Source organism: Marinococcus sp. LNHM5E3-2.1 (assembly GCF_056034365.1).
In genome coordinates this window covers 114,200-171,870 of the sequence record NZ_JBQLIB010000005.1, presented here as the reverse complement: position 1 = coordinate 171,870, position 57,671 = coordinate 114,200, and the positions used below count along the sequence as shown (strand labels likewise).

49 protein-coding genes and 1 other annotated feature (2 of these 50 running past the window's edge) are annotated in these 57,671 nt (G+C 47.5%); of the genes, 3 read left to right on the top strand and 46 right to left on the bottom strand.

What is annotated here, in order from left to right; translation table 11 throughout:
- The 4 genes from pheT to ACTRXH_RS08480 all read right to left on the bottom strand — a co-directional run.
- Positions 1-1,306, bottom strand: partial view of a phenylalanine--tRNA ligase subunit beta gene (pheT, locus tag ACTRXH_RS08495; RefSeq protein WP_474281657.1) — the 5' portion only. Its footprint begins 1,118 nt before the window's first position; only the first 1,306 of its 2,424 coding nucleotides appear in the window; the start codon lies at positions 1,304-1,306; its stop codon lies beyond the left edge, outside the window.
- A gap of 15 nt (positions 1,307-1,321) precedes the next feature.
- Entirely contained in the window at positions 1,322-2,356 is a 1,035-nt protein-coding gene (gene pheS, locus ACTRXH_RS08490) for a phenylalanine--tRNA ligase subunit alpha (protein ID WP_474261919.1), read from the bottom strand.
- A gap of 48 nt (positions 2,357-2,404) precedes the next feature.
- Positions 2,405-2,623: a binding site (T-box leader), on the bottom strand.
- Positions 2,624-2,678: 55 nt separating this feature from the next.
- Positions 2,679-3,446, bottom strand: coding sequence for a TrmH family RNA methyltransferase (locus tag ACTRXH_RS08485; protein WP_474261918.1), 768 nt, complete (start codon positions 3,444-3,446; stop codon positions 2,679-2,681).
- A 105-nt stretch (positions 3,447-3,551) separates the two neighbouring features.
- The gene (locus ACTRXH_RS08480; RefSeq protein ID WP_474281655.1) at positions 3,552-4,640 is read right to left on the bottom strand and encodes a M42 family metallopeptidase; all 1,089 of its coding nucleotides are present in this window, start codon (positions 4,638-4,640) and stop codon (positions 3,552-3,554) included.
- Between the two features lie 266 nt (positions 4,641-4,906).
- Here ACTRXH_RS08480 and ACTRXH_RS08475 point away from each other — a divergent pair, with 266 nt between their 5' ends.
- Positions 4,907-5,314, top strand: coding sequence for a sigma-w pathway protein ysdB (locus tag ACTRXH_RS08475; protein WP_474281653.1), 408 nt, complete (start codon positions 4,907-4,909; stop codon positions 5,312-5,314).
- Positions 5,315-5,359: 45 nt separating this feature from the next.
- Here ACTRXH_RS08475 and rplT read toward each other — a convergent pair whose 3' ends face one another.
- The 30 genes from rplT to ACTRXH_RS08325 form a co-directional block, all read right to left on the bottom strand.
- Positions 5,360-5,713 (bottom strand): 50S ribosomal protein L20, encoded by a 354-nt coding sequence (gene rplT / locus ACTRXH_RS08470; protein ID WP_298783507.1) that lies wholly within the window; start codon positions 5,711-5,713, stop codon positions 5,360-5,362.
- 41 nt (positions 5,714-5,754) lie between these two features.
- Positions 5,755-5,958 (bottom strand): 50S ribosomal protein L35, encoded by a 204-nt coding sequence (gene rpmI / locus ACTRXH_RS08465; protein WP_022793119.1) that lies wholly within the window; start codon positions 5,956-5,958, stop codon positions 5,755-5,757.
- Between the two features lie 42 nt (positions 5,959-6,000).
- Positions 6,001-6,612, bottom strand: a complete 612-nt coding sequence (infC, locus tag ACTRXH_RS08460) for a translation initiation factor IF-3 (RefSeq protein WP_322526529.1) — start codon at positions 6,610-6,612, stop codon at positions 6,001-6,003.
- A 196-nt stretch (positions 6,613-6,808) separates the two neighbouring features.
- Complete coding sequence (gene thrS / locus ACTRXH_RS08455) at positions 6,809-8,749, bottom strand: threonine--tRNA ligase (protein ID WP_474261915.1); 1,941 nt, start codon at positions 8,747-8,749, stop codon at positions 6,809-6,811.
- A gap of 330 nt (positions 8,750-9,079) precedes the next feature.
- On the bottom strand, positions 9,080-10,189 hold the full coding sequence (gene mqnC, locus ACTRXH_RS08450; protein WP_322526531.1) for a cyclic dehypoxanthinyl futalosine synthase: 1,110 nt from the start codon (positions 10,187-10,189) through the stop codon (positions 9,080-9,082).
- 141 nt (positions 10,190-10,330) lie between these two features.
- On the bottom strand, positions 10,331-11,257 hold the full coding sequence (gene dnaI, locus ACTRXH_RS08445) for a primosomal protein DnaI (RefSeq protein WP_474281651.1): 927 nt from the start codon (positions 11,255-11,257) through the stop codon (positions 10,331-10,333).
- Positions 11,258-11,275: 18 nt separating this feature from the next.
- Positions 11,276-12,679 carry a replication initiation and membrane attachment family protein gene (locus ACTRXH_RS08440; RefSeq protein WP_474261913.1) on the bottom strand — a complete coding sequence of 468 codons (1,404 nt, stop codon included), beginning with the start codon at positions 12,677-12,679 and terminating at the stop codon, positions 11,276-11,278.
- 16 nt (positions 12,680-12,695) lie between these two features.
- Positions 12,696-13,175, bottom strand: a complete 480-nt coding sequence (gene nrdR / locus ACTRXH_RS08435) for a transcriptional regulator NrdR (RefSeq protein ID WP_022793114.1) — start codon at positions 13,173-13,175, stop codon at positions 12,696-12,698.
- Positions 13,176-13,346: 171 nt separating this feature from the next.
- Complete coding sequence (speD, locus tag ACTRXH_RS08430; protein WP_022793113.1) at positions 13,347-13,730, bottom strand: adenosylmethionine decarboxylase; 384 nt, start codon at positions 13,728-13,730, stop codon at positions 13,347-13,349.
- 374 nt (positions 13,731-14,104) lie between these two features.
- Positions 14,105-15,136 (bottom strand): glyceraldehyde-3-phosphate dehydrogenase, encoded by a 1,032-nt coding sequence (locus tag ACTRXH_RS08425; RefSeq protein ID WP_474261912.1) that lies wholly within the window; start codon positions 15,134-15,136, stop codon positions 14,105-14,107.
- Positions 15,137-15,275: 139 nt separating this feature from the next.
- Entirely contained in the window at positions 15,276-15,869 is a 594-nt protein-coding gene (gene coaE, locus ACTRXH_RS08420; RefSeq protein ID WP_474261911.1) for a dephospho-CoA kinase, read from the bottom strand.
- Positions 15,842-16,705 (bottom strand): DNA-formamidopyrimidine glycosylase, encoded by an 864-nt coding sequence (mutM, locus tag ACTRXH_RS08415; RefSeq protein ID WP_474261910.1) that lies wholly within the window; start codon positions 16,703-16,705, stop codon positions 15,842-15,844. Before mutM ends, coaE begins: the two co-directional genes overlap by 28 nt.
- Before the next feature lie 12 nt (positions 16,706-16,717).
- Positions 16,718-19,342: a DNA polymerase I gene (gene polA, locus ACTRXH_RS08410; RefSeq protein WP_474281649.1), complete on the bottom strand. Its 2,625-nt coding sequence runs from the start codon at positions 19,340-19,342 to the stop codon at positions 16,718-16,720.
- A 262-nt stretch (positions 19,343-19,604) separates the two neighbouring features.
- Positions 19,605-21,386 (bottom strand): two-component system histidine kinase PnpS, encoded by a 1,782-nt coding sequence (pnpS, locus tag ACTRXH_RS08405; RefSeq protein ID WP_474261908.1) that lies wholly within the window; start codon positions 21,384-21,386, stop codon positions 19,605-19,607.
- Positions 21,383-22,087, bottom strand: coding sequence for a response regulator transcription factor (locus ACTRXH_RS08400; RefSeq protein WP_474281647.1), 705 nt, complete (start codon positions 22,085-22,087; stop codon positions 21,383-21,385). Before ACTRXH_RS08400 ends, pnpS begins: the two co-directional genes overlap by 4 nt.
- A gap of 171 nt (positions 22,088-22,258) precedes the next feature.
- Entirely contained in the window at positions 22,259-23,203 is a 945-nt protein-coding gene (gene mdh / locus ACTRXH_RS08395) for a malate dehydrogenase (protein WP_474281645.1), read from the bottom strand.
- A gap of 29 nt (positions 23,204-23,232) precedes the next feature.
- On the bottom strand, positions 23,233-24,501 hold the full coding sequence (gene icd / locus ACTRXH_RS08390) for an NADP-dependent isocitrate dehydrogenase (RefSeq protein WP_474281643.1): 1,269 nt from the start codon (positions 24,499-24,501) through the stop codon (positions 23,233-23,235).
- 124 nt (positions 24,502-24,625) lie between these two features.
- Positions 24,626-25,741: a citrate synthase gene (citZ, locus tag ACTRXH_RS08385; protein WP_474281641.1), complete on the bottom strand. Its 1,116-nt coding sequence runs from the start codon at positions 25,739-25,741 to the stop codon at positions 24,626-24,628.
- 234 nt (positions 25,742-25,975) lie between these two features.
- Entirely contained in the window at positions 25,976-26,449 is a 474-nt protein-coding gene (locus ACTRXH_RS08380; protein WP_474281639.1) for a DUF441 domain-containing protein, read from the bottom strand.
- Between the two features lie 108 nt (positions 26,450-26,557).
- Positions 26,558-26,956: an FxsA family protein gene (locus tag ACTRXH_RS08375; protein WP_474261904.1), complete on the bottom strand. Its 399-nt coding sequence runs from the start codon at positions 26,954-26,956 to the stop codon at positions 26,558-26,560.
- An 85-nt stretch (positions 26,957-27,041) separates the two neighbouring features.
- Entirely contained in the window at positions 27,042-28,796 is a 1,755-nt protein-coding gene (pyk, locus tag ACTRXH_RS08370; RefSeq protein ID WP_474261903.1) for a pyruvate kinase, read from the bottom strand.
- A gap of 84 nt (positions 28,797-28,880) precedes the next feature.
- A complete protein-coding gene (gene pfkA / locus ACTRXH_RS08365) occupies positions 28,881-29,840 on the bottom strand; it encodes a 6-phosphofructokinase (protein ID WP_474261902.1) in 960 nt (319 codons plus the stop codon).
- A gap of 211 nt (positions 29,841-30,051) precedes the next feature.
- Positions 30,052-31,014 (bottom strand): acetyl-CoA carboxylase carboxyltransferase subunit alpha, encoded by a 963-nt coding sequence (locus ACTRXH_RS08360; protein ID WP_474281637.1) that lies wholly within the window; start codon positions 31,012-31,014, stop codon positions 30,052-30,054.
- Positions 31,015-31,029: 15 nt separating this feature from the next.
- Positions 31,030-31,875, bottom strand: coding sequence for an acetyl-CoA carboxylase, carboxyltransferase subunit beta (accD, locus tag ACTRXH_RS08355; protein WP_462865667.1), 846 nt, complete (start codon positions 31,873-31,875; stop codon positions 31,030-31,032).
- A gap of 265 nt (positions 31,876-32,140) precedes the next feature.
- Positions 32,141-33,376, bottom strand: coding sequence for an NADP-dependent malic enzyme (ystJ, locus tag ACTRXH_RS08350; RefSeq protein WP_022793097.1), 1,236 nt, complete (start codon positions 33,374-33,376; stop codon positions 32,141-32,143).
- A 114-nt stretch (positions 33,377-33,490) separates the two neighbouring features.
- Positions 33,491-36,787 carry a DNA polymerase III subunit alpha gene (gene dnaE, locus ACTRXH_RS08345; RefSeq protein ID WP_474281635.1) on the bottom strand — a complete coding sequence of 1,099 codons (3,297 nt, stop codon included), beginning with the start codon at positions 36,785-36,787 and terminating at the stop codon, positions 33,491-33,493.
- A 41-nt stretch (positions 36,788-36,828) separates the two neighbouring features.
- On the bottom strand, positions 36,829-37,788 hold the full coding sequence (locus ACTRXH_RS08340) for a DHH family phosphoesterase (RefSeq protein ID WP_474261900.1): 960 nt from the start codon (positions 37,786-37,788) through the stop codon (positions 36,829-36,831).
- A 17-nt stretch (positions 37,789-37,805) separates the two neighbouring features.
- Positions 37,806-39,116, bottom strand: a complete 1,311-nt coding sequence (locus tag ACTRXH_RS08335; protein ID WP_474261899.1) for a DRTGG domain-containing protein — start codon at positions 39,114-39,116, stop codon at positions 37,806-37,808.
- A 199-nt stretch (positions 39,117-39,315) separates the two neighbouring features.
- The gene (locus ACTRXH_RS08330) at positions 39,316-39,999 is read right to left on the bottom strand and encodes a metal-dependent hydrolase (protein WP_474261898.1); all 684 of its coding nucleotides are present in this window, start codon (positions 39,997-39,999) and stop codon (positions 39,316-39,318) included.
- Between the two features lie 77 nt (positions 40,000-40,076).
- A complete protein-coding gene (locus tag ACTRXH_RS08325) occupies positions 40,077-40,835 on the bottom strand; it encodes an SDR family oxidoreductase (RefSeq protein ID WP_474261897.1) in 759 nt (252 codons plus the stop codon).
- A gap of 171 nt (positions 40,836-41,006) precedes the next feature.
- On the opposite strand from ACTRXH_RS08325, the gene ACTRXH_RS08320 reads away from it, so the two are divergent.
- Positions 41,007-41,447 (top strand): universal stress protein, encoded by a 441-nt coding sequence (locus tag ACTRXH_RS08320; protein ID WP_091614868.1) that lies wholly within the window; start codon positions 41,007-41,009, stop codon positions 41,445-41,447.
- 129 nt (positions 41,448-41,576) lie between these two features.
- Here the strand turns inward: ACTRXH_RS08320 and argH are convergent, their stop codons facing one another.
- From argH to ACTRXH_RS08260, 12 genes are all read right to left on the bottom strand, one after another.
- Positions 41,577-42,956 carry an argininosuccinate lyase gene (gene argH, locus ACTRXH_RS08315; protein WP_474281633.1) on the bottom strand — a complete coding sequence of 460 codons (1,380 nt, stop codon included), beginning with the start codon at positions 42,954-42,956 and terminating at the stop codon, positions 41,577-41,579.
- Positions 42,953-44,158, bottom strand: coding sequence for an argininosuccinate synthase (locus tag ACTRXH_RS08310; protein ID WP_322526553.1), 1,206 nt, complete (start codon positions 44,156-44,158; stop codon positions 42,953-42,955). The genes argH and ACTRXH_RS08310 overlap by 4 nt, the downstream gene beginning before the upstream one ends.
- A gap of 343 nt (positions 44,159-44,501) precedes the next feature.
- Positions 44,502-46,874, bottom strand: coding sequence for a Lon protease family protein (locus ACTRXH_RS08305; RefSeq protein WP_474281631.1), 2,373 nt, complete (start codon positions 46,872-46,874; stop codon positions 44,502-44,504).
- A 121-nt stretch (positions 46,875-46,995) separates the two neighbouring features.
- Positions 46,996-48,189 carry an acetate/propionate family kinase gene (locus ACTRXH_RS08300; RefSeq protein WP_474261894.1) on the bottom strand — a complete coding sequence of 398 codons (1,194 nt, stop codon included), beginning with the start codon at positions 48,187-48,189 and terminating at the stop codon, positions 46,996-46,998.
- A gap of 29 nt (positions 48,190-48,218) precedes the next feature.
- On the bottom strand, positions 48,219-49,217 hold the full coding sequence (locus ACTRXH_RS08295; protein WP_474281629.1) for a class I SAM-dependent methyltransferase: 999 nt from the start codon (positions 49,215-49,217) through the stop codon (positions 48,219-48,221).
- 166 nt (positions 49,218-49,383) lie between these two features.
- Positions 49,384-49,884 carry a thiol peroxidase gene (gene tpx, locus ACTRXH_RS08290; RefSeq protein WP_474281627.1) on the bottom strand — a complete coding sequence of 167 codons (501 nt, stop codon included), beginning with the start codon at positions 49,882-49,884 and terminating at the stop codon, positions 49,384-49,386.
- 31 nt (positions 49,885-49,915) lie between these two features.
- Positions 49,916-50,473 carry an RDD family protein gene (locus ACTRXH_RS08285; RefSeq protein ID WP_474281625.1) on the bottom strand — a complete coding sequence of 186 codons (558 nt, stop codon included), beginning with the start codon at positions 50,471-50,473 and terminating at the stop codon, positions 49,916-49,918.
- 8 nt (positions 50,474-50,481) lie between these two features.
- Complete coding sequence (gene sppA / locus ACTRXH_RS08280; protein WP_474281623.1) at positions 50,482-51,477, bottom strand: signal peptide peptidase SppA; 996 nt, start codon at positions 51,475-51,477, stop codon at positions 50,482-50,484.
- Positions 51,478-51,479: 2 nt separating this feature from the next.
- A complete protein-coding gene (locus ACTRXH_RS08275) occupies positions 51,480-53,105 on the bottom strand; it encodes an amidohydrolase (RefSeq protein WP_474281621.1) in 1,626 nt (541 codons plus the stop codon).
- A 98-nt stretch (positions 53,106-53,203) separates the two neighbouring features.
- Positions 53,204-54,409, bottom strand: a complete 1,206-nt coding sequence (thiI, locus tag ACTRXH_RS08270; RefSeq protein WP_474281619.1) for a tRNA uracil 4-sulfurtransferase ThiI — start codon at positions 54,407-54,409, stop codon at positions 53,204-53,206.
- On the bottom strand, positions 54,406-55,551 hold the full coding sequence (locus tag ACTRXH_RS08265) for a cysteine desulfurase family protein (protein ID WP_474281617.1): 1,146 nt from the start codon (positions 55,549-55,551) through the stop codon (positions 54,406-54,408). Before ACTRXH_RS08265 ends, thiI begins: the two co-directional genes overlap by 4 nt.
- 78 nt (positions 55,552-55,629) lie before the next feature.
- A complete protein-coding gene (locus ACTRXH_RS08260) occupies positions 55,630-57,339 on the bottom strand; it encodes a septation ring formation regulator EzrA (protein ID WP_474281615.1) in 1,710 nt (569 codons plus the stop codon).
- Between the two features lie 267 nt (positions 57,340-57,606).
- Here ACTRXH_RS08260 and hisJ point away from each other — a divergent pair, with 267 nt between their 5' ends.
- Positions 57,607-57,671: the start of a histidinol-phosphatase HisJ gene (gene hisJ, locus ACTRXH_RS08255; RefSeq protein ID WP_474261885.1), read on the top strand. 754 nt of this gene lie beyond the right edge of the window; 65 of the gene's 819 nt are visible here — the first part of the coding sequence; its start codon is at positions 57,607-57,609; its stop codon lies beyond the right edge, outside the window.

The window sequence follows — 57,671 nt, the reverse complement described above, 5'->3', positions numbered from 1 at the left end:
TACGGACCATTTCTGAACCGCTGAGCTCCATTCCAAGCAGCTGATTGATACGGCGATCACTCACCCGTACCCAGCGGCCGCCCGGCTCCCGGTGGTCCTCCTGCTCGATGCCCTGAAGCACAGTGGCGCCCGCATATTCAGCGAATAAATGCGCCGCCCGGTCTGCTGCCTGCTCCACTCTCTCCGTGTCGAGCCCCCGCTCATAACGGACACTTGCATCGCTTCGTATCCGCGTATCTTTAGACGCCTGGCGGATCAGGGACGGATGAAACAGGGCCGCTTCAAGCAGAATATTTGTTGTCTGGTCGCTGACCTCAGAGTGCTCTCCACCCATCACTCCTGCGAGAGCTGTCGGCTTTGTACCATTGGTTACGACCAGATGCTCCGTCGAAAGATGATGCTTATTACCGTCGAGCGTCTGTATTTCTTCGTCTTCGAATGCTCTTCGCACGAGCACTTCGTCGGAGCCGAAGGCGTCAAAATCAAACGCGTGCAGCGGCTGCCCGTATTCAAGCAGCACATAGTTGGTAATGTCCACGATGTTGCTGATCGGCCGGATGCCGGCAGCCATCAAGCGGTTCTGCATCCAATACGGAGAAGGATTCACCTGAATATTTTCCGCGACTCTCGCTCCGTAATAAGGAGTGTCTTCGCCGTTTTCGATTTTCACATTAACTGCTGCTGATGCAGGCTTTTCGCTTTCTTTTACCGAAGTCACAGGGAGCCGGACGGTCCGGTCCAGCTGAGCTGCTACTTCGTAGGCGACCCCGAGGATATTCAGGCAGTCGGCACGGTTTGGCGTAATATCCAGATCCATCACTGTATCGTCCCAGCCAAGAGCTTTTACCGCATCCGATCCCGTCTCCGGATCCTCGTCAAAAACGAAAATGCCTTCAGCCACATGCTTAGGCACCAGCTTGGCTTCCACGCCGAGCTCCTGGAGAGAACAAATCATGCCATTGGACTGCTGGCCGCGGATTTCCGCTGCTTTAATTTCCATCCCCCCAGGCAGAACGGTGCCCGGCTTTGCCACTACGACCTTCTGTCCGGCTGCCACGTTGTCAGCACCGCAGATGATCTGTACTGTCTCTGCTCCCTGATGCACCTGGCAAATGTTTAAGTTATCCGCATCCGGATGCTTTTCGGCTTCGGTAACATACCCGACCACGCATCCCTCAATCGGTTCGGCACGCCGGTACAGAGCGTCCACCTCTACACCTCCTGTAGTCAGGCGATCGGCAATTTCTTCGGGGGTAATATCTTCAATATCCACATAATCTTTCAGCCATTTATATGAGATCAACATATCTGCATTCTCCTTCTATACTCGAGTGAATTGTTTTAAAAAGCGCATATCGTTCGTGTAAAAATGCCGGATATCATCAATGCCGTATTTCAGTAGGGAGAAGCGCTCTACTCCCATGCCAAAGGCAAAGCCGCTGTATACGTCCGGGTCAAAACCGCTCATTTCCAGCACGCGCGGATGCACCATCCCGCACCCGAGAACTTCAATCCACCCAGTATGCTTGCAGATGCGGCAGCCTTCCCCGGCGCAGATACCGCATGAAACATCGAGTTCTGCAGACGGCTCGGTAAAAGGGAAGTAGCTCGGGCGGAGACGAATTTCTCTTTCCTCTCCGAAATATTTTTTCACAAATGTTTCGAGCACCCCTTTTAAATCACTCATACGGATATTTTCGTCAACCATCAGCCCTTCGATCTGCATGAACTGGTGGGAGTGGGTAGCATCGTCATCGTCCCGGCGGTAGACCTTGCCCGGGCAGATGATTTTCACCGGCCCTTCGCCGTGGTGGCGTTCCATCGAGCGGGCCTGTACCGGCGACGTCTGTGTACGCAGCAGCAGATCACTGCTGACATAAAAAGAGTCCTGCATGTCACGGGCCGGATGATCTTTTGGCAGATTCATCGCTTCAAAGTTATAATAATCGGTTTCGACTTCCGGTCCTTCAGTCACTTCAAACCCCATACCGATAAAGATATCTTCAATTTCTTCCACAACGCTTGTCAGCGGGTGCTTCGCCCCTCGCTGGACCTTACGTCCCGGCAGTGTTACATCGAGCGTTTCTTTTTCAAGCTTTTCCTTTAATGCTTCGTCGGCAAGCGTTTTTGTTTTTTTCTCCAGACGCTCCTGAATAGCTTCCCGTACTTCGTTTCCTTTCTGGCCGACCACAGGACGCTCTTCCTTGGACAGCTGCCCCATCCCCCGGAGCACTTCCGTAATCGGACCCTTCTTCCCTAAGTATTTTACTCTCACCTGCTCTAATTCCTTTGTATCGCCAGCTTCTTCAATCTGCTGCAGCGCTTCCTGCTGCAGCTCCTCCAAGCGTTCTATCATATCCTGGTTCCCTCCATTTTTATGCCAAATAAAAAGAGCCCTCTCCCTGAAAGGGACGAAGGCTCGCGGTACCACCCTTGTTAGCTGCAGTGCACAGCTCACTCTCCTGTAACGACAGGTTCCGGCACGCTTTTCTTCCACAGGGAATACTCCAGCGGCTGCTCCGAAGCGAATTCACAAATCCTTACTGCAAGGTATTTTCAGTCAGCGATACCTTTTCCCTGTTCAGCAGGAAGCAATGCTACTACTCTTCATCTGCGCATTTGTGTTTATATGTTTCAATATGAATTATTATAGAAAAAGCCTGGCCCGATTGCAACCATCACCAATCTGTCTGCTTCAAGTGATACAGCAGAATGCCGGCAGAAACTGCCGCATTTAACGATTCTGCCTGGCCCGGAATCGGAATGTACAGGTTCTGGTCGGTCCGCTCGAGCCATTTCTTTTGTACGCCGGCTCCTTCGTTGCCAATGATTAACGCAAAGTAAGGCTGCGGCTCAAGTGCCGAATACGACGTACCTTCATCAAGCGAAGTGCCAAAGCACGGAATGTCCGTTTCCTGCAGCCATTCCAGCCATTCCCCCAGGTCCTCCTGCAGTACCGGAACATGAAACAGTGAGCCCTGGGTCGCCCGGACCACCTTTTCGTTGTACGCATCCACCGTACCTGTGCCGAGAACGACTACCCCTTTTCCAAGCGCGTCAACCGTCCGGATAATTGTTCCCAGGTTACCTGGGTCCTGAATGCTGTCCACCAGCACGAAAAATGAATATCCACCGCTTCTTACATTAGAAAATTCAGGAATTCTGCATACAGCTACAATATTTTTCGGGGTTTCCGTCAAGCTTATTTCTTTCATTACGCTTTCTGTTACCTCTGTGGCCGGTGTTGGAATTTCATTAAAAACCTGCGGCCACTCTTTATGCTCTTCAATGAAAATTTCTTCAATCCAGGCCTCCGACCGGACGGCTTCTGTCAGCGCGTGGTCTCCCTCAATTAAAAAAAGCCCTGACCTTTCACGTTCCTTACGCTTATGAAGTTTTTTTATCTCTTTTACTTTCGGGTTTTTTGCCGATTCTATCCGCTTCACTTCGCTGTCTCCCCCAGTATTTTCTCTCATCGTAGCACACTTTGCCCCGCCGCAGAAAGAAAATAAACAGCCCTCCCGTCCCTCATGGACAGAAAGGCTGGTATTTTATGCTTCGTACGTTAACGAATCTACTGTGTCGCGGTCCAGACGCTTAGCAATTTCTACGATTAACTGCACGGCATGCTCAAAGTCATCCCGGTGCAGAATAGCCGCATGCGTATGGATATAGCGGGTCGGAATCGTAATGGCCATCGCCGGTACTCCTTCGCCGGACAGATGAATAGACCCTGCATCTGTGCCGCCGTTTGCCATCATGTCGAACTGAAAAGGAATTTCTTTCTCTTCAGCCACACCGACAACGAAATCACGCAACCCTTTGTGTGCGATGACGGAGGCGTCCATCATAAGAAGCTGCGGGCCTTTGCCGATTTTCGCTCTGGCATCGTTACTTGTGACACCCGGCGTATCCCCGGCAATCCCTACATCGACAGCAAAGCCGATATCCGGCTGAATAAGGTTGGTTGCTGTTTTCGCTCCGCGCAGGCCGACTTCCTCCTGTACAGCACCGACGCCGTAAATTTCATTCGGATGGGATTCATTTTCGAGACGCTTCAGCACCTCAATCGCGATAGCACAGCCAATACGGTTGTCCCAGGCTTTTGCCATCAGCAGTTTTTCATTATTCATCACTTCAAAATCACATACCGGCACGACCGAATCTCCCGGACGCACGCCGAATGATTCTGCTTCTTCCTTGCTTGAAGCACCGATATCGATGAACATATCTTTAATTTCCATTGCTTTCTTGCGCTGCTCCGCCGGAAGAATATGCGGCGGCTTTGAGCCGATCACCCCGGTAATATTTCCTTTTCTCGTCATTACCTTCACCCGCTGGGCGAGCATCACCTGGCTCCACCATCCCCCGAGGGTCTGGAATTTCAAAAAGCCATTCTCATCGATTCCCGATATCATAAAACCAATTTCGTCCAGATGTCCGGTAATCATTAATTTCGGACCGCCGGCCTGTCCGGTTTTTTTAGCAATCAGGCTTCCCAGCCGATCGGTGCTCATTTCATCGGCGTAAGGAGAAATATACTGGGTCATTACTTTTCTCGGTTCCTGTTCATTCCCCGGAACGCCGTTTGCGTCCGTGAGGTCCTTTAGCATCTGCAATGTCGGGTCTAATTCTGCCATTTCGTGCTGCCTCCTTTATGTACGGTTGTTTTACACACACATGCAAAGGGAAAATATTATTAATGCTGCGGGCTAATATTCTCATCCATACAAGCGGTGTGGTGCGGGTTCTTCCATATTCAGTATAAAGAACTTTGCCGCAGGGCTCAAACATAATCTATCATAGCCTGGTGCCTGTGAAACTTTTTAGCAGACTGTGCGTATATATTAGAAATGAGAAGGCTTATGTACGCTTAATCCGATAGATGCAGAGGAGGGTGTAAAGATTGGGTATTCTTTTACGAGTGCTGCTGTTGATCGCTCTTATTATTATCATATACTCGTTTTGGAGATACTGGAATAATTCTAGGAGAAAGCTGGAAGCAGCTCACCATAAAAAACAATTCTATCTGCTTGATGACCAGCAAAACGTGCGGAAAAATTTACTGGCGACCCATAAAGGCGTCATGTTTGAAGGCGAAAAATACGTAGGTACAACCGAAAAATCGTTTGAAGTCGTTACGATTTCGCTGTGGGTGATTGAAAGTGAGCATTTGCGCGGCTTCCAGCGCGAGGATTTCACCTTTCTCGAGCGGGAAATTTTATCCCTCTATCCGGAAGCTGCTATCGAGTGGAACAGCCCGGTAAAGGAGTTCATGCAGCAGCTTGAAGCAAAACATCCCGAGAAACAATAAAAAGCGGAACGCCTGATTTACCGGGCGCTCCGCTTTTTTGTTTGATTATAAGTTTGATTTCGCTTTTTCAGCAAGCTCTGCAAATGCTTTTTCGTCATTTACCGCAAGGTCTGCGAGCATTTTACGGTTCATTTGGATACCGCCCTGCTTCAGGCCATGCATCATGCGGCTGTAGGACAAGCCGTTTAAACGGGCTGCTGCGTTAATACGTGCAATCCACAGCTTACGGAATTCGCGTTTGCGCTGGCGACGGTCCCGGTAAGCATACTGCAGGGACTTCATTACCTGTTCCTGTGCTGTTTTAAACAGTCTATGCTTAGAACCTCTATAACCTTTCGCGAGTTTTAATACTCGTTTACGTCTGCGACGTGCCACATATCCGCCTTTTACTCTTGGCATCGTCAACCCCTCCTTAGCTTATCTTAATTATTTGGTCGTGCTTATTTTTTCGTTTTCGGCAGCAGTGTCTTGATACGCTTGTAGTCGGACTTGGAAACAAGCTCCGGCTTACGCAGGTTACGCTTTTGCTTTTGGGATTTATGCGAAAACATATGGCTCGTGAATGCGCGTGCGCGTTTTACACGGCCGCTTCCTGTTTTGCGAAAACGTTTTGCTGCTCCGCGGTGAGATTTCATTTTTGGCATAAGTGACATCCTCCTTTTTTAATATAACGGGCTGACCGCTGTCTACTCTTTACTGGATTCTTCTTTTTGCTCCCGTTCCTGCTCTGCTTTTGGAGCGAGCATGAGGAACATGCTGCGGCCATCCATTTTCGGCTTCGTTTCAATCGTACTCACGTCTTCACACTCTTTTGCAAACCGGTCAAGCACCTCTTTACCGATATCAGAGTGTGTGATCATACGACCGCGGAAGCGGATAGCTGCTTTTACTTTATCGCCTTTAGACAAAAACTTTCTTGCGTTACGCAGTTTTGTATTAAAGTCGTGTTCTTCAATGCTCGGGCTCAAACGAACTTCTTTCACGTTGATCGTTTTTTGCTTTTTCCGGGCTTCTTTATCTTTTTTCTGCTGTTCAAAACGATATTTACCGTAATCCATAATACGGCAGACAGGCGGTTTTGCGTTTGGAGCGACAAGAACAAGGTCAAGGTTTTCTTTCCCGGCCAGCTCTAAAGCTTCGTTTCTTGATTTTACTCCAAGCTGCTCTCCGTTAGAGTCGATGAGTCGAACTTCACGGGCACGGATGCCCTCGTTTACCTTTTGGTCCTTACGAATAATAAGCCACCTCCAGAAATTTAGTGCGCGGGGCTTCCACGCAAATACATACCATTGGCACAACGAAAAAACGTGCAGACACCCTCTAAAACAGAGAAGCGCCCACACGTATACAGAATATATGCTCTACACATTCAATATATTAGTAATAACCAGCCAACGTTTGTCGGTCAGGTGAGAAGCGGGCGCTTCTTCTTCAGGGATTAATTATTTTCACACTAGGACATCTTAGCACGGCCTCATTAGGACGTCAACCTTTTTATCGATATTCGTTGATAGCCGCTGTTACATTTTCCACGAAATCATTCAGCGGCTGTGAGTCCGAATCCTGCTGACCGTATCTGCGTACATTTACGGCGTTCGCTTCCTGCTCTTTGTCACCAAGCACAAGCATGTAAGGAATTTTCTGCGTCTGGGCTTCGCGGATTTTATAGCCGAGCTTCTCATCCCTTGTATCCACTTCCACCCGGACATCCGAGGCCTGCAGTGCCATTTCCACTTCTTTCGCGTAGTCAAGATGAACGTCAGGCGAGACCGGTATGATTTTCACCTGTACAGGGGAAAGCCACGTCGGCAGGGCGCCTTTGTACTCTTCAAGCAGAAAAGCGATAAAGCGTTCCATCGTAGACACAATGCCACGGTGGACGACTACCGGACGGTGCTCGCCGCCGTCGCTTCCCACATACGTGAGATCAAATCGTTCAGGCAGGTGAGTGTCGATCTGGACAGTGGAAAGTGTCTCTTCTTTGCCCATTGCTGTCTTTACCTGGACATCGAGTTTCGGACCGTAAAATGCTGCTTCGCCTTCTGCTTCCACGTATTCAGCGTCAATCGCATCCATCGCTTCTTTCAGAATGCGCTCGGAATTTTCCCACATCTGGTCATCGTCCACGTATTTTTCTTTATCCTCCGGATCCCGGTAGGAAAGCCGGAAGGTATAATCCTTGATACCGAAATCATGATAGACTTCACGAACCAGGCGTACAGCACGAATAAACTCGTCCTTCAGCTGATCCGGACGGGCAAAAATGTGACCGTCGTTTAGCGTCATCGCCCGCACCCGCTGAAGACCGGCAAGCGCTCCGGATTTTTCATAACGGTGCATCGTTCCGAGCTCTGCAATGCGTACCGGAAGATCGCGGTAGCTGTGCTTTTTATTTTTGTAAACCATCATGTGGTGCGGACAGTTCATCGGCCGAAGCACAAGTGTTTCATTATCCATTTCAATCGGCGGGAACATGTCGTCCTGATAGTGGTCCCAGTGGCCCGATGTTTTATAGAGCTCGGAGGAACCAAGTACCGGCGTATACACGTGGTCATAGCCGAGACGTACTTCTTTATCCACAATATAGCGCTCGATAATCCGACGGATCGTGGCACCGTTTGGAAGCCAGAGAGGAAGGCCCTGTCCGACTGTCTGACTTGTCGTAAATATGTCGAGCTCTCTGCCAATTTTACGGTGGTCGCGCTCCTTCGCTTCTTCGAGCATCTTCAAATGATCGTCAAGCTGGGACTGTTTTTCAAAGGCGGTTCCGTAAATACGCTGCAGCATTTTGTTGCTGCTGTCCCCGCGCCAGTATGCCCCGGAAATATTCATCAGCTTAAACTTTTTTAATTTGGATGTCTGCGGCACATGAACGCCGCGGCATAAATCGACAAATTCTCCCTGCCGGTAAAGCGCGATCTGTTCTCCTTCCGGGATATCCTCAATTAATTCCAGCTTCAGCTCGTCGCCAAGCTCTTTAAAAAAGCGGACTGCTTCTTCCCGGGACACTTCCTCGCGAATAATTTCAAGATTTTCATCGATGATTTTATTCATCTCTTTTTCGATTTTAGGAAGGTCTTCCGGCGTCAGCTGGTGCGACGTATCAATGTCGTAATAAAATCCGTTTTCAATCACCGGGCCGACACCAAGCTGCACATCATCAAACAAGCGCTTCACCGCCTGGGCCATCGCGTGCGCGGTGCTGTGCCGGAGCACTTCAAGGCCTTCCGGGGACTGATACGTGATGATTTCAATCTGACCGTCCTCCCGGAGCGGAGTGCGTAGATCCACCATTTTCCCATTAATTTTTCCTGCCAGCGCACTCTTTTTCAGTCCCGAGCTGATCCCGCCGGCTACTTCTTCTGTCGTCGTGCCAATATCATATGATTTTTCATTCCCATCTGGAAATATGAGCGTAATTGCCTGTTCTGCCACTGTGATTTATCCTCCTTTTATTACTGTAATATACAGAAAAACGCATAAAAAAACCGCCCCCTCGAAAGGGGCGGGCTCAGCCGCGGTTCCACCCTAGTTTCCATCCCCTGTAAAGGGACGACTCTATCCGGGTAACGGCCGGGGATCCGCCGGCAGATACTGCTGTTCCCTGCCGAAGCTCCGAGGGGGTAAAAATAAAACGGTTCGTAGAGAACTTCCAGCCATGGTTCTCTTCTCTGGGACGCCTGTTTTATTTTCATGGCCTCATCCTTGCATTTTCCTTTTCGCTATTTCAGCATAGCGAAAAGCTTCTTTTCATGCAACCTGTATTTAGTTTTGCATTACAAAGTCTTTTTCGCTGTTCTCTTCTCCCTCAAACACCCGGAGTGTATGATACTTCGTATTACGTTGAGCCGGCGTATAGCCTGCTTCCCGTATTAAACGAAGAATACGGTTGATGTTCACTTTGTGTGTGGTACCGGCTGAAGAAACAACGTTCTCTTCCATCATAGTACTGCCAAAGTCGTTACAGCCGTAGGAAAGGGAGCGTTTCCCCGTTTCTGGTCCTGCTGTTACCCAGGAGGACTGGAAGTTCGGGATATTGTCCAGGAACAAGCGTGAAATGGCAACGTTACGGAGATAGCCTTCCGGTGTAATACGCTCGCCTTTCATGCTTGTGTAATCCTGCTGGAAGGTCCAGGATATGAAAGCCAAAAAGCAGTTGGATTCATCCTGCGCCTCACGAATACGCCACAAATGTTCTGCCCGCTCTTCGTTGGATTCGCCAAAGCCGATAACCATCGTTGCAGTGCCGTGCATACCGACCTCTTTAGCCATTTTCATGCAGTCAATCCATTGATCGGCCGTGCATTTCAGGCGGCTGATCCGTTTTCTCGTTTTCTCTGTGAGAATTTCGGCGCCGCCGCCCGGAAGTGAATCCAAACCTGCTTCGTGAAGAGCCGTTAATACCTCTCTCAAGGACAGGCCGGACACTTCCATCATTTTGTACACCTCTGCCGGTGTAAACGAGTGCATCGTCACATCAGGGAAATGACTTTTAATTTTTTTGAGCAGGTTCGTATAGTATTCAAATGGGAGGTTCGGGTTGGTCCCGCCCTGCATTAAAATTTCGTCTCCTCCTACATCCTGAAGCTCTTTAATCTTCTGCAGGATCTGGTCATCCGAAAGAAGGTATCCCTCTTCCGATCCCGGCCGGCGGTAAAATGCACAGAAACGGCAGAAGGTATCGCAGACGTTTGTGTAATTGACGTTCCGTCCTATGTTAAAGGTAGCGACAGGCTCGGGGTGCCAGCGTTTTTTAATTTCATCTGCGGCAGCTCCCATTTTTTCTATTTCATCGCTTTCATACAAGCGCACAGCGTCATCCATTGTCAGTCGTTCTCCGTTTAATGCACGTTCCAGTATTCCATCAATGCTCATTTGTATACCCTCCAGAAAATTCCTTTGTGGCGCTCGCATGAAAATACCGCGAATCCAACCCATTTTCTGCATGCTGGGCGCTATCATCATGGTAGCATATTTATTTGTATTATACACTTAGAATGCCCTATGCATTTCCAATTATCCCCGGCGGTTCTGTCCGTCCATGAACACTTCTTCTGTGAACGGGCGGATGCGCTCCATGATACGCTTAGCTTTCAGCCGCTCGTTACCACCCTTCTGGGAATACGTCAAATGCTCTTCAAGTTCACTGTAATCATAGTTGGAGGTATAAACAGTAGGAAGCTTTTCCATCATCCGGTGCTGCAGAATAACTCCTAAAATATCGTCTCTTGTCCAGGCACTCATCGATTCGGCTCCAAGATCGTCGAGTATGAGCACCGGCACGCCTTTGACGCTGTCCACCTTTTCCCTCACCGTATTATCCGAAAGCGATTCTTTGATCTCACGGAAAAAGTCCGGCACGTGTACAATCATCGAGCCGATGTTTCGCTCCGCCAGTTCATTCATGATGGCTCCGGCAATATACGTTTTACCGACCCCGAATTTTCCATACAGGTAAAGTCCCTGTCCGTCTTCTCCGGGCACGGTGGTCGATGCGAAATGCAGTGCTGCGGTTCCTGCCTTCGCTCTTGATTCATGGTCCATATCCACCTGGTCAAAGGAAGCATGCAGTATCTCTTTTGGAATATAATAGCTTTTAATAAGTGCCTGTCTTTTTTTCTTTTCATCATCGTGTATCTTTAATGAACAGCGGTGATAGGCAACCGTTACTTTTCCTTTGTCTTCCATCAATTCCGGCTGATAGCCCTGCATCAGGTTCGGGCAGTTTTCAAGCCCAGGACAGGCATCGCAGTTACTGCGCTCCCTTTTATACTCAAATAAAGCTGCCTTGTTTTTTTCGTATTCTTCCGCTGGTATGTGCGGATGACGGCGCTTGAAATCAATAACTCCCGGATAGGCAAACACTTCTTTTTCAAGTCTGGCCATCCGTTCCTTCCAATCCTTATCCATCCATCTGTTCAACGAGGATCCGATCGAATCCATCCAGCCGCCTCCTTTCTTTTAACGGTTTGCTCTTTCCCGTCGTTCCTTAAGCATTTCTTCAAAGCGCTCTCTTTCCTTCGACAGCTGCTCCTCCTGCGTGGAATTTTCACCTTCTGCCGGTTTATTCTCTGCCTGCTCTTCTTTTTCCAGCCACTTAGGCAGCTTATCGTTTCGGACGTAGCCTTGAGACCGCTTATTCGTATAATTGTTTTTAGGTGCCTGGCGTTCCTGGGCCTGCTTGTGTTCTTCCTTTGCAAGCTTCATGGCATCCTCTACGGTATGTACTTTTTTTCTTGTCCACTGGCCGGCAATTTTATACACAAGTGCTTTGCTTAATTTCATATTATTTTTCTTCATCACGTAATCTGTCAACACGTTCACAACTCCCGGGGATAAACGGTAGCTGAATAAAAGCTCCTCCACGAGATGAATATCCGACTCCGGCACAGTTGCTCCTTCGGCCACCGAACGAAGAAATGTCACGGGGGACGTCTGTTCATAAAACTGCTTCATTTGCTCCTGTTCAGACACCGGGCGGCCCTTTGCCGGTGCCGGCTCCTGACTTTCTGTACGGTTCCCGAGCGCAGGCGGGGCTGCTCCGTGCTCCATACGGTAATGATTTTTTGCCTTTTTACGCAGGTCTTCTATATTTACTTCATCGTCTGCTGACAGGGACTCCTGAATCACTTTTCCCATATCAATCGGCGATAGCTGATACACAAAAGCAAGCCGGCGGACGGTCTGCTGCAGCGAAGGTGTTAACAGCCGCGAGCTGTCGAGAAAGGAAGGGAGCGAAGCTTTTAGCAGCTCCATGTCGAATCCATTCTCCTCAAGCTGCAGGCGCGACGGCTCACTGCCACCGACAAATTCTGTTCCTTCATCTGCCGGAGGCGGCTCGGAAGCCATTTCCGACGCATGCAGGGAAGCAAATACTTCATTGAACGAAGCCGTAATTTCTTCTGCTCCTTCAGGCACAGCCGAAATGCCAAAACGCTGGCGCAGCTGAATGTATTTGCTTTTCCCAAGACGGTTATATAAAAATACGCTTAGCACATCGTCCTGAAAAAAAGCCCGCGGCGACATAGGCGGCTGGATATCATAAACAAATGTTTTATCCTGTGAGTGTGTTTCGAGTTCATAAACCCTGAGAAGCCCGATGCCTTCAAGCAGGCGGCGGGCAGCGTAAATCTCATTTAAAGGCATCTGCAAAAAAGCCATCAGTTCATGATGGGTTGCTTCGGAGCTTTCATAGCAGTCTTTTTCAAGCTTATTCTGCAGAGTCTGGTAGAGAGCGATCGCTTTGCTTCCGACTAACGGCTGGTAGAGCATAGACATCGTTTTATCCGTGCTCTCGCTGAATTCTTTACTTGTGCGAACATAGTACCCGTCCACCGGTTTTACTTCCATCCAATGCAGACTCAAAGCGCCGCCCTCCTTTTTATGATTTTGATGAATCTTCTTTATTTTCTTTATCAATCAGTTCTTTTAATTCATTGATGAATACATTTATATCACGAAACTGCCGGTAAACAGAAGCAAAACGGACATAAGCGATTTCATCAATATCCGCTAGCTCTTCCATGACAAGCTCCCCGGCTTCCTCGCTTTTCACTTCTGTTCGTCCTTCTTCCCGCAGTTTATTTTCCACCCTCGAAACGATGCCCTCGAGCGTTTCCATTGGGATTGGCCGCTTTTCACAGGCTCTGATCAAGCCTCTCAGCATTTTTTCCCGGCTGAATTCCTCCCGGTTCCCATTTTTTTTCACTACGACAAGCGGCAGTTCTTCCACAATTTCAAATGTAGTGAAGCGGTGGTGGCACGTATCACACTGACGCCGGCGCCGGATGGAACGGCCTTCATTGCTCGGCCTCGAATCCAATACACGTGTGCCATTGGAGTAGCATACAGGGCATTTCATTATTATCATCTCCAATTTGATGGGCGGTCTCTATTTTTATTGGTTCTATCATATCACATTCGCTCCTGGCGGGAGGATGACAATTTGCGTATTTCTTTGAATCCCTTGTACTGCGGGCAATAAAAAACCGTTCAAGCAGCTACCTGTGCTTAAACGGTGTTCGTATGCGTATTATAGGGCATTCGCTTCCGGGCGCTCTACACGGATAGGGCCTGTACCGCGGGGGATTTCTATTGTTTCTTCCGCTTCGGCACCGAGTGAACCGGCAATATATTTAGCCGCCGTGTTCGGATCAATATGGTCTCCGCAAGTATACACATCGATGCTTGCATAGCCGTGTTCCGGAAAGCTGTGAATCGTTAAATGCGATTCTGAAATGATGACTACTCCGCTTACACCCTGCGGTGCAAATTTATGAAAAATCACTTCTCTTATTTCAGCGCCTGCTTTTAAAGCGGCGTTTACAAAGATACGTTCGATTGCATTTACATTGTTTAAAGTTTCTTCGTCACAACCCCAGAGCTCGGAGATGACATGGCGTCCCATTGTTTCCATGGTACGTTTCCCCCTTTGTTTCTTTTTATTACATCATTAGGTCGCTGTATTTTTATCGGCCCGTCACGTTTTAAAGGCTACTCTGGGGGAAAGTTAGTCCGATTTGGCACTAACCCTTACAGTAACCGCTAGTATACCTGTATACGCCTGAAAACTGTGCATTTCTGCCGTCAAATTCAAGGACGCACAGGCACGAAATTCAGTATACGATGTTTATTTGCAATTTGCAACCAGTTTTCACATGCAGCATTTTTAAAGCTTTGATCGAGGGCTTTAATGTCTGTATATACTCCATAACTTCTGTACATAATTCCCCATAGAGGATAAACAAAAAAGCGCCCCACTTACGGGACGCTTTCCCACATTAACGATTTTTAAAACGAAGCGACGGAGGAGTAGCCGACAGCTGGTTCTCCGACCATTTTCACCAGATCCACTACCCGGCAGGAGTAGCCCCACTCATTATCGTACCATGCAAGCACTTTAACCTGGCGGTCGTTAATGACCATGGTGGAGAGCGCATCTATAATAGATGAATTTTCGTTTCCATTAAAATCTGTTGATACGAGCGGGTCCTCGCAGTAGGAAATAATTCCTTTTAACTTCTGTTCTGAAGCCGTTTTTAGCGTTTGATTGATTTCTTCCTCTGTTACCGGACGCTTCATGTCAATTACCATATCCACCAGCGATACGTTCGGCGTTGGCACCCGGAGAGCCATACCATTCATTTTTCCCTCCATGGAAGGAATCACCTCTGAAAGAGCTTTAGCTGCTCCGGTAGACGTCGGGATAATCGACTGGCCGCAGGCTCTCGCCCGGCGCAAATCCTTGTGGGGATTATCCATATTGTTCTGGTCATTGGTGTATGCATGTACAGTTGTTATTAAACCGCTTTCAATACCGATGTTATCCTCAAGCACCTTGACGACCGGCGCAAGGCAGTTCGTCGTGCAGGATGCGTTTGAGATTACGTGGTGGCGTTCCGGATCGTAGTCTTTTTCGTTTACTCCCATTACGATGGTTGTATCGACTTCTTTGCCGGGAGCAGTCAGCACGACTTTTTTAGCTCCGGCTTCTATATGCATTTCAGCGTCAGGGCCACGGTTGAATTTCCCCGTCGCTTCGACCACAATATCTACACCCAGTTCTTCCCACGGAAGTTCGAGGGGATTTCGGTTTTGAAGCAGCCGGATCCGTTTTCCATCCACGATCATTTCGTCCCCTTCGGATTTTACTTCAAGCGGAAACGGACCGTGCACACTATCGTATTTCACTAAATGAGCCAGCGTTTCAGGAGGATACATGGCATTGATGGCTTTCACTTCAATTTCAGGGTCCATCATTGCCTTTCGAAAAACCATACGCCCAATTCGTCCGAAACCGTTGATCGCTATGCTTGTTTTCATTTAATATCCTCCTCTGGAAATATGTTATACTTTTATAAGTAAAATCTAAAAATAGTATAACACATTGACAGCGCATTCTTGCAACCTATTTTTAAAAAATAACCACTTTCTTTTACGAAAAGTGGTTATCCATCCGTTTTTATTTTATTTTCCATTGATGGAGCAGCTCGTTCACCTGGGTTTTTGTTTCCTTTTCTGTCCCCGAATTATCGATCACTGCATCCGCCAGCTCTCTTTTTTCTCCGAGAGGCATTTGCGATTTGATTCTCGCAGCCGCATCTTCTTCTCCCCGGCCGTCACGCTCCACTAGCCGCTGCTTTTGCGTTGCTTCATTGACATAAACGACGATAATGCGGTCGACCAGAAAGTTTAAATTGTTTTCGAGCAGAAGCGGGATATCGAGCACGACATGTTCATTTCCTTCACGTACGAGATCATCCCGTTTGCTCATCATGCGCTGCCTGACAGCCGGGTGAATAATTTGATTAAGCACCTGGCGTTTTTCAGTATCATTAAAAATGACAGAGCCTAATTTTTTTCTGTCGAGCGTTCCATCAAACTGGAGAATTTCCGGGCCGAAGTGCTCAATAATCTGCTCCAGGGCAGGCTCCCCCGGCTCCACCACTTCCCGTGAAATCACATCAGCATCAATCACGGGAAGGCCCTGCTCCCGCAGAGCGTCTGCCACCAGTGACTTACCGCTTGCTATTCCGCCTGTAAGGCCGATAACCATTCCGTCCCCTCCTTCGTCTGGCAGACTGGACAGTAGTGCGTACCCCGGCCCGCTACTACAGCCCGCTCAATTTCATGACTGCATACTTTGCACGGCTCCCCTTTTCTTCCATATACAAACAGATTTAATTGAAAAGCGCCGGCCTGTCCGTCTCCATTCACATAGGAGCGTACCGTGCTTCCTCCCTGTTTGACTGCCTCTTCAATCACTTCTGTGATCTGCTTTCGAAGGATTTCTACCACAGGCTTTTCAAGTCCTGCGGCCGGAGCGTCCGGCAGAACACCCGCCCGGAACAGCGCTTCATCCACATAAATGTTTCCGAGACCTGCAATAATTGATTGGTCGAGCAGTACCGCCTTAATACTGCGTGAGGTTTTTTGAAACCGGGCGTGCAGGTAATCAGCGGTAAAAGAAGCATCACGATAAGGCTCCGCCCCGAGCTGGTTCAGCGGTTTTTCGTTCCACTCCTCTCCTCGGCTGAACACATGCATCGTGCCGAATTTACGCACGTCACGGTAGCGGAGCTCCGTACCGTCGGTGAAATAAAAGCGCACATGCGTGTGTTTATCCGGCTCCCCGCCGTCACTCCATTCGTAACGACCTTCCATACGTAAGTGGGAAACAACAGCCAGATCTTCAAGATAAATTACTAAAAATTTCCCTTTACGGTGCACGCGCTCGATCGTCTTTCCTCCAAGCATCATTGAAAAGGCTTCATGGTCATCGGGGCGTTTAATAATATTAGGCCAGTATACTTTCACGGTCTCCACCGTTTTTCCAACGGCCGTGTCTTCTAAATTCCGCCGGACCGTTTCTACTTCCGGTAATTCAGGCATCGTTCTCTCTCCTTATTTCGCATCATACCATGTCGGGCCCTGGGCCACGTCTGCTTTTAAAGGCACCGACAGTTCAATTGTCTGCTCCATCAGCTCCGGCACAAGCTCCTGCATGGTTTTCACTTCATTTTCGGGTACTTCAAAGATCAATTCGTCGTGTACCTGAAGCAGCAGCCGGCTGTTCAGTCCTTTTTCTTCAAGGGCTTTGCTTACATCCACCATCGCTTTTTTAATAATATCAGCCGCCGTGCCCTGAATAGGAGTGTTCATAGCTGTTCTTTCTGCAAAGCTGCGCTGGTTAAAGTTGCGGCTGTTCATGTCGGGCAGATACCTGCGGCGGTGCAGAAGTGTCGTTACAAACCCGTCGCGTCTCGCTTCATCCTTGATCTCATTCATGTAATTCTGCACGTTGGGATAGCTTTTTAAATAGCTCTCAATAAATTCTTTCGCTTCGTTTCTCGTAATGCCAAGGCTCTGCGAAAGGCCGTAATCCGAAATGCCGTAAACGATTCCGAAATTTACAGCTTTCGCACTTCTGCGCATGTTGGATGTCACTTCGTCGTGCCCTACGCCAAACACATCCATCGCAGTTTTTGTATGAATGTCCATATTGTTCTGGAAAGCTTCCTTGAGCCCCTCATCATCTGCAATATGAGCGAGCACCCGGAGTTCAATCTGCGAATAGTCTGCCGATAAAATAGACCACCCGGGTTCAGAAGGAATGAAAGCCTTCCGGATACGCCGGCCTTCTTCAAGGCGGATTGGGATGTTCTGCAGATTCGGCTCAGTAGAACTCAGCCGTCCTGTCTGCGTAATCGCCTGGTTGAACATCGTATGAATTTTGCCCGTAGTTGGGTGAATAACTTTTAGGAGCCCTTCAATATATGTCGAACGCAGCTTCGAAATCTGGCGGTACAACAACAGACTTGGAATAATTTCATGCTGGTCACTCAGTTTCTCGAGCACATCCGCCGACGTGGAATAGCCGGTTTTCGTTTTCTTAACAGCCGGCAGTCCGAGCTCTTCAAACAGAATTGGCCCGAGCTGCTTCGGCGAATTAATGTTAAATTCACGCCCGGCTTGTTTGTAAATTTCTTTTTCAAGCTCTGTGAGGCGGCCGTCCAGCTCATCACCGATCACCTCAAGCTGCGAACGGTCCACAGAGATGCCCTGGGTTTCCATCTGTCCGAGTACAAGCGACAGCGGCATTTCCAGCTCCTTAAACAGTTCGAGCTGCTCGTTCTGTTTTAAGTCCTCTTCAATTTTCCCCTGCAGCCGGTAGACGGCTTCACCTTTCCGGATCAGATGCTCTGCCAGTGCTTCTTCCTCCGGCTTCGTACGTTTGGCACCTTTGCCGTAAACTGCTTCGTCGGTGTCCACCACCTGCAGATTCCGGCGCTTTGCTATATCAGACACGTGATGCGAAGATACAGAGGGATCAATTAAATAGGAGGCTATCAGCGTATCATGGGTGATACCCCGGAGTTCCACGCCTTTCCAGCCCAGAGCAACGACAGCGCGCTTTGTATCAAACGTATATTTTTCTTTGGATTCGTCTTTAGCCCATTCCTGGAATGCTTCACTCTGCAGCGCGTCTTCTGTGGAAATAAAATACCGGCCGGTTTCATTAATAACCGCTATGCCCCAGATACTCCCGTGGTGATAATTTTCTTCCGGCACTTCCACCACCAGGGCAGACGGGGAAACGAGCATATCCTCCTGCACGTCTTTTACATGCTTGTATGTCAGCTCATCGAATGTCTGCTGCGCTTCATCAACGTCATCAAATTTGTTTAACAGCGTTTGAAACTCCAGCTCGCGGAAAAGATCTGTCACTTCTTTTACGTCATAGTCTTCATGCTTTAATTGCTGAAGCTCTAAATCGAGCGGCGTTTCCCGGTAAATAACAGCGAGTTCTTTGCTCATTTTCGCCTGTTCTTTATTTTCTTCGAGCCGTTCCTTCATTTTTTTTCCGGAAATTTTATCAATGGACTCCAGTACTTTATCCACGGAGCCGTATTCCTGTAACAGCTTTAATGCGGTTTTTTCCCCGATCCCGGGCACGCCTGGAATATTATCCGAGCTGTCCCCCATCAGCCCCTTCATATCAGTAATCTGAAGAGGAGTAAGGCCGTACCGATCCTGAATCGCATCCGGGTCATACAGTTCGGTGTTTGTTATTCCTTTTTTGATAAAGGAAACATGCACGTGAGGACTGACCAGCTGCAGCAGGTCCCGGTCACCAGTATAGATGCGCACGTCCCAGTTTTCATCCTCGGCCCGTTTCGAAAGGGTGCCGATAATATCATCTGCTTCATAGTTCTCCTTTTCGATATAAGGAACTTTAAAAACGTCCAGCACTTCACGAATGACTGGAAGCTGTTCGGATAACTCAGAAGGGGTTTTTTCCCGGCCGGATTTGTACTCGCTGTAAGTATCGTGGCGGAAGGTTGTTTTCCCGGCATCAAAGGCCACCAGCACGTGGCTTGGCTCCTCGTCCTCCAAAATTTTTAAAAGCATGGTTGTAAAGCCGTAAATCGCATTTGTATAAACGCCTTTATCGTTATTTAAAAGAGGCAGGGCAAAAAAGGCCCGGTAAGCAATACTGTTTCCATCCAATAATACTAGTTTACTCAAATTATTGTCCTCCTTATTACAAAAAGCCGAACCGGCTTCTTATGTACTTCATCAAGCGGGCTTTCACGTTCATCGTTATATTTTATCATACACCGCGGACAGCGTCAGAATGTCTACCTGAAAAAAGCATAAAAAAAGAACGAAAGCCAAGGGGTGCTTTCGTTCCAGAGGGGATGCAGCCCGCTGCAAAAACAGACAGCGGATGAAAACCCGTTCGACCACTATGTTATCGCATAAATGTAAATAGGTCGTTTACCGGAGGTTAAGAATTTGTAAATTCTTCCTCTACGGGCTGTCTCTCCCCGGGAAAACGCAGTGTGAATACCGTTCCTGCGTCCCTGGTGCTATTCACTTCGATACGGCCGCCGTGGGCGTCCGTCAGATGTTTAACAATAGCAAGTCCGAGCCCGGTGCCGCCCGAACCGCGGCTTCTCGCTTTATCAACACGATAGAACCGCTCAAAGATACGCGGCAGCTGCTCGGGACTGATACCGATGCCGTTGTCTTCTACTTCAAGCACTACTTCCTCTGCTTCTTTAAACAACCGCACCTGCACTTCCCCGCCTTCTTTTGTATAAATAATGGCGTTATTGACCAAGTTGATAATAATTTGTTTCAACCGGGCTTCGTCCCCATCCATATAAATTCCTGCGTCCACACGCGAAGTAAGCAGCAAATGTTTATCAATCGCTTTAGGCTCAAGCAGGCGGACGGCTTCTGCAGCCGTATTGCTCACATCGAATCGTGACCGGTTTAATTCAAAATAATCCTGCTCAATTCTTGAAAGCTCCAAAAGATCACTGATTAAATCCTGGAGCCGGTCGCTTTCTTTCCAAATAATATCCAGGAACTGTCTGCTTAGCGCTTCGTCATGCATAGCCCCGTCCAGGAGCGTTTCGGTAAAGCCTTTTACGGAAGTAACCGGCGTTTTTAATTCGTGTGATACGTTCGCGACAAAATCTTTCCGCACTTCCTCCAGCTTTTTCAGCTCTGTAATATCATGCAAAACAAGCACAATGCCGCGCAGCTCATCTTTTTCCCCCAGCACCGGAGCACCGTAGACGTGGAAAAAACGCACTTCAAGTTCATGAAGCATCTGCACAGTGGCACTGGACCGGCTCTCTGTTAAAAATATTTTCTGGATAAGCTTAATGATCTCTTTCTCGTCCATTGCTTCATAGTACAGTAAATCGAGCCACTGGCTTGTGTCTTCCTTAAAAATACGGGCACAGTAGGCATTCATCAACGTAATTTCGCCGCGGCTGTTTATAAATACCAGGCCGCTTTCCATCGTATTGATCAGCGTTTCAAGCCGTTCCTGCTGCTCCTGATTTTCCTTTGTCACACTTTCAAGATTAAATGCGAGCACGTTAATCGAACGGGTCAGCTGACCGACTTCATCCTGCGTACTTCCATAAGCCCTGGCGCTGAAATTTCCTTTAGCCAGTTCATTGGCCGTTCTTGTAGCCTGAGTAATTGGTTTCGTCAACTGATTTGTCACTTTTGTTGTAATATATAAAATGATCAGAAGCGCGATACCAAAGCTCCCAATCAAAGTTCCCCAGATCAGCCAGTTAGTGGCATTGATCCGTTCAACAGGAATAGCCAGCCTCATATAATGCGTATCGTTTTCATACGAAAATGGCACAGCGTAATAAAGGAGCTCTGCTTCCACCGTCTCACTGTACCGCAGATTACTGCCTTCACCATTTTCCCGCGCTGATTCTATTTCCGGACGCCCGAAATGGTTATCGAGTTCTTCAGGCTCCGCTTCAGTTTCTCCGATCACGGTTCCGTTTTCATCCATAATCGTCACACGGACATCCAGCTGGCTGCTGATATTCTGTGCCAGTGCTTCCCAGCTTTCTTCATTTCGTTCTTCAGCAATCGAGGCAGAAAGGTTGGCCTCCCTTTCAAGACTGTTCTCGAGCTCATCCACGTAAAGAGAACGGACAATCTGTCCGATCACAAGCCCTACGACGGTCAAAACGATTAAAATAATCGCCATCAGAGCTACGATCAGGCGGGTACGGAATCTCCTCATGCAGGTGCCGGCTCCTCAAATTTATAGCCAAGGCCGCGGACCGTTTTGATGTATACCGGTTTTTTCGTATTCGGTTCAATTTTTTCACGCAGATGACTGATATGTACATCAACGATTCTCGTGTCTCCGACAAATTCGTAATTCCATACTGCATTCAACAGCTGGTCACGCGTAAGCACCCGTCCTTTATGGTTAATTAAGTACACGAGCAGCTCAAATTCCTTCGGCGTCAGCTCAAGCGCTTCTTCTTTTACATATGCTTCATAATTTTCCGGATACACTGTTAAATGGCCGATGCTTTTTCTTTCTATCTTTTCCGTTTCCTGTCCGGAATAGTCCACTCTGCGCATGATAGCCTTGACACGGGCAACCAGCTCACGAGGACTGAACGGCTTTGTCATATAATCATCGGCTCCCAGTTCAAGACCGAGTACTTTATCAAACTCTTCGTCTTTTGCCGTCAGCATCAAAATTGGTACCTGAATCTTTTCTGTCCGGATTTTCCGGCACACTTCAAGGCCGTCGATCTCTGGAATCATTAGATCGAGCACAATTAAATCGTACTTTACCTCCTGTGCTTTCCGGAGTGCTTCCACGCCGTCGTAAGCTGTATCCACCACGTATCCCGACTGCTCAAGATTGTATTTTAACAGCGTTACGATGGATTCTTCATCGTCTACTACCAATAACCTTGTTGCCATATGAACCCTCCGCCTCTCAGCGCCCCCCTTGGCACTGATTATTTTCCCGAGCTGCTGCATCTGTCACATTCATCATACTATAAGCGAGTCATACAGCTCAATGTTTATCGCTTTTCTCCTGTTGGCATAAAAAAAAGCTGCCTGTACGATACAGGCAGCTTCAGCACTTCTTTAATCGTTCGGTAATGCCTTCATGACATCACGAACAGAATCAGCAGAAGTATTCAATTGATTTTGTTCTTCATCTGTCAGCTCGAGCTCGATAATTTTTTCCAACCCGTTACCGCCAAGAATGGTCGGTACCCCGAGGTAAAGATCATTATATCCATATTCGCCTTCAAGAAAAGCAATAGATGGAATCACTCGCTTTTTATCTTTTAAAATCGCTTCAACCATTTCCGTGAGAGCAGCGGCTGGAGCGTAATAAGCACTCCCATTACCGAGAAGCTGCACAATTTCCCCTCCGCCCTTGCGCGTGCGTTCAATGATTGCGTCAATACGTTCCTGGGATATGAGCTTAGTCAGCGGCACTCCGCCAGCGTTAGAGTAACGGATCAGCGGTACCATGTCATCTCCGTGGCCACCAAGAACGAATCCCTGGATGTCTTCAACGGAAATGCCGGTTTCCTGGGCGACAAACGTACGGAAGCGTGCCGTATCGAGTACTCCGGACTGACCGATAACACGGTTTTTAGGGAAGCCGGATTCTTTGTACACCGCATATGTCATTGCATCTGCTGGATTGGTGAGCACGACAATAATGCATTCCGGCGAATGCTTCACCACTTCTTTTGTGACAGATTTCATGATTTTTGCGTTTGTATTAATCAGATCATCCCGGCTCATCCCCGGCTTTCTTGCAATACCTGCTGTGATTACGACAATGTCCGATCCAGCTGTATCAGCGTAATCCGAGGTGCCGGTCACATTAACATCCGACCCATATACTGGAGTCGACTCGAGCATGTCGAGTGCTTTTCCTTTTGTCGGCCCTTCATTGTCCGGGACGTCTACAAGCACTACATCCCCAAGCTCTTTCTGGGCAACCATAAGAGCCGTAGTAGCACCTGTAAAGCCGCCACCTATAACTGATACTTTTCTGCGCGTAATAGCCATGCATGCTCATCTCCTATCAATTGATTGGATTACATATTGCTGATTAGAGCGTCACCGAATTCAGAGCACTTCACTTCTTTTGCACCGTCCATCAGACGGGCGAAGTCATAGGTTACGACTTTGCTTCCGATGGTTTTGTCCATGGATTGAAGCACAAGCTCGGCAGCTTCATTCCAGCCAAGGTGACGAAGCAGGAGTTCTCCGGAAAGGATAACAGAGGAAGGATTCACTTTGTCCAGGCCGGCATATTTTGGCGCTGTGCCGTGTGTAGCCTCGAAAATAGCGTGTCCCGTCTCATAGTTGATGTTGGCGCCTGGAGCAATACCAATGCCGCCAACCTGCGCAGCCAGCGCGTCGGAAACATAGTCTCCGTTTAAGTTCATAGTGGCTACTACATCAAACTCTTTCGGACGTGTAAGAATCTGCTGCAGGAAGATGTCTGCAATAGCATCCTTTACGATGATTTTGCCTTCGCTTACCGCTTTATCCTGAGCAGCGTTTCCTGCTTCCTTGCCTTCTTTTTCTACGATTTCATCGTATTCGCGCCATGTGAAGACCTTATCTCCGAATTCACGCTCTGCAAGGTCGTAGCCCCAGTTTTTGAAGGAGCCTTCGGTGAACTTCATAATATTTCCTTTGTGTACGAGGGTTACACTTTCACGGCCTTCATCGAGTGCGTATTGAATAGAAGCACGGACGAGGCGCTCAGTACCTTCTTTGGAAACAGGTTTTACACCGATACCAGAGGTTTCAGGGAAACGGATGTTTTCGGAGCCCATTTCATTTTGCAGGAAGTCGATTACTTTTTTCACTTCATCTGTGCCTTCCTGGAATTCAATACCGGCATAAATGTCCTCAGTGTTCTCACGGAAAATAACCATGTTAACGTCTTCCGGACGCTTTACCGGGGAAGGTACGCCTGTAAAGTGCTGTACCGGACGCAGGCATGTAAACAGGTCAAGCTTCTGGCGAAGTGCTACGTTCAGGGAACGAATGCCTCCACCGATAGGAGTGGTGAGCGGGCCTTTAATAGCGATTAAGTATTCACGGATAGCATCCAGGGATTCTTCCGGGAGCCATTCGCCTGTTTTATCGTAAGCTTTCTGACCTACAAGAATTTCTTTCCAGTGAATTTTCTTTTCACCGTTATAGGCTTTTTCTACAGCTGCATCCAATACTTTCTCTGCTGCAGCCCAGATGTCCGGACCAATGCCGTCCCCTTCGATATAAGGGATGATTGGTTCGTTTGGCACCGTTAAATTACCATTATTAGTTTGAATCTTTTCTCCGTTAGACATAAAATAAATCCTCCTTTAATATGATCAACTTTTCTTTTTTACCCGGACATCAAATCATGCCCGGGACGCTGAATAAGCGGAAGCAGGAAAACGAAGCACCGTTTTCCACAATTTCAGTTCCAGTTTACCGTTCGTCGAGAGAAACATACGTTTTATTTTCCGGGCCGACATATTCTGCACGCGGACGGATTAAACGATTATTTTCATACTGCTCAAGAATATGAGCGATCCATCCGGACGTACGGCTGACGGCAAAAATCGGTGTAAACAAGTCGTGGTCAATGCCGAGACTGTGATATACAGACGCTGAAAAGAAATCCACGTTCGGCAGAAGACCTTTTTCGTTTTCGATTTTTTCTTCAACTTTCATCGACATGTCATACCATTTTGATTCACCGGTAACTTCTGTCAGCTGACGCGACATCTCGCGCAGGTATTTGGCACGAGGATCGCCATTTTTATATACCCGGTGTCCGAATCCCATAATCTTTTCTTTGTTATCAAGAAGCTTCTGCACATAGCTGTCCACATTGTCCGGGGTTCCGATTTCTGTCAGCATCCCCATTACACGCTCATTGGCGCCGCCGTGAAGCTCTCCTTTTAATGCGCCGATAGCCGCTGTTACTCCAGAATACATATCCGAAAGGGTGGCTACACAAACACGGGCAGTAAATGTAGATGCATTCAGTTCATGGTCAGCGTGCAGAATCATCGCTTTGTTAAACGCTTTAATCGATGTTTCATCTGGTGCTTCTCCGTTTAGCATATACAAAAAGTTTGCAGAAAAGCTCAGTGCAGGATCAGGCTTAATCGGGTCTTTTCCTTTTCGAACTCTTGCAAAACCTGTAACGAGAGATAGAATCTGTGCCTGCAGCCGCACCGCTTTACGCTGGTTTGCTTCTTCGCTCATGTCATCAGCTTCACTGTCGTAAAGGCTCAACTGCGAAACTGCAGTACGAAGAGCAGCCATAGGGCGCACTTTATCGACCGGATACTGTTTCATATATTCAAAAATTTCATCCGGTACACTCATATTATCCATGAGCGACTGACGGAAATTATTATATTCTTCTTTGGTTGGAAGCTCCCCGTACCAAAGCAGATAAATAACTTCTTCAAAAGAGGCATTTTCTGTCAGGTCATCAATATGATAGCCCTGGTATCTCAATACATCATCAACAATGGAGCTGACACTGGAAGTAGTAGCTACAACGCCTTCTAAACCACGAGTTGAACTCATTACACAATCTCTCCTTTAATTCAAAAAGTATAGCGTATGTACTGAAGAAGAAAATGCTTACATTTTCCTTTTAATAAAACATACGCTTCGAAAACAGAACGGTTGGTCTGTTTTTGACATAAAAGCCCATTGCACTGCAACTTTTTGGAGGTATAGCGCATTCAATTGTGTATACAATAATGACTTTTCCCCTGTTGAGGCAGCCGGAGATACCTCCGGCTGTTATTCAGCCGTCTATCCGCCGAGAGAGGAAAACCACTCCACGGTCCTCATCGCAATATAAGCGATGCCGGCCCCGATAAGAGGCCCGACGGCAATACCGTTAAACAGAGCTACTGCTAAAATGGTGCCAAGCACAAGCGCAGTAGTGATATGCGGATCTGTCTGAAGAAGCTCTACACCACCCTTGGCAATAAGCGCCACCAGTATGCCCGAGGCGAGCGCAATCCATGCATAATAGGAACGAACTGCTTCACCGAGCTGGCGAAAGCCAATGTCCCCAGTAGCAATGGGGACCAGAACCGCAAATGTCAAAATAGTAACAGCAATTTCAATGCCTTTTGCCTGCATAAACGGAAATATTTTATCGCCCAGTCCTGTCCATTTAATAACGATTAAAGCAGCGACAGCTATGATTAATGACTGGTTTTTTGCGAAAATCCCCACCGCAAGCAGTATAAGTAAAAAAACTGAGGCTTGCGATAACAATGCATGGTCATCCTTCCAAATTAAACGCTCCTAATAATCCTACCACATTTGACAATTTCATGTCATGTACGCCCGGAAAGTTTTCAGAAGTTTCAATCGGGAGCAGGCTTACCACCTGCGCCCCATCACTCTTATATTCCCGTTATCCACCATTTTTTTAAACCATTTCTTTAAAACGGCTTTCATTCCTCTTCTCGACCACGGAATTAACAGGCTGAAACCGAGAGCGTCTGTGATAAATCCCGGGGTGAGCAGCAGCGTGCCGCCAACAAGAATACAGACACCATCCAGAACAATATCCCCAGGCATCTCCCCCCGCTGCGTCTGCATCTGCAGCGTACGGAACACCTGCAGGCCTTCCCGTTTCGCAAGCCAGGCCCCAAGCAGCCCGGTCGCAATAATGAGTGCAATTGTCGGCCATATGCCGATCGTGTTGCCGGATAATATTAATACACCTACTTCTGCGGCCGGTACAATAATCAACAGCAATAAAAACCATTTACCCATCTGCCCGCCCCCTTTCATTTAAAAATTTATCCAGATTTCTTCGTTGTTTCAGCATTACCGGGTTATAGTTAGTTCTCAGAATCTCTTACAATACACTCGCATGTCCGCGGTAAATGTCGCCTCTTGAAGCGTCGACTGTAATTTCTTCACCGTCTTCAAACAAGTTTCTGGCTTCTTCAACCCCCACTACTACAGGGATACCCAGATTCAGTCCTACAACAGCAGCATGGGATGTCAAGCCGCCTTCTTCTGTCACCACAGCCAGCGCTTTTTCCACAGCAGGCATCATATCTTTATCCGTTGCCTGAGTGACGAGCACCGCGCCCTCTGTCATTTTGGCATTTGCCTCTTCTGCACTGCCTGCAACCACTACTCGTCCTGATGCAGTGTAACGGCCAATGCCCTGTCCTTTTGCCACTGTTTCTCCGATCACGTGGACCTTCATCAGGTTAGTCGTTCCTGTTTCACCTACAGGTACTCCGGCAGAGATAACTACAAGGTCCCCACGGCTGACAAGCTCTTCCGACAGAGCTTTGCTTACGGTGACATCAAGCATTTCATCGGTAGTGCTCGATTTTGTGCCAAGCAGTCCCTGAACGCCCCAGATTAAAGCGAGCCGGCGATAGACACGTTCATTACTTGTAACTGCAATGATCGGTGACTCCGGACGGTATTTTGAAACAATACGTGCAGTATACCCGCTTTCGGTGGCGGTCAGAATCGCTGAGGCATTTAATGCATAAGCCGTATAGGCAACGGACTGCCCGATGGAGTTGGTAATTGAAGGCTTGCTTTCTTTGGTTTTTTCATCAAGCGTATTCCGGTACTGCAGGGAGGATTCTGCTCTAAGCGCGATGTTGCTCATTGTTTCCACGGATTCCACTGGATAGTCCCCGGCTGCTGTTTCCCCGGAAAGCATGATAGCATCTGTACCATCGAAAATGGCATTCGCCACATCACTTGCTTCAGCACGGGTTGGACGCGGGTTGTGCTGCATGGAATCGAGCATCTGAGTAGCTGTGATGACTGGCTTTGCCAGGAAGTTGCAGCGTTTAATCAGACGCTTTTGTACGAGTGGTACTTCCTCTGGCGGAATTTCAACTCCCATATCTCCGCGAGCCACCATCAGGCCGTCAGATACTTCCAGAATTTCCTCGACGTTGTCGATGCCTTCCTGGTTTTCAATTTTCGGCACGATAAACGTGTCTTCAGCTCCGTGTTTTTCCAGAAGCTCCCGGATTTCCAGCACGTCAGAAGCCCTGCGCACAAATGAAGCTGCAATAAAATCTACGTTGTTTCTAATTCCGAATTCGATGTCATCCGCATCTTTTTCTGTGATCCCTGGCAGATTGACCTTCACATTTGGAAGGTTAACGCCTTTTTTATTTTTCAGTTCGCCGTTATTCAGCACTTTCGTATGAACTTCCTTGTCTTCGATACCGGTTACTTCAAGCTCAATCAGTCCATCATCAAGAAGAATTTTTTTACCGACCTCCATATCATCAGTAAGGCCATCGTGGGTGACAGAGATTTTTTCTTTTGTCCCTACGACTTCTTCTGTGCTGATGATCAGCGGCTGTCCTTTTTCAAGCTGAATAGCGCCGCCTTCCATCGTATGAGTCCGCACTTCCGGACCCTTGGTGTCCAGCAGAATAGCAACGTTTTTTTTCAGGCGGGCAGAAACTTCACGTATGCTGTCAATCCGGGCCTGATGCTCATCAAAGTCCCCGTGGGAAAAGTTGAGTCTCGCTACATTCATGCCGTTTTCAATTAATTTCTCCAGCGTTTCCGGCGCTTCACTTGCCGGTCCTATCGTACATACAATTTTTGTTTTTCGCATGATTTTCCTCCTGTTCTCTCTCTAAAATCCTAGTTCATTGTACCATAGAAACTTTTCATCCGTGACACTGCGTTGACCCCGGAATTAAATCGACAGTTCCTGTGACAATTTATACATGCCGGAGTCTACCTGATGCTTTTGCCTAAGCACCTCCGGAATGGATTTATCAACAATCTCATTTTTTTCAATGCCGACCATCCGTCCTTCTTTACCGTTTAAAAGAAGCTCCACGGCCCTTGCTCCCAGACGGCTTGCGAGCACACGATCAAATCCGGTTGGCGAGCCTCCGCGCTGGATATGGCCGAGCACGGTCACCCTCGTTTCAAGATTCGTCGTTTCCTGAATTTTTTGGCCGAATTCTGTTCCGCTCCCCACGCCTTCAGCGATAATGATGATACTGTGTTTTTTGCCCCTCGCGTGACCACGGCGGAGACGGCTTACTACCTGATCCATGTCATATTCTTCTTCTGGAATAAGAATCGTCTCTGCGCCGTCGGCGAGCCCGGACCAGAGAGCGAGGTCCCCGGCATCTCTGCCCATTACTTCAATAACGTATGTACGCTCATGTGAAGTGGCGGTATCACGGATTTTATCAATAGCGTCGATGACTGTGTTCAGCGCCGTATCAAAGCCGATTGTGTAATCCGTTCCCGGGATGTCATTGTCGATTGTGCCCGGCACGCCAATCGTCGGATAGCCAAGCTCGGTCAATTTTTCAGCACCGCGGAAGGAACCGTCACCGCCTATGACGACCAATGCTTCAATGCCTCTTGCATTCAGCTGATCCACTGCCTTCTGGCGTCCTTCAGGTGTACGGAACTCTTCACAGCGGGCGGTATACAATTTCGTTCCGCCGCGGTGGATAATATCCCCAACGTCGCCAAGCTCCATTTTTTTGATATCGCCTTCGATCAGCCCGGCATAACCGTACTGAACCCCGTAAACCTCAAGATCGTGATAAATCGCCTTCCGAACAACAGCACGTATGGCTGCATTCATTCCCGGAGAATCTCCTCCACTAGTTAGTACTCCAATCCGTTTCATTCCATAACTCCTTCCCTTTGCATTCCTGTTTATCATTATACCCGTTATAGACCCGATGACACAAAAGTAATTGTATTTAAAAAAAACGCTTTAATCAAAAAGCCGCACTAACAGGGGGCCTCTGTGACAGTCCCCGGTACGGCTTTTTCAATATCAGCTGAACAACAGGGGCCCGTTCGATTTCATAAAAAAAGCGCCACCCGGCGCTTTCCTAAAAATCACTTTCTTCAAACGTACCCATCTGCTTAAATTTTTCATACCTTGATTCTATTAATTCATTCGGCGTTAATACGAGCAGATCCTTCAAAGACTGCTGAAGCGTTTTTCGCAGAATAGTCATCTGTTCTTTCGGATCATGATGGGCCCCTCCCCGGGGTTCCTTCACAATCTCATCAATTACTCCAAATTCCTTCAGATCTCCGGCTGTGATACGCATAGCTTCAGCAGCTTCCCTTGCATATGAAGCATCCTTCCATAGAATAGAGGAAGCCCCTTCTGGAGAAATCGTCGAATACCATGAATTTTCGAACATATGTACATGATTCGCTACTCCAAGCGCTAGACCGCCTCCGCTGCCGCCTTCTCCGATAACAACACTAATTACCGGCACTTTCAGCCCGGCCATTTCCATCAGGTTACGCGCAATAGCTTCACTTTGGCCCCGCTCTTCCGCTGCTTTTCCGGGATAAGCGCCCTTTGTATCAACGAAGCAGATCACCGGCCGGTTGAACTTTTCGGCCTGCTTCATAAGACGAAGCGCTTTGCGGTACCCTTCCGGATGCGGCATACCGAAATTCCGGCGCACATTTTCCTTCGTATCCCGTCCACGCTGATGTCCAATAACAGTTACCGGGCTTCCTTCAAAAAAGGCAATGCCTCCGACAATCGCTTCGTCATCGCCAAAAAGCCGATCGCCGTGCAGTTCAATGAATTGTTCAAACAAACTGTCGATATAATCCAGCGTGGTGGGCCGCTCCGGGTGCCTCGCGATCTGCACCCGCTGCCACGGCTTTAAATTATTATATACTTCTGCTTCGAGCTGCTCCAGCCGCTGTTCCAGTTTTTCTATCTCTCCGCTTAAATCAATGTCCTTCTCATCTGTGAAGCTTTTTAATTCATCGATTTTGTTCCGAAGCTCCATGATTGGTTTTTCAAAAGGAAGATGATTTTCCATTGTCACTTACTCCCTTCACGTATGCATCTGCACGATTGCGGACAAAACATTTTTCATGTCCTGCCTATGCAGTACCTTGTCGAGCTGTCCGTGTTTAAGCAAAAATTCCGCTGTCTGAAAGTCTTCGGGAAGCTCCTGGCGTATTGTCTGTTCAATTATTCTTCTTCCGGCAAAGCCTATCAATGCTTCCGGCTCGGCAAAATTGTAATCTCCGAGAGAGGCAAAGCTTGCGGAAACGCCGCCGGTAGTAGGGTGAGTCATAACTGATACAAATAAAAGCCCTGCTTCATCCATTTTTTTCAGCGCTGCACTCGTCTTGGCCATTTGCATGAGGCTGAGAATCCCTTCCTGCATACGGGCTCCGCCTGAAGCTGAAAACAGAATAAAGGGTGCATGGAGGTCAAGCGCCCGTTCGATTGCCCGTGCGATTTTCTCTCCGACTACCGACCCCATGCTCCCCATCCGGAACGCCGGGTCCATGACACCAAGAACCACCGGGGTGCCTCCGATCGTTCCTTCACCTGTGACGACAGCTTCTTTATGACCAGTCTTTTTCTGATCCTTTTCAAGCTTTTCTTTGTATTCCGGAAACTCCAGAGGATCTGCCGAAACCATATGAGGGTTTAATTCCCGGAAGGAATCTGTATCGAGGATCAAATCGATCCGTTCGGAAGGAGTCATCGGCATATGATGACCACAGTGCATACAGACATTGGCATGCTTCATTAATTCCTTCGTATACACAATTGTTTTACATTTAGGGCACTTTGTCATAACGCCTTCATTCATTGTTTTCGGCTGTTCCCGTTCAGCCGGCATTGAAGCATATTTCCGCCTTTTGCTGAATAAATCTTTGATCATCATAAAGACACCTTCTTCATATTTAATGCTTGGCTGCTCCGCAAATAATAAAAACGCAAGCAGACTGCAGCGTCCCGGAATGCAATTCACCGTTCAGCGGGTGTACATAACGCAGCGCTGTTGTTTTATTTGCAGACGTACATCAGGAGCGACCGTTTTGTCAGCGATCGCTCCTGCTATTAGTCTCCCACATAGTCTATCACATACAGGCTCTAATATATAGGAAAAGCCAGACATCTTCAATGGCTAAGAGTATAGGTCTTTACTATTCTTCGATATCAGAAAGAGCTCTTGTTTTTTCCTTAATTTTTTCCGGATCAGCATTTTTTCGCGCCACACCTGTTTCCATCGCTGTTTTCGCTACTGCTGCTGCTACTTCTGGAGCGACTCTCGGGTCAAAAGGATTTGGAATAACATAATCTTCGTTCAGCTCATCTTCGGTAATCAGCTCTGCAATAGCATATACAGCTGCTTTTTTCATGTCCTCGTTAATGTGGGTCGCGTTTACATCAAGGGCACCCCGGAAAATACCCGGAAACGCAAGCACGTTGTTTACTTGGTTCGGAAAATCGGAGCGGCCTGTGCCAATTACTTTCGCTCCGGCTTCCTTGGCATCGTCCGGAGTGATTTCAGGGTCCGGATTAGCCATCGCAAAGATGATAGGGTCATCATTCATGGACTCTACCATTTCCTTCGATAATACTCCCGCCACAGAAACACCAATAAATACATCCGTATTCTGGACAACCTCTTTTAATCCGCCGGAAACATTTTCATTGTTCGTTACTTTTGCGACTTCCGCTTTCATGTCATTCATGCCTTCCGGACGACCTTCGTAAATCGCTCCCTTGGAGTCGCATAAAATTACGTCTTTTACTCCAAAACGGCGCAGAAGTTTAATAATAGCAATGCCGGCTGAACCTGCCCCGTTAATAACTACGCGGATTTCAGACATATGCTTTTTGTTGAGTTTCAGGGCGTTGATTAACCCGGCTACAGTGACGATTGCTGTGCCGTGCTGATCGTCATGAAAAACAGGAATATTCGTTTCTTTTTTCAGCCGTTCTTCAATGACAAAGCAGTTAGGAGCGGCGATATCTTCAAGATTCACGCCGCCAAAAGTCGGCTGCATTAATTTTACTGTTTCTACAATTTTGTCGACATCATTTGTTTCGAGGCAGATCGGAAAAGCATCCACACCCGCAAAGGATTTAAACAGAACCGCCTTTCCTTCCATAACAGGCAGAGACGCTTCCGGGCCGATATTACCCAACCCAAGCACGGCAGAGCCGTCGGATACAACCGCTACCATGTTTCCTTTCATTGTATATTCAAATACCTTTTGTTTATCATCAAAAATTTCTTTGCACGGCTCGGCTACACCTGGAGAATAGGCCAGACTTAAATCTCTTCCATTTCTTACTGGTACTTTCGAGACCGTCTCCAGTTTTCCCTGGTTCTGTTTATGAATATGTAGTGCTTCCTCGCGGGTTGTCGGCATGGTGCCACTCTCCTTCAGCATATTTTATATTTTAATTATAACCCTGTGCTTTTAGAAGCACATCAAGTGTTTCGTTCATTTTAATTATAAACGTTACCTATTATAACAGAATAATCAGTCAGCGGCATCTTTATTTGGTTTTAAAATAATGGAGTCTTTTGAAACAACCTTTTCAAGTTCGCGCAGGCATGCTTCCCCGGCGTTTGTTTTCAAGCTGTTTCCGAGCTGAATGGTGCGCTCCTGCTGCTCATCATAGACGATGACAGGTACAGCCCCGGGCGACTGCCGCAGTATGTGCTTAATCCGGCTCAGCGCCTGTTCCCCGCTTTCTGCCGGCAGTTTAACAAACAGCGTATTCTCCGACTGTGTTTCAAGCTCCTGCAGGGAAAGACAGTCCTCTGCAATCAGTTTGCTGGTGCGGGCCTGTTTATCGGTGCGCCCCTGAATCAGAAGGATCGATTTTTCTGTCAGCAGTGATTTTACATTCCGGTAGACGTTCGGAAATACGACCACTTCAAGCTCCCCGGAGCCATCATCCATCGTCAGAAAGCACATGGACTGTCCATTTTTCGTTCGCACGGTTTTTACGGTCCGCACGAACCCGCCGGCCCAGCGCAGCTGATTATCCGCTGGAAGCGAGCTTCCAAGGTCCCATAACCGGAAGGCAGCAAAAAGTTCATTGTAGGCATCCAGCGGATGGCCGCTTAAGTAGTATCCGGAGGCTTCTTTTTCCATCTCAAGCTTTTCTTCGCGGGTAAGGGGCTCAGCTTCAATCCAGCGCATTCTTGGGGCCAGCTCTGTGCCAAACTCCTGGAATTCCTGTTCTCCCTCGATCATCCGCAGGGAACGGTCAAGCGAAGCGAGCAGCGTCGACCTTTCAACACCAAATTCATCAAACACGCCAGCCTGAATAAGATACACAAACCCCTGACGGCCAATCGCTCTTGTATCCACGCGGTGAAGAAAATCAAGCCAGTATTCAAAACGTCCACCGCTTTTTCTTTCATTTAAAATCATCTGGATATTGTTTTTACCTGCCTGTTTAATGATATTCAAGCCAAAACGAAGATTTCCTTCCTCAATACGAAACCCATAGCCGCTTTGATTGATTGAAGGCGGAAGCAGCCTAATACCAAGCTCTTTTGCTTCCCGCTGATATTCCAGGAATTTTTCTTCACTTCGCACATGACTTGTCATTAATGAAGAGAAAAACACGGCCGGATAATGGGCTTTAATATAAGCCAGCTGATAGGAAATAACGCTGTAAGCCACTGCGTGGCTTTTATTGAAGCCGTAATTGGCAAACTGTTCAATCCAGCTGAATATTGTTTCTGCTTCCGTTTTCGGCACTCCTGAAGCTGCTGCTTTTTCGAGAAACCGTTTCTCTTCTTTTTTCATTTCAACAGCGTTTTTTTTGCTGATAGCCCTCCGGAAGGAGTCCGCTTCCCCCATTGTATACCCTGCCACTTGCACCGCAATCTGCATAATCTGCTCCTGGTATACGATAATGCCATATGTAGACCCTGCAATATCTTCAATATGTTCAGGGAGCTCAGGCATTTCTTTTATTCCATGCTTGCGCTCTGCATACAACGGGATCTGAGCCATCGGGCCCGGACGATAAAGAGCACTCACTGCGGCAATATCCTCGAAACGGTCGGGCCTGATCTGCTGCAGAGCAGATTTCATCCCTGCCGATTCAAGCTGAAATATTCCGTTAGTTTTCCCCCCGCTCAGCAGTTGATACGTTTTTTCATCATCCATAGGTATGCGTCTTAACTGAAAATTCTTCTCTATCTTTTGAACAGCCTCGGTCATATATTCAAGCAGCGTTAAATTCCGGAGCCCCAGCAGGTCGATTTTCACAAGTCCGAGAGCTTCAAGGTCCTCCATCGGGTACTGCGTTAACAGCAGCGATCCGTTTCTCTCCATTAAAGGAGTGTAGGCTTCCAGCTGTTCGCTGCTTAACACGATGCCAGCGGCGTGAATAGATGTCTGACGCGGCAGCCCTTCCAAAAAGGAAGCCGCCCGAAGGAGGGAGTCAACTTTTGGTTCGTTCTGCTGCCACTGCTGCAGCTGTTTGTCACCGGCAATTTTTCCGGCAATGGAATCGGCGCTTGAAAACATACCGGCCGTCCGGTTAATGAGCCCCTGAGGAATTTCGAGCACCCTTCCCGCATCCCTTATTGCCGCCCGCGCCCCGAACGTATTGAATGTAACGATCTGAGCCACATGGCTGTCCCCGTATTTATTCCTTAAATAATGCAGCACCTCTTCCCGCCGGTGATCCGGAAAGTCAATATCTATGTCCGGAAGCGCCGCACGTTCCGGGTTTAAAAACCGCTCAAAAAGAAGATCGTACTGCAGGGGATCCACATCCGTAATACCGATAAGGTAGGAAACGAGTGACCCCGTTGCCGACCCTCTTCCCGGTCCTACATACATTCCCTGCTTTTTAGCAAAAGCAACAAAATCCTGCACAATTAAAAAATAATCAGCGAAGCCGGCATCGATAATGACATCCAGTTCATGCTTCAATCGCTCTCTCATTTGTTCTGAGACGGCATTATAACGCTTTTGCATTCCTTTTTCTGCAAGTTTTTTTAAATACAGGGCGGCAGACTGCCCGCGCGGAGCTGGAAATACCGGAAGATGCGTTTTCCCTAATGAAATATCTACGTGGCATTTATCAGCTGCCCGTCTCCAGTTATCGATATGTTCAGCTTCATACATTTTAGATGCTTCCTGCTGCCACATTTCGAGCGAAAAAGCTCTCTGTTCTATTACGGTATCTTTCCAGACACTGCCTTTCTTTACTGCATGCAGAAGCTTATAGGCCCGCTCTTCTTCTGCTGCCTGCATATTGATTAACGGGGAGGCAACCATCGGGAGCCCGAATTGCTCTGCAGCCCTTCTCCATTCTACTTCTTCTCCAGCCCGCGGTGCTTCAAGCCAAAGAACATCAGCCCCGAACCGTCTGCTCCATTTTTCAAAAAACGCATGTAACTCGTCTTTGCGATTCTTAAAGGTACCGGGCTCACTGTTTTCAAGCGGCAGGATAAAAAGACAACCGGCAGACTCTGCCAGTTGTTTCCATGTTACCTTTCTGTCCTGCTGCTTGTCCCCGGCCCACCGCATGAGCTGCCCGTATCCCTGGTTATCCTGCGGCAGCGCAACCACCGGAAATTCTTCGTCCTCTTTAGTGTCTCCCTGGACCCACAATTCAATCCCCGGGAGACCCTTCACCTGGTACTGCCGGCAGAGACGGTAAAAAGCCACTGCCCCGTGCATCGTGTCCCGGTCAGTAACCGCTGCCGCCGGCCAATTGTACTCTTTTGCTTTGCGGACAAGGTTTTCAAGCCGGATAGTACTTTGTAAAATGCTGTATTCCGAATATGCGTGCAGTGACATGCGCCTCCCCCTCCCTTCAGCCTGGTCTGTGATGAAAGTTCTTACCGCCGCTTCCAATTTCGGCAGATATTTTCAAGCTCCTGTATAATATCTTCCGTTTCTTTCCTGTTCTCTGCTTGCGCTCCTGCAGCCATTGTATGGCCGCCTCCACGGTATTTAACAGCCAGCTGATTGATCACCGGCCCGCGCGAACGAAAACGCACACGGTATGAACCCTGCTCTTCTTCTACAAAAAATACCCATGCAATGACTCCTTCTGTATCAGCAAATGAGTTAATTACCGCTGAAGATTCATTAATGGTTACATTGTATTTTCCGAGCAGCTCCCGGGTTAAGTACATGTAGGCTGCTCCGTCTTCGGTAAGCGTAAAGTTTTGAAGCACTTCTCCGCGCAGGCGCACCAGACTCTCGGGATTTTTATACATTTCAGCATAGATTGCTCCCGGGTCAAAATCAAATGCAAGCAGTTCAGCTGCCATGTGCATCGTGTTTGGCGTGGTGTTACTGAACTGGAAACGTCCGGTATCTCCGATAATCCCAGCATAGCACAGGCGGGCAGTTTCATTTGGGATTGTCCAACCGTAAGACTTTTGGGCATACAGCACCAGCTCGGTAATCATTTCGCAAGTGGAGCTTTTTTTCGTATCTACCCACATCGGCTCGCCGTATGGATCTTCGTTTGGATGATGGTCGATTTTTATAACCGCCGCTCCCTGATCCCAGCCTGCACCGTCGATTCTTGCCATATTGGCAGTGTCACACACGATAACCAGGGTTTCGGCGTCCACTTCAAACGAATGTTCATCCATCGTCGTTAAAAACGAAAGAGAGGGTTCATTTTCACCTGTAGTACCCACCTGCTTGTCTGGAAACTGTTTTCTAATCCATGCCGCCAATCCAGCCTGAGAACCGAGAGCATCCGGATCCGGACGTTCGTGTCGGTAAATCATGATTTTGCTGTATTGTTCTATCGTTTGTATGATTGCCTGAAACATCTGCATTATCTTTCCTCCATTGATCAGCGGTCGAGCAGCTGTACCATCATCATCGCCTTACCGACGATTGCACCTTCGTAGTACAGTTCTACATCCACTTTTCCGTGTTTTCTTCCCACTTCAAGAATTTTTCCGTTCAAATCAATTTTACTTTCAATCTGTACCGGGCGGATAAAGTAAAGTGTTACATTTTCTACAACCATGTCACCCTTTTTGTATTCTCTCAGCAGGCGCCGGCCGGTTTCTGTAACAAGAGACATAATAACTCCATTTGCCACTGTCCCAAGCGCATTAGTCATCTGCGGGGTAACATCGCATTCAAACATAAAGCCTGACCCGGGATGGGCCTCCCGAAAACGGCTTGTCACCGTATCTTCGATGGTTTCCCCAACGTGCGGCTGGCGCTGCACCATCTGCAGTGCTTTTAATACGTCCTGCCGGCTGATGACTCCAAGCAGCTTTTTCGCATCGTCCATCACTGGGAGCAGTTCGATTCCCTCCCACACCATCGTGTGGGCTACCGAAGCTACAGACGTTCGTTCACTCACCGTAATCGGAGACTTCGTCATTACTTTTTCAATAGGGGTCTGCACAGAAGCCCCCAGGACGTCCTTCGCTGCCACCATCCCCTGGATTTTCATGTCTTCACTGATCACCGGGTATCTGCTGTGGCCTGTTTTCTGGTTCATTTCGTGCCATTTTTCCACAGTGTTATCCACTGTCATAAAATAGGTGTCCTGAAGTGGAATTAAAATATCGTTTACTACTACAATTTCCTTTTTAATTAACTGGTCATAGATCGCCCGGTTAATCATGGAGGCTACTGTAAACGTGTCGTACGTCGTTGTAATTACCGGCAGCCCCAGTTCATCTGCCAGAGAAATAACATGTTCATTTGTGTCAAATCCACCGGTGATTAAAACAGCTGCTCCGGCTTCAAGCGCAAGCTTATGCACCTGATAGCGGTTACCGACAATCAGAAGATTCCCGGGCTCCACGTAGCGCATCATCGCTTCGAGCTTCATGGCCCCGATAACGAAACGGTTCAGGGTTTTATGCAGGCCGTTCCTGCCCCCGAGCACCTGACCGTCGATAATATTGACTACTTCAGCATACGTTAAGCGCTCAAAATTTTCTTTTTGCTTTTTTTCGATACGTATCGTGCCGACTCGTTCGATCGTACTGACAATCCCCTGGTTTTCCGCTTCTTTGATCGCCCGGTAAGCTGTCCCTTCACTTACCTCTAAATTCTTTGCAATTCCACGGACCGAGATTTTTTCCCCTACATCCAGGGCAAGTATGTAGTTTAATATTTGTTCATGTTTGGTCGCCATAGGCACAGTACCTTCCTTTTTATTTACGCATTTACCGGGAGCGTTCTGTCTGCGTAAATTTCTAACTGTATTACTTCTGTTATATCATCTGTACTATTACATTATACGGTTCAAGAACCCTCCCTTCAACTGCCTGCCGGCAATTGCATTAAAAAAAACCGCTCAGTCTGTTTTAATGACTGAACGGTTTTTTTAATTGTTACAGCTCGACGGATTCGCCTGCTTTCAGCGCCTTTCCCTTCAACGGTGAAAGCGAGTCCACAAACTGCTGCGGATCCTGTTCTATAGGAGGGAACGTATTATAGTGAACAGGAACGGTGTAATCCGCGTTCACCCATTCCGCGGCGGTTTTGGCATCCCTTGGCCCCATCGTGAAGTTATCACCGATAGGAACGAACAAAAGGTCAATCTTGTTTCTTTCAGCGATGAGCTTAATATCAGAGAACAAGCCGGTATCACCCATGTGATATACTTTTTTGCCATCTGCTTCGAAGATAATTCCTCCTGGCATACCGGTATAAATTATCTTTTGCTCTTCTTCAAGGAAGTAGCCGGAACCGTGAAACGCCTGTGTGAACTGCACGTGACCGAAATCAAACGTATAACCGCCGCCAATGTGCATTGGGTGTGTTTCTACGCCCTGCCAGCCAAGGTACTGCGCCAGCTCAAACGGTGCCACAACAAGCGCGTTATTGCGTTTAGCGATATCCACGGTGTCGCCAACATGATCAAAGTGCCCGTGAGTCAGCAGAATAGCATCTGCTTTTACTTCGTCCGCATTTAAATCAGTTTGTGGGTTGTCTGTAATAAATGGATCAATCAGGATCGTTTTGCCGTTCGTCTCAATCTTTACTACTGAGTGACCATGATAAGATACTTTCATGTATATCCTCCTCCGCAATCAAAAACTGTTTCCGGGTAACTATACCTTTTACAGAGCTAACTTAAACTGCCTTCCATCTACCTGCGTTTATGAAGCACATCCACACCGCCGGTTACTTCAATTACAGAACCTGTAATCATATCTGCATCGTCATCCGTTAAAAACAAAATAGTTCTAGCAATATCACCGCCGGTTGCCGGCCTTCCTACAGGAATGGAGTCGTCGGTCACCTCTCTGCCTTCATGAATATCTGCTTCCTTAAAATCCCCGGTCACTACACCCGGGCATACCATATTTGCGGTAATGCCATGAGAAGCTTCTTCAATTGATATTGATTTTGTCAGCGAGACCAGGCCGCTTTTCGCTGCAGCGTAGGCTGAACGATAAATCCACCCCGGGGCTGTTGGGGCGTTTTGGAAACCATAGGTGACGAAACGGCCGAACTGCTGATGTCGCATAATCGGTATTGCCTTTCTTGCCAAATGAAAGGCAGCGCTTAAATTACCATCAATCATCCGGTGCCATTCTTCATCAGAGTAATCTGCCAGCTTTTTTTTCTCGAATATGTAGGGGCCGGCGTTATTCACGACAATATCGAGACGGCCAAAGGCTGCATAAGCCTCCTCCACCATCCGCTCAACATCCTGCTTGGACACCATATCTCCCTGAACAAACTGAACACGGCTGCTTTCTTCTTCCCACTGCTTTTTCATCCTGTAATAGGCTTCGTCTTTTTTTCGGTAAGTAATAGTCAATGTATATCCTTTTTCTTTTAAAGCTTCAGAAACTTTTCGGCCGAGGCCTTTGGTGCCTGCTGTAATTAACGCATGCCTCATCGTTATTCACCCGCCTTTATATCATCCATTAGTCATTTAATAGTGAAAATTATTTGAACATTTTTCACTTGTTTCTCCGGCACATCCTTTTACCTACACACAATCGTTTTAAATTAAAAAAATAGGGAAAAATATCTATAGGAAAGAGAAATCCTACGACAGAAGGGGAGGATGGCATTGAGTAGATACGAAGTTATTATTGTTGCCGTCGACGGCTCAGATGAATCCAGAACAGCGTTCAAAAAATCTGTTGAGATCGCACAGGAGCAGCAGGCGAAACTAATCATCTCTCATGTTATTGACACAAGAACATTCGCTACAATGGAACGGTATGACCGTACTATTATTGCACGAGCAGAAGAATATGGCAACGAACTGCTCGAGAACTACACAGCAGAAGCAAAAAATGCAGGAGTCCCTGACGTCGTCTCCTCGTTGGAGTTTGGTTCTCCAAAAACAAAGATCCCGCGTGAGCTGGCCAAAAACTATGAAGCAGATTTAATCATCACCGGGGCTACAGGCCTGAATGCTGTTGAACGGGTGTTTATCGGCAGCGTTTCTGAAGCCATTGCCCGCCACGCAAAATGTGACGTCTTAATTGTACGTAAATAAGAACCGGTAAAGTCCCCCGTATCCTTAAGGATGCGGGGCTTTCTATTGGTGTTGCAGGCGGCAGGCCCTTCCGCGCCCAAAAAAGCCCCGTCCGGAGGGTCACTCTGGACGGGGCAGAAGCAGTGCTTATTACGCTTGGTTTATTATTTTTTTGCCCTGTGCGATTGCAGCACGCACCTGTTCAAAGCCGGTGCCGCCTTCACTGTTTCTGCGGCTCACGACAGTTTCTGGCTTTAAAACATCATAAATGTCTTCTTCAAATGCTTCATTAGCTTCTTTAAATTCCTGCATGGAAAGATCCATAAGATACTTGTTGTTCTGAATGCAGTCGAGTACTAACTTGCCGACAATCTCATGGGCTTCCCGGAACGGAACTCCTTTAACAGCAAGATAATCCGCCAGTTCTGTCGCATTGGAAAAGTCTTTGCTGGTTGTTTCCGCCATTTGTTCCGTACGGACTTCCATCGTTTCCACCATTCCCGCAAAAATGTCCAGAGATCCTTCAAGCGTCCGCACGGTATCAAACAGTCCTTCTTTGTCCTCCTGCATATCTTTGTTATACGCAAGCGGCAGCCCCTTCAAAAGCGTATACAGACCCATCAGGTTACCGTATACTCTCCCGGTTTTCCCACGAATAAGCTCTGCCATGTCCGGATTTTTCTTCTGAGGCATAATACTGCTTCCTGTCGCAAAGGAATCATCGAGCTCAATAAACTGGAATTCCTGGCTTGACCAGAAAATCATTTCTTCGGCCAATCTTGATAAATGCATCATGACCGTAGAGGCCGCACTCATAAATTCCAGGGCAAAATCTCTGTCGCTTACTGCGTCCAGGCTGTTCTGGTAAATATCGTCAAAGCCGAGTTCTTCTGCAGTCTGCCTGCGGTCGATAGGGAACGTGGTACCGGCGAGGGCCCCCGCCCCAAGAGGAGAAATGTTCGTGCGTTTTAAGCTGTCCTCAAAGCGCCCGTAGTCCCGCTCAAGCATCCAGAAATAAGCCATCATGTGATGGCCGAAGGATATAGGCTGGGCCCGCTGCAAATGAGTGTAGCCGGGAATAATGGTCTCCACATGCTCCTCTGCCTGCAGGAGCAGTGCCTGCTGCAGAGCCCGGATGGAATTCATAACGGTGTATGTATGATTTCGCACATACAGATGAACATCTGTGGCCACCTGGTCGTTCCGGCTCCGTCCTGTATGGAGCTTGCCCCCTACCGGACCGATTTCATCAATTAAAAACTTCTCGATATTTAAGTGAATATCTTCATTTTGCACCGAATACTCCAGTTCTCCATTTTTTGCTTTGGTAAGCACCGCTTTCAAACCGCGGTGGATTTCGGAGGCTTCTTCTTCAGTGATAATTTCCTGATTTTTCAGCATATGTACGTGCGCAATACTTCCCTGGATGTCTTCTTCCACCAGTTTTTGGTCAAAAGGAATGGATGCCCCGAAGGCATCCACCCATTCTTCCGCTTGTTTTGTAAAGCGCCCGCCCCACAGTTTGGTCATACATTAACACCTTTCTTGTTAACTGCACTTTGTACTTTGGTAGGCAGACCCCACAGCTGAATGAATCCGACAGCTGCATTATGATCAAATTCGTCGTGTGTTGAGTAGGTAGCCAGATTTTCATTGTACAAGGAGTAGTCTGATTTTCTTCCTTCAATGATAGCATGGCCTTTAAATAATTTCACCCGTACAATACCTGTCACATTAGTCTGCGTTTCTTTCAAAAACGCTTCAAGAGCCGGCCGTACCTGGGAGAACCACAGTCCTTCATAAATCACTTCACTCAATTTTTTCTCAATAACCGGCTTAAAGTGTGCTACTTCTTTGGAAAGCGTCAGATCTTCAAGCTCTTTGTGCGCCTGAATCAGCGTCATAGCTGCCGGGCACTCGTAAATTTCTCTTGATTTAATTCCAACCATTCTGTTTTCCACGTGATCAATTCTGCCCACACCGTGCTTACCGGCAACGTCGTTCAACTCCAAAATCAAATCCTGCAGTTCATAGGCCTGGCCGTTAAGTGCCACCGGCTTGCCCTGCTTGAATTCAATTTCGACGATATCTGCTTCGTCCGGTGTTTTTTCGAGCGGGTTCGTCAGATCATACGCGCCTTCCGGCGGTGTAGCCCACGGGTCTTCAAGAACACCGCATTCGTTGCTTCTGCCCCAGAGGTTCTGGTCAACAGAATATGGATTATCGAGGTTTACCGGAACAGGAACATCATTTTCTTTCGCATAAGCAATTTCTTCATCTCTCGACCATCCCCACTCCCGGACCGGGGCGAGTACTTCGAGATCCGGATTAAGAGCCTGAATGCTTACTTCAAATCTTACCTGGTCGTTTCCTTTACCCGTGCAGCCATGCGCTACGGCATCAGCATTTGTCTGCTCAGCAATTTCCACAAGCTTCTTTGAAATCAACGGCCGTGACAACGCGGACACGAGCGGATATTTTTGTTCATACATCGTATGTGCCTGAAGGGCCGGAAGTACGAAATCCTCGGCAAATTCTTTCTTTGCATCTACCGTATATGACTGTACCGCCCCTACTTCCAGTGCTTTATTTTTTACAAATTCCAGATCTTTTCCTTCACCTACGTCAAGTCCTACTGCTACCACTTCGTACCCTTGACTGCTCAACCACTTGATTGCTACTGATGTGTCCAACCCGCCTGAATAAGCGAGCACTACTTTTTTGTCTGCCATTCTTATTTCCCTCCAGATTATAATTGAATATTCATACTTGATTAATTATTTTTATACATCGTTTTGAAAAAATTAAAAGGACCAGCGCCTTTGTTTATGATTACTGTATTCAACTTCTTTCATTACTTTAACAAGCCCGCAAAGAATTTGCAACCGGAAAATACAATTTTTTAGTATAAAAATTTATTTTTTTGATATTTTATGCGTTATCTGCCCAATATCATGCATTCCGGTGTATGTGCATGCACGAATCATAATCAGTGTTGAATGTTTCTGCTAAGCAGGCGGAGGCATACACAAATAAGCAGAGACGCCTGCACGGGCCTCTCTGCTGCATTTATTCCTAATGTTTTTCTGCCATTTCCATTAACCGCTGCTGCACATTACCGTAAACAGTATTAGAAGCGTAAAATCCATTTTCTCCTACCTCACCGGCATGTTCACTCATAAGTATTTCCATGCCTTCCTTTACAGTATCCACCGCCCAGATGTGGAAATCACCTGCTTCCACTGACCGCCTGATTTCGTTTCGAAGCATCAAATGCTTAATGTTCTGCGTCGGTATAATTACCCCCTGGGTTTTTGTGAGGCCCTGTTTCTTACATACATAATAAAAGCCTTCAATTTTTTCGTTCACTTCTCCAATCGCCTGCACATCACCAAACTGATTGACTGCCCCGGTTACAGCAATGTCCTGACGGAGCGGTACCTCTGCCAGAGAAGAAAGGAGCGCGTACAGTTCTGTGCTTGAAGCGCTGTCCCCGTCCACTAAATGATAGGATTGTTCGAAGGTGATGCTTGCCGCAAGCGGGAGAGGCCGGTCACTTGCAAATTCCGCCTGCAGATAGCTTGTCAGTGTATGAAGGCCCTTCGTATGAAAGGCTCCGGTAAGCTGCGATTCCCTGTCGATATTAACGATACCGCCGCTGCCGGCATATGTACGCGCCGTGACACGGGTCGGATAACCAAATGAATAATCTCCTGTGTGGGCTACCACGAGCGCATTAATTTGGCCAATTTTTTCTCCGTTCGTTGCAATATTGATTGTTTTGTCTTCAATCGCTTCATGAATGGCTGCTTCCGGCTGAGCCGAACGGTAATTCGTTTCTTTTAAGGCAGCGTGCACATGCTCTTGTTCAATTATGGCTGACTGTTCCTGCGCCGCCCAATAATTCGCTTCAATCAATAGAGATGTCACTTCGTGAAATTTAATGGAAAGCTTACGCTGGTGACCTGCTTCCCTGGTGCTGTAATCAACAAGCCTTGCGACTGCTTCCGATGTCAGAGGACGCAGCCGTTTGTTATCACAAAAGCAGGCCAGGAAAGTCGCGTACTGCCATATATTTTCTTTTGTCCGCTCCATGGTGGTAGTAAAATCCACCTTCACTTTAAAAAGCTTGCGGAAGGTTTCATCTTCTTTTTGCAGCTTCTGGTATAAAGCATTCGTACCGACAAGAAGCACTTTCGCCTGAAAAGGTACGGGCTCGGGCTCAAGGTAAGTACTGGCAAATATATCAGAGTCCTCATAAGGCGTCTCGAGCCGGATATAGCCCAGCCGCATGGCTCTTTTTAATGCTTTCCATGCAAATGGATGCGACATCAGTTCTGCGGCATGAAGGATTAAGAATCCGCCATTCGCCCGGTGAAGAGCGCCGCCTCTGATGTGGGAAAAGTCCACCGGTGAACCTCCATTACGGCCAATTTCGACCTTTCCAAACAGGTTGACGTATGTCGGATGGGACTCATAAATGACAGGCGCCCCCGAATTACCGCTGTTATTTACCAAAATATTAATTTCATACCGGCGGAACGAAAAGTTCGAGGCGGCCGGACGCCCTTCCTGGGTTTCTTTTGCCGGGAGGAATTCCTGCCAGTGCTGAATAACGTCCTTTTCCATGTCCGACAGAAAATTATGTAAGTCTTCATTGATATATTCATCTTTTAAAGTCGATATAAAGCCCTGAATGGATGCTTGAACCATCTGCTCGTCGGCTTCCCTGAGCTGGCGTCTTAAAATACGCTTCGCCACCTGCTGTTGTCTCAAAAAGTCGTTCACCTGTCTGGTAATCGCCTGAGACTCCTCCATGATGTAATCCTGCCGGCCTTTTGAAAGTTCATTATAGCTTTCGTCACTATGAGGGTCACCGTCTTCTTTAAGAGGCACCGCCACGATGTCTTCTTCTGTTTTTTCAAGAGCAAACCCCTTTGCCGCGGCTTCCTCTTCAAGCTTTTCCCAATGCTCATTAATCACTTTTTCATGCTTTTCTGCCATAGATACTTTTTTCCGCTCAAAGGACTTACTGCGAAGTGTCGCAGCAATCTCTTCCTGCAGGTCCTCAATCAATTCTTTAATATCTTTAGCAAATGGCTCAGCCATTCCAGCGGGGATGCTCACCACCCTCGGCCGCCGGGGATCCTCAAAAGAATATGTATAAATCCAGTCAGCCGGCACCTGCCTTTTTTCTGCTGCCTGCTTTGCTTTTCTTCGGGCATATGTCGTTTTCCCAAGCCCGCTTGCTCCGGTTAAAAACATATGATAATTTTCATCCTGAATCTCCAAACCCATCTCCATAGCTTTCACTGCACGCTCTTGTCCAATCATTCCCTGAGTTCTATCTGTTAATTCTTTCGTTGTGTGAAAGGAAAACATGCGCGGATCGCAGCGCTCCGCTAATGCTGAGACAGGAAGTTTGCAGCGCATTTCGGCTGTTTGCATAAATCTGTCCCCTTTCAAAGTACTGTTACTCCTTCTTTCCCATTATCCAGAGAATATATGCAGAAATATCATATATTCTGTAAAAAACTCCTGCTTCATCGAAACAGGAGTTGAGTCTGACTTATTGAATCTGGCCGAGCCGGACAGTGTCCCGGGCAATCATTACTTCTTCATCCGTAGGAACCACTGCGACAGCCACACGGGAGTCATCTGTCTGAATAAACGCCTCTCCCGAAGCCTCGCCGTTTTTCTCTTTATCAATTTGAATGCCCATAAATTCAAGGCCTTCCATTACTTTTTCACGGACCAGGGCGCTGTTTTCCCCTACACCGGCAGTGAATATAACTGCATCGACGCCGTTCATACTGGCCGCATAGGTACCAATATATTTATGCATCCGCGTCAAATATATATCAAGCGCTGTCTGGGCTCTTTCATTACCTTCCCCTGCCTGCTGAACGACATCGCGGAAATCACTGGATGCTCCGCTTACGCCAAGCAGGCCGCTCTTTTTATTTAAGGTGTCAATAACTTCTGCAGCTGTCTGACCGGTTTTTTCCATTAAATAAGGGATCAGGGCCGGATCAATGTTGCCGGATCGTGTGCCCATCATTACACCTGCAAGCGGGGTGAAGCCCATCGACGTATCGACAGAAGCGCCGTGATCCACCGCCGTGATGCTGGCACCGTTGCCGATATGGCAGGAGATGATTTTCAAGTCATTCTCCGGCCGATCCATTAACTCTGTCATCCGCTGACTGACATATTTATGGGAGGTTCCGTGAAAGCCGTATTTACGCACACCGTACTTTTCGTAGTATTCATAAGGGACACCGTATAAATACTTTTCTTTTGGGATAGACTGGTGAAATGCTGTGTCAAACACGGCTACAGATGGAACATCCGGGAGAATATCACGAAACGCTTTAATGCCGACAATGTTAGCTGGGTTATGAAGCGGAGCAAGCTCGCTTACATTTTCCAGTTCGCTGAGTACCTGGTCTGTAATCAATACAGAATCAGAGAATGCTTCGCCGCCGTGAACTACCCGGTGGCCCACTCCTTCAATGTCATTAACATCGGTAATGACATTGTACTTTGTTAACGAATCCAGCAGGGCTTTTACAGCCTCTTCATGGTTTTGCAGCGAAGGATATTCTGTTTTCTTTTCTCCCTGTACTTCTACGGTAATAAAAGGAGTCTCCAGACCGATCCGTTCCACGACCCCTTTAGTGATAATTGTTTCTTCAGGCATTTGCAGCAGTTGAAATTTCAGCGAGGAGCTCCCCGCATTAATAGCAATAATGGTAGACATTCGTTCTCCACTCCTAATAATTACTCTCTTTATTTATTGATAAACCCTTCTTGCACAAACCAGTCGTTGATCCGCTTCATCATATCCTGGAGCGCTTCCTGGCGGCTGAATGATGGCAGCTCTGCCAATAGCGCCTGCCCCGGCTGTTTTACATCAGGACTTTTCTTTTGGAGCATCCATATGCTTTTCGATGCTTCTTTGGCCTGAAACATCGTTTCCGGCAGCTGAAGAAGGCCGAGCGTATGCGCATGTCTTTTTACATATGCCTGAAGCTCCGCTGCTTTTTCATCCTCAAACAGGTTGTTTGGAATGAGAAGCACCATAAAACCACCCGGTTTCAGCCGGTTCATCATGCCCTCCACAAGCAGATGATGCACATAGGATTTTCCGTCCATGCTTCCGAGCTGGTACAATTCGGCAATTTGATTTTTCGGATAGTAGCCGACCGGAAGATCGCTCATGACCACATCCGGATCTGCCGCACCGAATTGTTCGATACTGTCCTGATGGAACAGCTGAACAGCATGCTCCTGCAGATTCGCCAGCGTATAGGCAATTTTAATTAACGTTTCGTCAACCTCAGAACCGTACGCCTCAATATTTTTTTCTGACAGCTGGTTTAATACGGCTGATAAAAGATTACCTGTTCCTACAGCCGGATCCGCAATAACAAATTCATTACGGCCATTCATCAGCTTGTCTACTAAATAACCCATAAAAATAGCAACAGCGTCCGGTGTAATAGCGTGATGCTGCTGCACGGACTGCTTCATTCCTTTAATCAGGGCGAGCTGAAACGCTTTGCGAATATCCTCCTGCTCCATCGCTTCAGGCATCTTTTCTTCCAGGCTTTGCTCCAAACGGTCTTTTTCTTCTGCAGATATGCGCTGCACCACCGCCCCCTGAAAGATATCCTCCCCGGCTTCGGCTATCGCTTCCAAATACGTTATACTCAGTTCCTGCTGTATCGTTTTCGTAAGGTCATCCAGCAATTCAAAAAGCTGTTCAACCGGTGTCGTTTCGTCCATGACACGCCCTCCTTCTGCAGCGTAATGCTTCACCACTCTCACTTTACAATACGCCAGTATAGCAGATGTGCTCTTTAAAGAGAAGTAATGAAAACGGAAAAAACCCGATTACTTTCCAGCCCTGCACACACAATAAATGACGCCTTTGCAGGCGCCATTTTCTTCATTAGTTTGTATTGTTGGCTGCGTTGATTGCCGCTTCATAATCAGGATGGTTCGTTCCTTCTGAAACAATTTCCTTATAGGAAACCTTTCCTTCGCTGTCTACGACGATCACTGAACGGGCAAGCAGTCTCATTTCATCCATTACCAGACCAAACTGTTTGCCAAAGTCCAGGTCTTTATGGTCGGAAAGTACATGGACATTTTCAATTCCTTCTGCTGCACACCAGCGCCGCTGTGCAAAAGGAAGATCGCAGCTGATAGTCCATACTTCCACATTTTCAAGCGAAGCAGCTTCTTCGTTGAATTTCCGTGTCTGCTGTGAGCAGACACCTGTATCAATAGATGGTACTACACTGATTAGCCTTACTTTTCCTGAGGCATCACTTAGTGATACCGGGCTCATATCATTTGCAAGTACAGTGAAATCGGGAGCGTATTCTCCGGATTCGACTTTGTCTCCCACGAGTGTCACGGGCTTTTCTTTAAACGTTACTGCTGTCATCTTACTCCTCCTTCACTTTTTGTTCCGGGCTTCATTTTCTTGTATGAATGACCCTCGTATCCGCAATCATATCATGAATACCAGCCTTTTGTGGTGTAAAGGCTACTACGATGTATGCCAGATTTGTAATAACCAGGCTGCGGTAGGCAAACCGTAGAACGATTTCCCTGAAAATGATATCGGACCATTTTAACTTTTCCCGGTTCACCCGGACTACTCTCAAACCGAAAATCATTTTACCAAGCGTCTGCCCATAAAGTTTTGTCATCAGTAAAAAATATCCGTAGGTTATCACTGCGTTAAAGACGGCATACAATGTGATGAATCCCCAGATTTCTCCTTGTCCCGTAAAATAGAAAGGAGAGAGAAGGAGCCCGTTCAAGGAAAAAAGTATAATCAGATCAGTAAGGTACGCCCAAAAGCGCATCCAAAACCCTGCGAATAGTTCTTCCTTCGCTTCATTTCTTTCATTGGCATTTTGCTTATCTGCTGAGCCGGACAAAGAACCAGCATTCTCGTTGCTTCCTTCCGGCACTGTTTGTTCCACTCTCTTAGGGTCTTCCGGATAGCCGCCATTTGTGGTCATCATTATCCCTCCTATCCTTCATACAAATACATTGGCCGCGGACTGTCGCTTCCGACTGACTTCAGCAGTTCCTGGAGTCCCAGCAGCTTCTCATCAGAAATGAACAATCCCTGGACGGAATTTTGCAGAAGCGACTGCCAGCTAAATCCCTCCGAAGTGTAGCGCTCTACAGTAGCGTCTCCGAGTTCAAGATCTTCTTCCATCATTGCAATAGTGTCATCTGAAGTCCCAAGCTCATCGATCAGTCCATTTTCTTCCGCCTGCTCACCCGTATAAATACGGCCATCAGCTAAATCCCTTGCCTCGTCTTCACTAAATCCTCTTCCATCTATTACAACCTGCAGAAAATCTTCATACATGTCGTCGACGATGCCCTGCATGATTTCCCGATCTTCTTCTGTCATTTCTTCCGTAGGAGAGCCCATGTCTTTAAACTCTCCGCTCGTTATGTTCACGCCTTCAATGCCCAGGTTTTCAGCCAGCTCGGAGTAGTTCAGGGAAGACATAATCACGCCTATCGAACCGGTAATAGTCGCTGAATGGGCAACTATTTTATCCGCTGGGGCTGCAAGGTAGTAGCCGCCGGAAGCAGCCGTATTACCCATCGAAACATATACAGGTTTATTTTCTTCCTCCTGTACTTCGACGACGGCGTCGTGGATTTCATCACTTTCAACCACCCCTCCCCCAGGGCTGTTTACATTAATAATAATACCGTCTACATCTGCGCTCGACCCGGCTTCTTCGAGATTACTCAGAAATTCATCATGGTTGTAGCCTTCCCCGGAGAAAGCACCGGAGCCGCCCGAGGATTGAATGGTGCCCTCTACATCAAGCATTGCTATCCGGCTGTCTGAAGAGCCCTCTTTCACTATGTCCTCCTGATTCTGCTGATTTTGCGCCTGGTTCGAAACTGTATTCCACAAGGAAAAAGCTGTCTGGGCGCCAAGCGAAACGATAAGAAGCACCGCTGCCGCTAATAAAGCAAACCACCTTTTTGCATTCATCATTATTCCTCCGCTTCAATATTAATTTTGATTCTGCTCTCCTCGGGCATGAACACGACTTCTTCCCCTACCACGGTCGCTTCCACCTCGGCTGTTAAAATCTCTTCCGGCTTTATTTGAAAAAGATCCTTCCTGAGCACCGTGAAGTCCGCTTTATACCCGGGAGCAATTCTCCCCAGATCGTGTTCACGGCTGATCGCTCTGGCACTGCCTCCAGTATACAGCTCCACGGCTTCAAAAGGAGTTAGTTTTTCTTCCGGCATATAGCCGTTGTGCATCTCCCCCGGGTTTTTCCGGGCGACAGCCGCATAAATTCCGGTTCTCGGGTCTACAGATTCAATAGGAGCGTCTGAGCTCCCCGCGCAGATGATTCCCTGATCGAGGAGTTTTTTCCAGGCGAAGGAATAACGAAGCCTTTCTCTGCCGAGACGCTCTTCGACCCACGGGAAATCCGAAAGCACAAACCGGGGCTGCAGATCGAGTGCTACCGGCAGAGCCTTCAGCCGTTCCACCAAATCTTCCCTCGCAATTTGGACGTGAATAATCCGGTCCCGCACCCCTTCTGGCACCGGCCAGGCCTCTAAAGCATCTATCACATATTCCAAAGCTAAATCGCCAATAGCGTGAACAGCCACCGGCATATTTTCTTTTCTGGCTTCTGCCACGAGCTTTTTCAGTTCTTCTCTCGAATGGATAGCAACACCCGCTGTTTCAGGGGCATCATTGTAGGGATGGCTGAGAAGGGCGGTACGTCCCCCCAGTGCTCCATCTGCAAATATTTTCATAGCGCCGAGTTCCAGACCTTCATCAAGAAGACCGTACGTATGACCCTGCTGTATAAAGTCCGGAAACACTTCATGATGCACGAGAAGATGCGCCCGAAATGAAGTGGCGGCCAAAATATTTCTGAATGTGTTCAATGTCCTCGTAAACCCGCCGTAGTAATTAAGATCTTCCGTATGTCCGCCAGTCAGTCCGCATTGATGCATATGACTCACCGCTTTTCCAAGTGCCTCCTGTAGATACTCCTCGGACACCTCTGGAATTTCATTTTTTACTAAGTCTGCGGCCTGGTCGAGCAAATAGCCTGTAGGCTCCCCATTCCTTGATTTAACAATGATGCCGCCCTCCGGGTCCGGAGTATCTTTATCGATACCTGCAGCATCGAGGGCGCGTGTGTTAACCAATGCGGCGTGTCGGCATATCCGTGTCAGCAGCAATGGATGAGCGGGCACTAAATCATCAAGCTCCTCCCGGTGGAAAATTTTCCGGTCCGGGAAATTGTTTTCGTTCCATCCTTCCCCAATGACCCATTCACCTGCGGGCACTTCTTTTGTTTTCTCTTTAATCAGTGCAGCCATTTCTTCTGCAGAGGTGCACTCTGACAGATCCAGCTGGATCATCGTTTCCCCCAGCCCGATCATATGTAAATGACTGTCTGTAAAACCAGGGTACATCGCGCTTCCGTTTAAATCCACCCGGCGGACAGCAGCATTTTGCAGTTCTTTTTCTATCTCTGCGAGCACTCCTGCTTTTTCAATCGTCCCCTCCGAGGTTAAAACTGCCTCGACCTTTTCTTTTTCTTTTTTCATCGTATAAATATTTCCGTTATACCAAAGTGTTTTCACAGCATTAACCGCCTCTCCTTTTTACGGACGACTTCCCGTTTTGTTTCAACTCTTCCGAAATTCCATTTTATACCACTTGCACAAATGAAAAAAGCTCTTTAGAGAAGGTCTTCAAACTCTTCATTTCCACTTTTTGCATTAGATACAGAAATCACTTTCGTTTCAGCTATCGCTTCTTTAAACAATTCCTCTTTATCCAGACGTTTTTCATATTTATAGACTAAACCAATTTTGGGTTTAGTGGCAGGACTGGCCGGTTGAAACACAGTACAGCAATCTTCATACGGTCGCACAGAAATATCATAGGTGCCTATACGCTTAGCGATGCTGATAATTTCTTCTTTGTCCATGGCAATCAGCGGCCGAAGCACCGGTACACTCGTGACTTCGTTGATAACGTTCATACTTTCAAGCGTCTGGGAAGCTACCTGTCCCAGGCTTTCGCCATTTACTACTGCCTTGGCGTCTTCCTTCTCCGCTATTTTGGTTACTATTTCAAGCATCGCTCTTCGTGTAATCGTCATCGTATGGTCATCGGGCACCCTGTTTCGGATAGCTTCCTGAACACGGGTAAATGGTACCACATGAAGATTGATACTCCCTCCAAACTGACTGAGAACCCGGGCGATATCTTCCACTTTTTGTTTCGCCCGCTCATTTGTATAAGGCGGGCTGTGAAAGTGAACTGCCTCGATCGTTACTCCACGCTTCATGGCTAAATATGCAGCGGCCGGACTGTCTATGCCTCCGGAAAGCATACTGACTACTTTTCCGCCAGTGCCTGTCGGCAGTCCCCCCGCCCCGTTAATACGTCCGCAGCTTACATAGGCCCCCTGCTCGCGAACATCAATTTCCACGGTTACTTCCGGATTTTTCACGTCCACCCCGACGCCTTCGGTATGATGGAGAATATAACTTCCGACGCTTGGAGCGAGCTTCGTGGAATGAATAGGAAAGTCTTTATTGGACCTTCTTGCTTCCACCTTAAATGTAGTTTTTCTATCTTTATATTCCGAAAACATTTGATAGGCCGTCTGCTGGATCTCCTCTTCCGATAAATCCGCTTTTCTCGCATAGCTGATGGAGGAAATTCCAAACACCGGCTTCACCGCTTCAATGACTTCTTCAGCAGGTTCCCCCAGCAGATTAATCGCAATACGTCCATAGGTGCGCCGTACTTCACAGTGAGGGAAATCCTTTACCGCGTGATCAATGTTTTCTCTTAACTGCCGTTCGAATTCTTTTCGGTTTTTTCCTTTTAAAGCAAGTTCACCAAAGCGAATTAATAAATATTCTTCTCTCATTGCTGTTCCTCCATAACCTTTTTTAACTGTGGCAGCACTTCTTCACAGATGCTGCATAAATGAGCGGCTTCCTCTTTCATTGTATCTGCAGAGAAACTTATCCTCACAGCACTTTCTGCAAGTTTCCGCTCTCCCGTAGCAGCTAAAACGACGGCAGATGGCTCCGAGTTTTTAGAAGCACATGCTGTTTTAGTGGAAATTGAAACTCCCCTCTCCGCGAGCGCTTCAACGAGTACTTCCGGTTTTATTCCGGGGAAGGAAATATTTAATATGAACGGAGACCCTCCGGAAAAAGGAGAGTTAATCACTCCACTGCTTTCCTGCAGCCGTGACGCGGTCCACAATTTGATTTCTTCAATTCTGCTGCTGTTTGCAGCATAGCTTTCTTTTGCCAGACGAAGTGCTTTGGCCATAGCTGCAGTACCTGCTGTATTCTCTGTTCCTGAACGGACCCCGCTTTCCTGACCGCCCCCGTGTATTAAAGGCTCAAGCACCGTTCTTGGATGCTTATACAACAGTCCCGCACCTTTCAATCCATGGAATTTATGAGCGGATACCGTAACAAAATCCAGGCCCGCTTTTTCAATATTTAATGGAATTTTGGCCGCACCCTGTACGTAATCCGTATGAAAATAAATATCAGTGCGGGAAGAGAGTATTTCTCCAATCGCCTCAACAGGCTGTATTGCACCGGTTTCACTGTTTGTATGACCGACCGTAACAAGGATAGTATCCGGCTCCAATGCCTTAGTCAAATCCTCTGTAACTATACGGCCGTCCCTGCCAACCGGCAGATATGTTACCCGATACCCTTTTTCTTCTAAGTGGACACAGGTTTCCATTACTGATGGATGTTCCACAGCCGTTGTTATAATATGATGACCAAGATTTTTTCTCGCCTCTGCGACTCCTTTTAATACCATATTATTTCCTTCCGTACCACCGCTCGTAAAAAAGCAGCGCTCCGGTTCCACGTTTAACTCCCGGGCGATCTGGCTTCTCGCAGATTCAAGCAGGCGTTCAGCTTCACCGCCCTTATGGTGAAATGAAGAAGGGTTGGCAAAATAACTTTCGGACGCTTTCCTGTATGCACTCAGCACTTCCTCGTATGGCTGGGTGGTCGCGCTGTTATCAAAATACATTTTCAAATTCCTCCCAGCATTCACTAATATCATAAAAAAGAAGCCTGAGTTCAGGCTTCTTAACTATTTGCTTGTCGATTATGCTTCTGTCAGCTGCATGTCAGACTCCTGCAGAACTTCTGTTACAAAACGGTCATCCATTTTCCGCACAGATGATGAAGCCACCTGCAGGGCATGCTCATACTGGCCTTTGCGAAAAGCACTTTCTGCTTCTTTCAGGCTTTGATCGAGTTCAGCCTCTTTGCTCCGGTATAAATTTCCTCGCTGGATGATACGTTCAGTCATCAACGCCTGCTCTTCCATACGCCGAAGCATTGTGGAAACAGTGCGCACACTCTCTTCTGCCTGAGCTACCGTTTCACGCACCTGCGACATTTCAAGTGGCGTTTCAGAAAGGGCCGCAGCGGCATGGGCAATTTTATCATCCGCTGATTCTTTTTCATTCAAAAGTATTGGCGGAAGCTTAGGCAGCCTTGTACGCTGCATTCTCATTTCTTCGATGCGGTTCTGGCGTTTCAGCTCTTCGAGCGTTTCCATTGCCTGTGTTTCATCTTTTCGGAGTACGCCGAGCTGGTTCTCTGCTTCCAGAATTCCCGACTCAACTTCTTCCTGTTTCTCAAGAATTTGCTTTAGTTCCATTTCAATATGCGTAAAGGAATGTTCTTTGTTTTCTTTTTGCTCCTGCAATTGTAATACGCTCTTTCTAATTCCATCAACCTGTCGTTTTGATGAAGCAATCAAATGGTCTGTTTCCGATGGAATCCGATAGTTGGCTTCGATAAATTCTTTTTCCACTAACAGCGTCTGCATCCTCGTGGATAACTGTTCTCTGCCTTCATGAACCTGAGGCAGCAGACGTTCGACCTCGGCACGGGCTTCCACTTCTTCTTCAAGAATGCGGTACACTTCTTCATTGTAGGCATCCATTTCAGTAAGGCGTTCTGCAACCCCGTCAAGGTCCAGATTTTCAATCCGCGTCTGCAGTTGTTCAGCTTCTGCTTCGTTTTCGTTCAGTCGTTGTTCAAATGCAAAAGCATCCATGGGGTATCCCTGCTCTTCCATTTCATACAGCCCGGCGCGCAGGGATTTCCATTCTTCCGGCAGACGCCGCCGTACTTTTGCAAGCATATCAGGGACGGCATAGAGCGATGCTTCTTCACGTTCCAAATCTTCATCGAGCTTCTCTCTGAGCTGTTTGGCTTCAGATTGATTCCCCTGCTCCACCGCTTCATAAAAAGCTTCAAAAGAAGACTGGAGGTCACGCATGTGCTGGTCAAAAAGCGGGGCTGTCTTGCCGAGCGTGTGCCAGTTCTGAGAAACAAACCGTTTTATATCTTCATATTTCTGTTCCGACTCTTCAATGCCGCGACGGTTTTCAGATTCATTATGTACCAGCTCTTCTATTTCCAGAAATATATTGCTGATCTCCTCTTCGATACTGGCGAGCTGCGTATCTACAGCAGCAGCGATTTCTGAAGCCTGACTAAACTTGTACTTGTCTGCTTTTTCTTCCGCATCATAAAGAGCCTTTTCAATATCAGGCAGATGCTTGCCCACAATTTCGTCCCAGTCCTTGCGCCATGATTCAAACTTTTCTTCTGTTTCTCCCGACATTGTCATGCCCTTGACCCGCGCAATCTCTTCAGCTACAGGCTGGTCCGCCATATTTGCCCTTGCATCCTCCAGGCGGTCTACTTCCCGGTAAATGCGTCTGCGTCCCCATGCTCCGTATATGACAAACGCGGCGATAATGATAACCAGAACTATAATTACAATTGTTGTCGCCAAATTCCTCACTCCAGTTTTCCCCGCTGTGCATCCTTGTTTTCAATAATTTACACGTTATGGGTTACTTATACTTATCTCATACTTTATGTGCACGAATGTACTCAAAATATTTTTTCAACTATGTTTGCTCTAACTTATGATAACATGTAAACGCAGTGATTGTTATATGACGATAAAGAAAATTTCGAGAAAATCCATTTTCCTTATTTCTTAATTTCGTCAACCGTATTTTAATAATATTTTCCACAAAACAAGGAGTTTATACCTATGACAATTACTCGTGACGGCCATATTCACTCCCCCTTCTGTCCGCATGGAAGCAGAGACTCGTT

What these genes read in the sequence shown, in the direction of transcription:
- rpmI (WP_022793119.1), bottom strand. Translation starts at nt 5,958, where the DNA reads ATGCCAAAAATGAAATCTCACCGCGGAGCAGCAAAACGTTTTCGCAAA.
- ystJ (WP_022793097.1), bottom strand. Translation starts at nt 33,376, where the DNA reads ATGCCGACAACCCGCGAGGAAGCACTACATATTCATAAACAGAACCAG.
- mdh (WP_474281645.1), bottom strand. Translation starts at nt 23,203, where the DNA reads ATGGCTATTACGCGCAGAAAAGTATCAGTTATAGGTGGCGGCTTTACA.
- mutM (WP_474261910.1), bottom strand. Translation starts at nt 16,705, where the DNA reads ATGCCTGAATTACCGGAAGTAGAAACGGTCCGGCGGAATTTAGAAGAC.
- accD (WP_462865667.1), bottom strand. Translation starts at nt 31,875, where the DNA reads ATGATCAAAGATTTATTCAGCAAAAGGCGGAAATATGCTTCAATGCCG.
- speD (WP_022793113.1), bottom strand. Translation starts at nt 13,730, where the DNA reads ATGGAAACAATGGGACGCCATGTCATCTCCGAGCTCTGGGGTTGTGAC.
- argH (WP_474281633.1), bottom strand. Translation starts at nt 42,956, where the DNA reads ATGACCAAACTGTGGGGCGGGCGCTTTACAAAACAAGCGGAAGAATGG.
- ACTRXH_RS08305 (WP_474281631.1), bottom strand. Translation starts at nt 46,874, where the DNA reads ATGCAAACAGCCGAAATGCGCTGCAAACTTCCTGTCTCAGCATTAGCG.
- ACTRXH_RS08325 (WP_474261897.1), bottom strand. Translation starts at nt 40,835, where the DNA reads ATGAGGCATGCGTTAATTACAGCAGGCACCAAAGGCCTCGGCCGAAAA.
- thiI (WP_474281619.1), bottom strand. Translation starts at nt 54,409, where the DNA reads ATGAGAGAAGAATATTTATTAATTCGCTTTGGTGAACTTGCTTTAAAA.
- ACTRXH_RS08480 (WP_474281655.1), bottom strand. Translation starts at nt 4,640, where the DNA reads ATGGCAGAATTAGACCCGACATTGCAGATGCTAAAGGACCTCACGGAC.
- sppA (WP_474281623.1), bottom strand. Translation starts at nt 51,477, where the DNA reads ATGAATGCAAAAAGGTGGTTTGCTTTATTAGCGGCAGCGGTGCTTCTT.
- ACTRXH_RS08375 (WP_474261904.1), bottom strand. Translation starts at nt 26,956, where the DNA reads ATGGGTAAATGGTTTTTATTGCTGTTGATTATTGTACCGGCCGCAGAA.
- ACTRXH_RS08330 (WP_474261898.1), bottom strand. Translation starts at nt 39,999, where the DNA reads ATGAAAGTATCTTATCATGGTCACTCAGTAGTAAAGATTGAGACGAAC.
- ACTRXH_RS08340 (WP_474261900.1), bottom strand. Translation starts at nt 37,788, where the DNA reads ATGCAGATGTTTCAGGCAATCATACAAACGATAGAACAATACAGCAAA.
- ACTRXH_RS08310 (WP_322526553.1), bottom strand. Translation starts at nt 44,158, where the DNA reads ATGGCAGACAAAAAAGTAGTGCTCGCTTATTCAGGCGGGTTGGACACA.
- ACTRXH_RS08320 (WP_091614868.1), top strand. Translation starts at nt 41,007, where the DNA reads ATGGCATTGAGTAGATACGAAGTTATTATTGTTGCCGTCGACGGCTCA.
- ACTRXH_RS08425 (WP_474261912.1), bottom strand. Translation starts at nt 15,136, where the DNA reads ATGAAAACAAGCATAGCGATCAACGGTTTCGGACGAATTGGGCGTATG.
- ACTRXH_RS08400 (WP_474281647.1), bottom strand. Translation starts at nt 22,087, where the DNA reads ATGGCAACAAGGTTATTGGTAGTAGACGATGAAGAATCCATCGTAACG.
- ACTRXH_RS08265 (WP_474281617.1), bottom strand. Translation starts at nt 55,551, where the DNA reads ATGTATTTTGATAACAGCGCGACCACCCAGCCATACGAGGAAGTGCTG.
- ACTRXH_RS08285 (WP_474281625.1), bottom strand. Translation starts at nt 50,473, where the DNA reads ATGATGACCACAAATGGCGGCTATCCGGAAGACCCTAAGAGAGTGGAA.
- ACTRXH_RS08360 (WP_474281637.1), bottom strand. Translation starts at nt 31,014, where the DNA reads ATGGAAAATCATCTTCCTTTTGAAAAACCAATCATGGAGCTTCGGAAC.
- pyk (WP_474261903.1), bottom strand. Translation starts at nt 28,796, where the DNA reads ATGCGAAAAACAAAAATTGTATGTACGATAGGACCGGCAAGTGAAGCG.
- rplT (WP_298783507.1), bottom strand. Translation starts at nt 5,713, where the DNA reads ATGCCAAGAGTAAAAGGCGGATATGTGGCACGTCGCAGACGTAAACGA.
- ACTRXH_RS08295 (WP_474281629.1), bottom strand. Translation starts at nt 49,217, where the DNA reads ATGGACGAAACGACACCGGTTGAACAGCTTTTTGAATTGCTGGATGAC.
- ACTRXH_RS08335 (WP_474261899.1), bottom strand. Translation starts at nt 39,116, where the DNA reads ATGGCGACCAAACATGAACAAATATTAAACTACATACTTGCCCTGGAT.
- ACTRXH_RS08300 (WP_474261894.1), bottom strand. Translation starts at nt 48,189, where the DNA reads ATGTCTACCATTATTGCTATTAATGCGGGGAGCTCCTCGCTGAAATTT.
- dnaI (WP_474281651.1), bottom strand. Translation starts at nt 11,257, where the DNA reads ATGGATTCGATCGGATCCTCGTTGAACAGATGGATGGATAAGGATTGG.
- nrdR (WP_022793114.1), bottom strand. Translation starts at nt 13,175, where the DNA reads ATGAAATGCCCTGTATGCTACTCCAATGGCACACGTGTATTGGATTCG.
- pfkA (WP_474261902.1), bottom strand. Translation starts at nt 29,840, where the DNA reads ATGAAACGGATTGGAGTACTAACTAGTGGAGGAGATTCTCCGGGAATG.
- coaE (WP_474261911.1), bottom strand. Translation starts at nt 15,869, where the DNA reads ATGGTTATCGGCCTTACAGGCGGAATAGCAAGCGGTAAGTCACTGGTG.
- pnpS (WP_474261908.1), bottom strand. Translation starts at nt 21,386, where the DNA reads ATGAGGAGATTCCGTACCCGCCTGATCGTAGCTCTGATGGCGATTATT.
- citZ (WP_474281641.1), bottom strand. Translation starts at nt 25,741, where the DNA reads ATGAGTTCAACTCGTGGTTTAGAAGGCGTTGTAGCTACTACTTCCAGT.
- tpx (WP_474281627.1), bottom strand. Translation starts at nt 49,884, where the DNA reads ATGACAGCAGTAACGTTTAAAGAAAAGCCCGTGACACTCGTGGGAGAC.
- icd (WP_474281643.1), bottom strand. Translation starts at nt 24,501, where the DNA reads ATGTCTAACGGAGAAAAGATTCAAACTAATAATGGTAATTTAACGGTG.
- dnaE (WP_474281635.1), bottom strand. Translation starts at nt 36,787, where the DNA reads ATGTCACTGCACGCATATTCGGAATACAGCATTTTACAAAGTACTATC.
- mqnC (WP_322526531.1), bottom strand. Translation starts at nt 10,189, where the DNA reads ATGAGCATTGATGGAATACTGGAACGTGCATTAAACGGAGAACGACTG.
- pheS (WP_474261919.1), bottom strand. Translation starts at nt 2,356, where the DNA reads ATGATAGAACGCTTGGAGGAGCTGCAGCAGGAAGCGCTGCAGCAGATT.